Below are 57671 nucleotides of genomic sequence, written 5' to 3'. Positions count from 1 at the left end.
AGTCGGTGCTCTGGGCTCTGTGGCACTCCACCGGGCTGGCTAACGTGTGGACTGAATCGGCTTTGTCCGGGGGGTCCCATGGCGCACGGGCGGACCGGGACCTCGATGCCATGATGGCTCTCTTCCATACTGCCGAGCGCTACGTGGACCAAATGCCCGGTGCCGGCCCCGAGCAGTTCCTCGAATACCTCCTGAACCAGGAACTGCCCATGGACACCCTTGCGGCGCGGGCCCAGGTCGATGACGCGGTGGAGCTGATGACGCCGGCCAGCGCTGCCGGGCGGCAGTGGCCGGTGGTCATTGTGGCGGGTCTGCAGGAAGGCGTCTGGCCCAACACACGGCTCCGCGGTGAGCTTCTGGGCAGCAGTCTGTATGCCGACGCAGTGGAGCACGGCGTCGGCTATGCCCTGCAGCTCGACCCGCTCAGCCGGCTGCGGGAAATCCGCTACGACGAACTCCGGAGCTTCTCCACAGCGGTTTCCAGGGCCTGCGAGATCCTGATCTGCACGGCGGTCTCCTCGGAAGATGACCAGCCGTCGTCGTTCCTGGACTACGTCGCGCCGCTCGAGCCGGGCGCGGAGGGGAGGGTGTTCACTGCGGTTGAGCGGCCCATGACTCTCCGTGCCCTGGTGGCCGAGCTGCGCCAGTACGCCCAACTGGACGGAAAGTACGGGCCCGAAGCCGCTGAAGCTACCAGGGTCCTAGCCGAACTTGCCTCCGCTGAACCTCCCGTTCCCGGAGCGCACCCGGACAGCTGGTGGGGCCTGTCCCCGCTGTCATCGTCGGAGCCGGTTGTTCCACCTGGAGGAACCGTTTACGTCTCACCCTCGAAAGTGGAATCCGTCCAGAAATCCCCGCTTGACTGGTTTGTGCAGGCCGCCGGGGGAGAGGCAGCCACGGACTTTGCCCGCAGCCTGGGCACCCTCGTCCACGCCATTGCGCAGGACATGCCGGATGCCTCCGGCGGCGAATACGTGGCCGAACTCGTCCGCCGCTGGCCCGCCTTGGGAATGAAGGACAACTGGGAAGGCAAGCTGGACTTCCAGCGGGCCGAAACGATGGTGCGCAAGCTCGCCCAGTATGTCCTCGTCATGCGCAGTGAAGGCCGAACCCTGCTGGGCGTGGAGCAGGATTTTGAAGTCCGGCTCCCCGATGTGGCGGTGGCGCCGTCCGTAGACGGGCAGAATGCTGAGACAGATGCGGGGAACGGGGCCGACGGCGCCCTGGCACCTGGCGACGAGGGTGCGGCGGCCGATCCACGCGGGTCCGTTGCACGCGCCGCCGTTCTCCGCGGCCAGGTTGACCGGCTCGAGATCGATGCCGAGGGAAGGCTGGTCATCGTGGACCTCAAGACAGGCAAACGCCAGCCGGGAAAAACGGAGCTGTCCCGGCATCCCCAGCTGGGCGCGTACCAGGCTGCGGTCCTGGCGGGCGGCTTCACCGACGCAGTGGGGGTTTCCGCCACGGCAGCGCCTGGCGGGGCGGTGCTGGCACAGCTGGGAACAACCACCAAGAGCCCCGGAATCCAGCAGCAGCAGCCCCTGGATCCGCAGGAGAACTGGGCGCTTGAAATGGTCACCGGCGCGGCCACGGTGATGGCAGGGAACAGCTTCGAGGCACGCCATGATCCATCGAAGAGCGGCCATGGCGGCCATGGCTGCAGGCTTCCGGAGGTCTGCCCGCTGTGTGTCCGCGGAAAGCAGGTCACCGAATGAGCCCGGACAAACTTCCCGAGCCCCTTTTCAGCCCGGAGAAGCTTTCCGCGTTGCTTGGCGAAAAGAACACACCCACCCCTGAACAGTCCGCCATCATCTCCTCACCCCTTTCCCCGCGGCTGGTCATTGCCGGAGCGGGATCCGGGAAAACAGCCACCATGGCCGACCGCGTTGTGTGGCTCGTGGCAAACGGCTGGGTCAGGCCCGAGGAAGTCCTCGGCGTGACGTTTACCAGGAAGGCGGCCGGTGAGCTGGCCACGCGGATCAGGGCCAAGCTCGCCTCGCTGACGCGCATAGCCGCCCAGGATACGCAGAACGCCGTCTTCCCTGCCGGCCTTCTCAGCAGTGACGCCCTCGAGCCCAAAGTATCCACCTATCACTCGTTTGCCAGCGGAATCGTGTCGGACTACGGGCTGCGGCTCGGGGTGGAACGGGACGTTGTGCTCCTCGGCGGGGCGCAGGCCTGGCAGCTCGCCACCGAAGTGGTGGAGGCCTTCGACGGCGACTACCGCCACTTCAGGGCAGCCAAGTCCACGCTGGTCAAGGCCGTCATCCAGCTCGCCGGTGAATGCGCCGAGCACCTGCAGGAGCCGGCCGACGTCGAGGCCTGGCTGATGGCCCGCCTCGCCGAATTCGAGGAGCGGCCCTACCTGGCCGGCGCCGCGAAGAACGCCCCGCAGGGTGTCGCCGAACTGGCGGCCATGCTGCGCACCAGGGCAAGCGTTGCTGACATGGTGGGCCGCTATGCTGCTGCCAAAAGGGCGCGGGGTGCGCTGGACTTCGGTGACCTCGTGGCCCTGGCTGCCCGCGTGGCCAGGGAGATTCCGCTGGCCGCACAGATGGAGCGGCAGCGCTACAAAGTGGTGCTCCTGGACGAGTTCCAGGACACCTCCTATGCCCAGCTCGTTCTGTTTTCGAGGCTCTTCGGTGACGGGCATGCTGTCACTGCAGTGGGTGATCCAAACCAGTCGATCTACGGTTTCCGCGGGGCATCGGCCGGGCAGTTGTTCCACTTCGTCCGTGAGTTCCCCGTCCGGGTGGAAGGCCGCGACGGCCCCGACGGACGCGAGGGCGGCGATGGCGGCGACGGCCAGGCGCGTTACGCGCCGGCCCCGACGTCGTATCTCACGACGGCGTGGCGCAACGGGCGAGCCATCCTTTCGGCGGCCAACATCATGTCCGAAGCCTTGGGAAGGGCCGAGGAACAGAAAGCACCGGCCGGAGTGGCCGGAAAGTCTGCGGCCGCGAATGTGCCGCCCCTGCAGCCCAGTCCTTTCGCGGCAGCCGGACAGGTCGTACTGGGCCGTTTCAGCACCGACGTCGAGGAGGCCGCGGCACTCGCCGGGGATGTCCTGAGATACCGGGTCACTGACTTTGAGCACGCGGCCGACGGCACGCCCGTGCCGCCGGCCCTGGCAGTCCTTTGCCGGCGCCGGGCGCAGATGGAGACGATTCGGCGGGAATTCGAGTCGAGGGGCATCCCCTACGAGATCGTGGGACTGGGGGGACTGCTCGACACTGCCGAGATCGTTGACCTCGTTGCCACGCTTCGGGTGCTGGCCGACCCCGGGCGCTCGGACTCTTTGATGCGCCTGCTGGCTGGCGCCCGGTGGCGGATCGGACCGGCCGACCTGATGGCTTTCCGGGACTGGTCCGGCCAGCTGGCCCGCCGGCGCGGGTATCTTTCTGCAGCCAACCCACCGGAGGACATTGCGGCGGACGGTTCCGATGACGCTGTCATTGAGAGCGACCTGACTGATGGCGCAAGCCTGGTGGAGGCCCTTGACTGGCTCCCGCGCGAAGGCTGGACGTCCTCCCACGGCAGGACGTTGACCGGCGAGGCACGCGAACGCCTCGCCAGGCTCTCAGCCGAACTAAGGCAGCTGCGCGGCTATCTCGGAGATGACCTGACCACACTCCTCGGCGAGGTGGAACGGGCCATGCTGCTCGACATTGAAGTTGCTGCACGCCCCGGAACCAGCATCCACCAGGCACGCCGCAACCTGGATGCCTTCCAGGACGCCGCGGCCGGCTTCCTGAGGACCTCACACCGGGTGGACATCCTTGCGTTCCTCGCCTGGCTGGAGGCTGCAGCGGTCGAGGAGAACGGCCTCGAGGCTCCTGCTTCGGACATCAACCGGGAGGCCGTGCAGCTGCTGACCGTCCATGCCTCCAAGGGCCTCGAATGGGATGTCGTCTTTGTCCCCGGCCTCAATAACGGCGCCTTTCCCAGCAACAAGGACTCCCGATGGAGCAGTGGAGCGGCAGCCCTGCCCTGGCCACTTCGCGGGGACCGTGCGGATTTGCCCCAATGGGATACTGACCAGCCGGACCAAAAGGGCTGGCTTGATGCTGAGAAGGACTTCAAGTCAGCTGTCCAGGGCCACGTGGAGGGAGAGGAACGCCGGCTCGCCTACGTCGCCTACACCAGGGCGAAGCACATCCTGTGGGTGGCCAGCGCGGCCTGGGTCGGTTCGAGGGCCGGGCGCGCGGAGATGTCGCCGTTCCTGGCCGAGCTGGAAAGTCTGGTCACGCCGGCGGAAGGAATGGCGGGGGCAGCAGTGGTGCACCCCGCTTCGGTGGACGAAGCTTCGCTGCCTGAAAAAAGCCCGCTGACCGCCGGTATGGAGGTTGCGGGATGGCCCTATGACCCGCTGGAGGGGCCGGCGGATCCGCGGACCGGTGAGCGCCTGCGGCTTGTACCGGGAAGACGGCTGGCGATGGAGCGCGCCGCCGCACGCGTGCGGGCAGGCATTGCGGGGTGGAACCCCGCCGCTGAACCAGCCGGGGAGGGCAAAGCGGCCGCCGGCGTCACGGCCGCGCGAGGGCTCCGGGGCAACGCCGCTGGGTGGGCCGCTGAAGCCGCCCTGCTGATGGAGCGCCGTTCCAGGCGGGCCGGCGGCCAGGATGTACACCTGCCCGGCCACATTTCTGCGTCCACCCTGGTGGACCTCGGCGAGGATCCACATGCGGTGGTGGGCAGGCTGCGAAGGCCCGTACCACGCGAACCCGGCATGTCAGCCCGAAAAGGCACGGCGTTCCACGGCTGGGTCGAAGAGTACTTTGGCGCCGCCGGAATGCTTGACCTCGGCGAGGCGCCGGGCTCGGACGGCCACATCGACGCAGCGTACGATCTCGACGCCATGGTGGCGACCTTCAAGGCCTCTGAATGGGCCAATCGGTCCCCGGCCTTTGTGGAAGTGCCGGTGGAAACCCGGGTGGGCGACGTCGTGGTCCGCGGGCGCATTGACGCCGTGTTCCGTGATGCCGATGGGCGGTGGGACCTCGTGGATTGGAAGACCGGCCGCAGGCCTGCTCCGGCACAGCTCCGGACTAAGTCGGTCCAGTTGGCCGTGTACCGGCTGGCATGGGCCCGGCTGAAGGGCGTGGCGCTCGACGACGTCAGGGCCGCCTTCTTCTATGTGGCGGACAACCAGGTGGTGCGGCCGCACGATCTTGGCTCTGCCGGGGAACTCGAACAGATCGTTGCCACTGCCCTCGGTGTCAGCGCTTCCTGACGTCGATGATGCTGATGGCCGCGGTGGAGGTGTCGTCGGCGGACCGGGCCGCCGGCGCTGCCTCAGCCGCTTCGTCCGCTGATGGCTCCGCCACGAGGAAAGGTTTCGCAGCTTGGCCCTGTGCCGGCGTCGGGTCCGCGGGGATGGGGCCAACCTCAACGGCAGGCAGGGCGGATACGGGCTGTGCCGGCAGGACGGGTACCGGGACGACAGTCACCGCCGGCGACGGCGCGACCGTCACTACCGGCGTCGGGACGCTTGTCGCAGCGGGTCGTTCCTGGCCTGGCAGGGGTTCGACGCTGATTGCCTGGCCGCCGTGTTCTTCAATGTCGGACGCAAGGGTCTCCAGCATCCCCTCCGCCTCGGCGACCATCGTGGCGTCGCCGGCGGCAATGCCCTTCACCAGGTATTGGGCCAGTGCGAACTCGGCGGACAGGGCGGCCCGGCGGAGCAGGTGCTGATCCGGAGCGTCACGGCGGGCCTGCGTGTAGCTGCTGAGGACCGAATCGACGAAGTCCTGTTCGTTGGAGGCAACCAGCCAGGCGAAGTCATCAGCGGGATCCCCGATCCGCAGGTCGGTCCAGCCGGTTACGGCGGTGACGCGGCTGCCCTCTATGAGCAGGTTGTCCTCATGGAGGTCGCCGTGGACCACGCATGGGTTAAACCGCCAGAGCGAGACGTCCTCCAGTGCGTGTTCCCAGCGGATCAAAAGCAACGCCGGAATTTTTCCGGTGGTGGCTGCCTGGTCGAGTTCGTTCAGCCGGCGCTGTCGAAATTCATTCGGGGTATAGCTGGGCAGGTCTGCGTTACTGACCAGGGTTTGCGGCAGATCGTGGATTGCGGCCAGGGCCATTCCGATTTCCCGGGCAAGTACATCCGGACCTGCCGTGAGTTCCTCCACGCTCCGGGTGCTGCCGGCCAGGTGCGAGTACACAAAGGTGCTCAGGCTGCCGAGCCGGACGCTGCCGGCCACGGTGGGCATCAGGAAGGGCAGTTCAGCCCGAATGGCCGGTGCGAAGGCCCGGAGCACCAGGAATTCCGTTTCCAGCCTGGCACTGGCCTCTGCGTGCCGCGGCGACCTCACCCTCCAGTGCTTACCTTCCGAGTCAAGGAGCAGGGCGGAGTCGAAATCCGCGGGATCGTCCGCAGCGGAGCTAACGGCGGTTGGCGTCAGCCCGGGGACGGCCGCAGTTGCAACGGCTGCCAGTTCGATCGGTTTTCTTCTCACCATTCCACGGTAGATTGAGTCGCGCCCCAGCGGACGATGTGCGGGCGGCGAGTCTGAAGATAAGCGCCAAAACTCCGTATTCCGGGCCGGGCCGGGCTCCGGACGGTTCCCGCTGAATGTAAATTGTCGGTCCGAGTCAGTACGGTGGACACATGAGTCATGCCGAGTCCGCAACACCGGCCTACCAGATGCAGGCAGGCGAACTGCCGGCCAACCTCCTGTTCGACACCGTACTTCCGGTGCGGCCGGCCCTGCTTGACCGCGGATCGGCTGACCGTGTCCGGCCCGGTATGGTGGACGAACTGGCCGCGCGGGACGGCACGTTGGCCGTGGTCCTTTCCGGACGGCAGGCACTGGTGCAGGGAGACATGCTGTGGCTCGCCCCAGCTCCCCGGCTGCTCGCCGCCCTGCATGGCCTTGGCTCAGCCCCGGATCTGCTCATCTACCTCGGCTCGGCCCTGGCCGGTTCGGATCTCCCGGCAGAGACCGAAGTTGTCCTTTTTGTCCTGCCTGAACAGTTGGATCCGGGCTCCGCAGGGATCCCGTTGGATGCTTCGTGGGCCGGTTTCCGGGATGTGGCGGCCGCCCTTGACCCCACGGACACTGCCCTGTTTGTTGAAGCAAGTGCCATCGCCAACTGGCACGCGGGCCATACCCACTGCCCCCGCTGCGGCGTGCCCACTGCCGTCGAGGCCGGCGGTTGGGTCCGGCGCTGCCCCCAGGACGGCTCGGAACATTATCCGCGGACAGATCCCGCCATTATCGTCACAGTCGTCGGTCCGGACGGACGGCTCCTGCTGGGTGGCGGCGGCCCGGTTGACGCCAAGAACTATTCCACCCTTGCCGGTTTCGTTGAACCCGGGGAATCCCTTGAACAGGCCGTGGTCAGGGAGATCCACGAGGAAGTCGGCGTCAGGGTAACCGGATGCCAGTACCTTGGATCGCAGTCGTGGCCGTTCCCCGCCTCCCTTATGCTTGGATTCACCGCCGTCACGGCAGACAACGTGGCAAAGCCCGACGGCGTGGAAGTGACCCGGGCGCGTTGGTTCAGCCGGGAGGAACTCCAGGAAGCCGTGTTGGCAGGGGACATCACCATCTCCAGCCGGCTGTCGATTGCGCGCTCGCTGATCGAGCACTGGTACGGCGGCCGGATCCTGGACCGCGCAGACGCCTGAACAGGCACCACCCATTGGTTAGACGCCAGCACGTGGCCGTCGCGACAACAGAGCAGCAGAAGTGACCACAGAGAATTTTGACAGCACAGAGTCCCTTGAGGAACGCATCCTCGGGGGACTGGATGCCGAGCAGCGCGAGGTCGCCAGCACGCTTAACGGGCCCTTGTGCGTTCTCGCCGGTGCGGGCACCGGAAAAACCCGGGCAATTACCCACCGGATTGCCTACGGCGTGCATTCAGGGGTGTACAGCCCGCAGCGGCTCCTGGCCGTGACGTTTACGGCCCGGGCCGCAGCGGAAATGCGCAGCAGGCTCCGGGACCTCGGCGTGGGCAACGTGCAGGCCCGCACTTTCCACGCTGCGGCCCTCAGGCAGCTGCAGTTTTTTTGGCCGCAGGCCGTGGGCGGCACGCTGCCCAACCTCCTGGATCACAAGGCCCAGATGATCGCCGAGGCGTCCCGCCGGCTCAGGCTCAGTACGGACCGTGCGTCCATCCGCGACCTCGCATCGGAGATCGAGTGGGCCAAGGTCTCCATGCTGACCCCGGCCAACTACCTGGAGAACGCCCAGGGCAGGGGAACGCCCGGCGGGTTCGATCTCACCGCCGTCGCCCGTGTCTTCCAGTCCTACGAGGACGTCAAGACCGACCGGAATGTCATCGACTTCGAGGATGTCCTTCTGATAACGGTAGGCATCCTGCAGGAGGACCAGAAAGTCGCCGCCACGGTCCGGGAACAGTACCGGCACTTCGTGGTGGACGAGTATCAGGACGTTTCCCCGCTGCAGCAGCGGCTCCTTGAACTATGGCTCGGCGGCCGCGACGAATTGTGTGTTGTCGGCGACGCCAGCCAGACCATCTACTCCTTCACCGGCGCCTCGCCCAAGCACCTGCTGGGTTTCAAGGCACAGTATCCGGACGCCAGCGTGGTGAAGCTCATCCGCGATTACCGCTCGACGCCGCAGGTGGTCAAGCTGGCCAATGATCTCCTGGCGGCGCGGCGCAGCGGCGGACCGGTCGCCGATGCTGCCTGGGCCGCTCCGCTGCAGCTTGTGGCGCAGCGGCCGGCCGGGCCGGTGCCGCAGTTCACCGAATGCACTGACGACGAAGCCGAGGCGGCCACCGTGGCCATCAAGGTCCGGGAACTGCTCGACGCCGGCACTCCCGCCAGCCAGGTCGCCGTCCTATTCCGCACCAACGGGCAGTCCGAAGCCTACGAGCAGGCGCTCGCCGCGGCCGGGATCGGCTACCAGCTCCGTGGCGGTGAGCGGTTCTTCGCCCGCAAGGAAGTCCGGGATGCCATCCTTCAGTTGCGGGCCGCCACCCGGGCAGTCGCCGAAACCTCATCGCCGGAACCACTGGGTCAGTTGGTCCGGGATATTGTTGCCTCGCTTGGGTACACGGAGGCAGCTCCCCACAATGGCGGGGCCTTGCGTGAACGCTGGGAATCATTGGCGGCGCTGGTGGCGCTCGCGGACGAACTCGTCCAGGTCCGGGGCGACCAGTTCAGCCTCGCGGACTTCGTCAACGAGCTTCAGGAACGGTCCCTGGCCCAGCATGCGCCAACCGTCCAGGGTGTAACCCTTGCATCGCTCCATGCGGCAAAAGGCCTCGAGTGGGATGCGGTTTTCCTGGTGGGCCTCAGCGAAGGCCTGATGCCGATCTCCTTCGCGGACACTCCCGAGGCTGTGGACGAGGAACGCCGGCTCCTCTACGTGGGGATCACCCGGGCCCGCGAACACCTGGCCCTGTCCTGGTCCACCGCGCGCACGCCCGGCGGCCGGGCGAACCGCAAGCCCTCACGCTTCCTGGACGGACTCCGGCCCAACTCAGTGGCCAGTTCCAGCGTCCGGGGCAAGGGCCCGGCGCCACGCCGCAAAGCTGCCGCCCCGGCCATTTGCCGGGTTTGCGGGAGCATGCTCGCCAGCGGCGCGGAACGCAAGGTCGGGCGCTGTAACGACTGCCCGCCCAGCTACGAGGAACAGACCTTTGAAGCGCTGCGGCAGTGGCGGAAGGAAATTGCACTCACCGCGGAGGTCCCGGCGTTTGTGGTGTTCACGGATGCCACGCTGACGGCCATCGCAGAGGCCAAACCGTCAACCATGGAGGAACTGGCAGCGCTGGCGGGCGTCGGCCCGTCCAAGCTGGAACGCTACGGCCAGGACGTCCTGCGCGTGCTGGTTGAAAGCACCACCCTGTGAGGCGCACGCAGGGCGGCCAGCCCCAGGCCCCGCTGACCACACATGACGGTCTGCCGGTCGTGGTGCGGCGGTCCGCCCGCCGGACCAGGACTGTCGCTGCATTCTGGGAAAACGGGACCGCCGTAGTGGCCATCCCTGCCCGGTTCACAGCCGCCCAGGAGTCGGAGTGGGTCCACCGGATGCTGGACAAGCTGCACCGCCAGGGTGTGAAACGCGCCCAGCAGGGGAAGCGGCAGCCCGCGACGGACGCCGCACTGGCGGCCCACGCTGCGGACCTGTCCGCCAGATATTTTGCCGGCAGGGCAGTCCCGACGTCGGTCCGCTGGGTCAGCAACCAGAACTCGCGCTGGGGCTCGGCGACGCCGTCGGAAGGAACCATCCGGCTCTCCGACAAGATCCGGCCCATGCCCCAGTGGGTGATCGACTATGTGCTGCTGCATGAGCTCGCCCACCTCCTGGTGGCGGGGCACAACGCCGCGTTCTGGAAGCTGCTGGAGGCCTACCCCGACACGATGCGGGCCAAAGCCTTCCTGGAGGGCGTGTCGTTTGCCACCGGCCGCGGGCTCGGACCGGGCGGACCCGGCGACGCAGACGCCGATTAACGGTCCTGCTTAGGAAAATTCAGCGTCGGACGGTACGGCGTCGGACGGTACAGGCGGCTAACCCTGCGGGTTCCCGCCGTCGGACTTCTTGTCGTCCGGCTTACCCTCCCCGTCGCCGGGCTGCTCCCCGGCACCGGCATCAGGACCGGCGTCGGTGGCATCGCCGGCGCCGGCGTCACCCTCCGGCACATCACCCTCAGGCGCGTTGTCGAAGCCGCCGCTGAGCAGCTTCTGCAGCGCATCGTCGACTTCGCTGTCGCTGGCCTCCGCCAGCTGGCGGCGGGCGGTGAAGCCCTGGGGGTCATCCAGGTCCTCGGCGGTGGGCAGGAGGTCAGGGTGCTGCCAGATGGCATCGCGGCCCTCAATGCCGCGTTCGTCCTTGAGCGCTGCCCACAAGGCGGCAGCCTCGCGAAGGCGCCGGGGACGCAGTTCGAGTCCCACCAACGAGGAGAAGGCGTGCTCGGCCGGGCCGCCGGTGGCACGGCGCCGACGGACGGTTTCCCGGAGGGCAGCCGCCGATGGAAGCAGCTTTTCGGTGGCGGCGGCACTGAGTTCGTCCACCCAGCCCTCCACGAGGGCCAGGGCTGTCTCAAGTTTTTCAAGCGCCTGTTCCTGGGCCGGGGTCCGCTGCGGCATGAACACGCCTTGGGACAACGCCTCCTGGATGCCTTCGGGGTTGCTCGGGTCCAGGTCCCGGGCCAGTTCCTCGATGCGGGAAGTATCGATGTGGATCCCGCGGGCGTAGGCCTCAATGGCGCCCAGCAGGTGTCCCCGCAGCCAGGGAACCTGGACAAACAGGCGCGCGTGGGCTGCCTCGCGGACGGCCAGGAACAACCGGATATCGTTCTCCGGCAGACTCAGGCCCTCCCCGAAGGACGCGACGTTTGAGGGCAGCAGGGCCATTTCGAGGTCGGCGAGCGGCACGCCTATGTCGGTCGAGCTGACCACCTCGCCGGAGAGGGCGCCGATGGCCTGCCCCAGCTGCATGCCGAAGATGGCCCCGCCCATGTTCTGCAGCATGGAGGACGCCCCGCCCATCATGGATTTCATCTCTTCGGGCATCTGCTCGGTCATGGCGCTGGAGAGCGCATTGGCGATGCTGTTGGCCACCGGTTCGGTGAGCCGCTTCCATGTACCGAGTGTGGCCTCCACCCACTCGGCGCGAGACCAGGCACGGCCAATAAGGCCGGTTGCCGGGAGGTCAGTCACCGGATCCAGCCACAGTTCGGCGAGCCGCAGGGCTTCATCCACTTCGCGGCTCTGCTGGGAGGTGACGGAGGGGTCCGCGCTGCTGGCCGCGACGCGGCGGGCATTCTCGTGCGCCAGCTGCCAGTTCACCGGACCTTCTGAGGGTGCGCTCATCATGGCCTGGACCTGCGAGAACATCTGCGCCAGAAGGTTGGGGTCGTCCGGCAGGCCGGCGGCCTTCGCCAGCTCGGCAGGGTCGAAGCCTTCCATGCCCTTGCCGCCCATCAGGTTCTGCAGCATCTCTGCCAGCGGATCCTTGGGCGTTTCGTCGCCGTTGGACGGATTGAGTGGGTTGGAGGTCATGATCCCGCCGATCGTCGGTTTGACTGTTCAACTTTCACGGTACCCCGGGCCGGGACTACTGTCTGCCGGAGAGGCGTTACGTTCGCTGTCGGCAAAGCTGGCGGGGGTGGCAACCGCGTAGTGTTGGTTCGGTGACTACAACCCGTGGCGTACACCCCAGCGAGGACCACGCTCCCGAGCTCGACGCCGGCGCAACAGCGAGTGCCGGACCCCCCGAAAACAGCCCGGCGGGCGCCGAGGAGGGACCCACGTCCCTGCGCCGGTACCGGCCCGAGGACAAGCGCGTGTCAGTGATGATGCTCTCCGGAATCCTCGCACTGGGGCTGGGCATCGCCGTCGGCACCGTTCCGGTGCCCTACGTCGTCGAGTCCCCCGGACCCACCTTCAACACCATCGGCCAGGCCCAGAACGGCCCCGTCATCAGCGTCACGGGCCACGAGACCTACCCCGCTGCCGGCAACCTGGATTTGACCACGGTCTATGTCGACGGCGGCCCTAACGGCCCTGTCAGCATCCTGGGCGCCTTCACCGGGTGGCTGGACGGATCCAAGTCCGTGTACCCGGAAGAACTGATTTATCCCACCGGCACCACCAAAGAGCAGGCCGAAGAGCAGAGTTCCGTGGCCATGGCCTCATCACAGGAGAATGCGGTCGCGTCGGCCCTCAAGGAGCTCGACATCCCGTTTGGCCAGCAGCTTCAGGCGGCCGGGCTCTCGGAGGGTTCGCCGTCGGAGGGCAAGATTGAAAACGGTGACATCTTCGAATCGATCAACGGCAGGCCGGTCACGTCCCTGGCCGTCATCCAGGAGGAGCTGGCGGCCGGCAAAGGTGCTCCCGCCACGGTGGCAGTCAGGCGGGCAGGGGAGTCCGTCACGCAGGAGATCAACCCCACGGACAACGGTTCCGGCCGCTACATCCTGGGCGTCATGCTGAAGTACCTTTTCACTTTTCCGTTCGACGTAAAAATGTCCCTGGACAAGGTGGGCGGCCCCAGCGCAGGGCTGATGTTTTCGCTGGGCATCATTGACATCGTGACGCCAGGGGACCTGACCGGCGGCAAGCACGTGGCCGGGACAGGCACCATCACCCCCGACGGCACTGTTGGGCCCATCGGCGGGATCCAGCAGAAGATGCACGGCGCGCGGGCCGGGGGAGCCACATTGTTCCTTGCCCCCGCGGCAAACTGCGACGACGTCGTCGGTCATGTTCCGGACGGTCTGCAGGTGGTCAAAGTGGAGAATCTTGACCAGGCCCGCCACGCCGTCGAACTCTCCGGTTCGGGCCAGGACACGTCCGCCTTGCCCGTCTGCACCAGCAACTAGACTGAGCGCAGGAACTAAGCATTACCGCCACTCGTGGCAGATATGACGGACGATGCCACACGCTTGACCGGTGCCGGACGTCCACCGCACGCACGCTCGCAATGTAAATCTGACGACCAGCTATGAGGTACCGAGTTTGTCCCGTCCCACCAGCCCCATCCCGCCCGGAAGACCCCCCTCACGACGCGGTGCGCTGACGCCGACGCTGATCGTCGTTGCCCTCGTGGTAGTGGGCTTCATCTTCTTCGCTAATGTCTGGACTGATGTCCTCTGGTACCGGCAGCTCGGCTACTTCGAAGTCTTTGTGACCGAAAACCTTGCCCGGATCGGGATCTTCCTCGCCGGCTTCGCCGTCATGTTCCTTGCGGTCTTTTTCGCGATCCGGATTGCCTATCACTCGCGGCCTGTGTACGCGCCGGATTCCGAAATCCGTGACAACCTCAACCGCTACCAGGCCCAGCTGGAACCGGTCCGCCGCGTCGTCATGGTGGGCCTGCCCATTCTCTTCGGCCTCTTTGCCGGAAGCGCGGCGGCAAGCCAGTGGCAGAAGGTGTTGCTGTTCTTCAACCAGGAACCCTTCGGGCAGCGGGATCCGGAATTCGACATGGACATCAGCTTCTACCTGATGAGCCTGCCGTTCTTCGGCTTCATCACAGGCTTCCTCATCAGCGTTGTGGTGGTGGCGGGCATCGCCGGGATCCTCACGCACTACCTCTACGGCAGCATCAGGCTGATGGAACGCGGTGTGTTCACCAGTCGGGCGGCGCAGATCCATCTGGCAGTGACCGGCGCGGCATTCCTGATCCTGCTGGGCGTCAACTTCTGGCTTGACCGTTACGCCGCACTGCAGAACAACGGCGGGCGCTGGGCAGGTGCGCTGTACACGGACATCAACGCCGTCATCCCCACGAAGTCGATCCTCGCCGTAGCCGCGGGCCTGGTGGCAATCCTCTTCATCATTGCCGCGGTCATCGGCCGCTGGCGCCTGCCGGTCATCGGCACGGCCATGCTGATCATCACCTCCATCCTTGCCGGCGGAGTGTACCCGTGGGTCATCCAGCAGTTCCAGGTGCGGCCGTCCGAGCAGACCCTGGAAAAGGATTACATCGAACGGAACATCGCCAACACGCGTGCAGCGTACGGCCTGGACAAGATCCAGGTGGACCGCTACGACGCCACCAATACGGCCACCACGGGCGCACTCGCCCCGGACGCCCAGACCACGGCCAACATCAGGCTGCTGGACCCCAACCTGATCTCCGATGCGTTCTCCCAGCTGGAGCAGTACCGCCCGTACTACCAGTTCCCGGACGCACTGAACGTGGACCGGTACGAGGTGGACGGAAAGATCCAGGACACCGTCATCGCCGTGCGCGAACTGAATCCGACGAACGTCGCCACCAACCAGCAGGGCTGGCTCAACCAGCACGTTGTCTACACCCACGGCTACGGGGTTGTAGCGGCCAAGGGCAACAAGTTCACCGTTGATGGCAAGCCGGATTTCCTGCAGTCGGGAATTCCGTCCACCGGGGTCCTGGGTGACGACTCCACTTACGAGCCACGTATCTACTTCGGCGAAACTTCGCCCGAGTACTCGATAGTCGGCGCGCCGGCAGGCGCAACCCCACGTGAACAGGACAGGCCCTCCGGCAAGGAAAGCGAAGGCGAAACCCAGTACACCTTCACCGGCAACGGCGGTCCCAACGTGGGTAGCTTCTTCAACAAGGTCCTCTACTCCATCAAGTTCCAGTCCTCGGACCTGTTGCTTTCCGATGGTGTGAACGAAGCGTCCCAGATCCTGTATGACCGCAATCCCCGCGACCGGGTCGAGAAAGTCGCCCCCTATCTGACGGTGGACGGCAATGCGTACCCCGCGGTGGTCGACGGCCGCGTCAAGTGGATCGTGGACGGATACACCACCAGCCAGTACTACCCGTACTCGCAGCAGGAGCAGCTCTCGGCCGCCACCACGGATTCCCAGACCACCTCGGGCCGGACGGTCGCGCTGCCCAACAGCTCGGTGAACTACATCAGGAACTCCGTTAAAGCGACCGTTGATGCCTACGACGGCTCAGTGACGCTGTATGCCTGGGATGACCAGGACCCGGTACTGAAGGCATGGCAGAAGGTGTTCCCGACAACCCTGAAGCCCTATTCAGAGATGTCCGGCGACGTCATGAGCCACGTCCGTTACCCGGAGGACCTCTTCAAGGTCCAGCGCGAGCTTCTGGGCCGTTACCACGTGACCGAACCCGGCAGCTTCTACCAGGCCAAAGATGTCTGGAGCGTGCCGAACGATCCCACCGTGGACACCGACGTCAAGCAGCCGCCGTTCTACATGTCCCTGCAGATGCCTGACCAGGAGAAGCCCGCATTCCAGCTCACGTCCTCCTTTATTCCGCAGATCGTCAATGGCACCGCCCGCAACGTCCTGTACGGGTTCCTCGCGGCTGACTCGGACGCCGGGAAAGAAAAGGGCGTCAAGGCCGACAGCTACGGCCAGTTGAGGCTCCTGCAGATTCCGCCGGAGATCCAGGTTCCGGGGCCAGGCCAGGCCCAGAACAAGTTCAACTCGGACCCGACGGTCTCCCAGGCGCTGAACCTGCTCCGGCAGGGAGCCTCTGAGGTCCTCAACGGCAACCTGCTGACGCTGCCGGTGGGCGGCGGCATCCTGTACGTGCAGCCGGTCTACCTGAAGTCGACGGGCGAGACGTCTTACCCCACGCTGCAGCGCGTGCTGGTGGCCTTCGGTGACAAGGTCGGCTTTGCGCCCACCCTGGATGGGGCCCTGAAGCAGCTCTTCGGCGGGGACTCCGGCGCTTCGGCCGGCGACTCCGATAACACCGGCCAGACTCCGGGTACTCCGGGGACCGCACCTCCCGCGGTCAGTGCAGGCGCCCAGGCTGACCTGAAGGCAGCGCTGAACGAGGCCAACGCCGCGATCAGGGCAGGCCAGGCTGCCTTGGCGGCCGGCGACTTCGCGGCGTATGGGGAACAGCAGAAGAAGCTTTCTGCCGCCCTCCAGAAGGCCACTGAGGCTGAAAGCAGGATCCCCGTGCCGGCGCCGGAAGCGACACCTTCACCGGCAGCCACGCCCTCAGCAGAGGCCACACCGTCAGCAGGGCCCACGCCGTCGCCAGGGGCAAGCAGCTGATGCCCTGACCCAGCGAGACGCACATCACGCCACCAGGATTTGGCCTCCCGTTCACCGGACGGTAGAGTTGATCTTGCGACGCGGGGTGGAGCAGTTCGGTAGCTCGCTGGGCTCATAACCCAGAGGTCACAGGTTCAAATCCTGTCCCCGCAACTGGTGAAAAGTCCGGATCCTGGAAACAGGGTCCGGACTTTTTTGCTTAAGCGTTGGGCCGTGTTTGCCCAAGCAAAGCCGTCGGCCGGCCCCACCATTTCGAGCCGGTAATTGTCCCCCTCAAAGTAGGGTAGTGTTGTTCGAGCGACGCGGGGTGGAGCAGTTCGGTAGCTCGCTGGGCTCATAACCCAGAGGTCACAGGTTCAAATCCTGTCCCCGCAACCATGTGAAAGACCCCGACCGGCAGTTACGCCGGCCGGGGTCTTCTTTTGCCCGATGAGTGCCGGTTCCTAGTATTCTCGTTCGCAGAGCCTCACATTTGAGCACTGGTCAGTCATTCTCGAGAGGAATGTTGTTCGATGTCCACACCCACGAAGAAGCCCGGCTCCGCCACGGGCAAGCGGCCCAGACTCTACTGGGGTGTTCCCGCTGCTCTCGTGGCGCTGGTCCTGGTGGTGCTGCTGGCCCGGTGGATGACCGGCCTGCCGGCGGTGCAGTCATTCCTGGCTGACTACCCGGGCCACTCGGAACTTCCCGACGGCGCGCCGGTCGGGTTTCCGGCCTGGCTGAACTGGCAGCATTTCCTCAATGCCTTCTTCCTGCTGCTCATCATCAGGACCGGCTGGCAGGTGCGGACCACCACCCGCCCCAGCGGGCACTGGACCCGCAACAACAAAGGGCTGATCAAGACCAAGAACCCGCCCACCAAGATCACGCTGGAACTCTGGTTCCACCTGACGCTGGACGCGCTCTGGGTCCTCAACGGCCTCGTGTTCGCAGTCCTGCTGTTCGCGACCGGGCAGTGGATGCGGATCGTGCCCACAAGCTGGGACGTCATCCCTAACGCGCTCTCTGCCGCCCTCCAGTACGCATCCCTGAACTGGCCCACCGAAAACGGCTGGGTCAACTACAACGCGCTCCAGCTCCTGACCTACTTCGCAACGGTCTTCATCGCCGCGCCCCTGGCCTTCATCTCCGGAATCAGGACCTCGCCTGCCTGGCCCAAAAAGGCGGCCGCCCTGAACAAGGCCTACCCCATGGAGCTGGCGAGGGCCATCCACTTCCCGGTGATGATCTACTTCGTCGCATTCATTGTTGTGCACGTTTTCCTGGTGCTTGCCACAGGCGTGCTGCGGAACCTGAACCACATGTACGGCGCGAGCGACGGCGACGGCTGGCTGGGCTTCTGGATTTTCCTCGCGTCGGTGGTCGTCATGGTGGCAGTTTGGTTCCTGGCACGGCCCATCTTCCTGCGCCCCATCGCGTCCCTCATGGGCAAAGTCAGCCGCTGACAGCCCACCGGCTGCCTAGTCCGGCGCCGGTACGCCCAGGGTGTCCTTCAGCTTCCGGTATGTCGCCAGGGCACGCTCCCTGGACTCGGGAAGCCCCACTACCGGTGCAGGGTAGCCGTTGGTGTCGGGCAGCTTCCACGGTTCGTGGATGCTCCTGAGGTCCAGGTGGGCCAGCTCCGGAATGAACTCGCGCAGATAGCGGCCCTCGGCGTCGAACTTCTTGCTCTGGGTCACAGGATTGAAGATCCGGAAGTATGGGGACGCGTCGGCCCCTGAACCTGCAACCCACTGCCAATTGGCGGGATTGCTGGCCGCATCGGCATCCACAAGGGTGTCCCAGAACCATGCCTCGCCCAGCCGCCAATCGGCCAGAAGGTTCTTGACGAGGAAGGAGGCGGCGGCCATCCGGACCCGGTTGTGCATCCAGCCCGTCTGCCAGAGCTGCCGCATGCCCGCGTCAACCAGGGGATAGCCGGTGTGGCCCTGCTGCCATGAAGCCAGCTCACCCCGGGTAAGCGGCTGCCATTCGAAGCGGTCGAATTCCGGCCGATAGTTCCGTGTGGCCAGCTGCGGGTTCACATAGAGGAGCTGCCAGCAGAATTCCCGCCAGCCCAGTTCGGACCTGAAGATCCCGACGTCGGCGCTCTCCTGTCGGGGGAAACGGCGGCGGAGCTCATGCCAGACGGTGAACGGACTGATTTCCCCGAACCGGAGATGGGGGGAGAGCCTGCTGGTTCCCTCCACCCCGGGCACGTCCCGCCCTGTTCCGTACTCAAGCACCGGCCCGTCCAGGAAGTCTTCGAGCCGGTGGTGTGCCCCGGGTTCCCCGGGCTCCCAGGTATCCGCCAGGCCGCCGCTCCAGTCGGGGGAGCCAGGAAGCAGGGACCAGTCCGCCAGGTCTTCGCTCATTGCATGCTTTTTCGACCCGGCCCTGGCAGGGGCTGGCAGGCTGTCCGGCCGCTCGTGGGGATGCCGGGGTTCACCGGATGAGGTACAGGCGCGCCAGAAGGGCGTGAACACCTTATAGGGACCGCCGCTGCCCGTGGTGACGGTCCACGGTTCGAACAGCAGGTTGGCCTGGAAGCTTGCCGCTTCGATGCCGTTCTCCGCGGCCCAGTCTTTGACCCCCGCGTCCACCGCCCGTTCCGGACCGCCATAGCGGCGGTTCCACAGCACATGCCGGGCCCCTGTTTCCTCTGCCAGACTCCGGAGCACCTGCGCGGCAGGCCCGCGCCGGAGGATGAGGGCTGAACCCGCTTCAGTTAAGGCCGCCGAGAGGGAAACCAGGGAGTGGTGCAGCCACCATCGGGCAGCGCCTCCGAGGGGACGGAGCCCCTCGGATTCCTCGTCGAGGATGTAGACCACTGTGAGCGGCAGGCCCAGCCCGGCTGCCCGGGACAGCGCCGGGTTGTCCTCGATTCGAAGGTCATCACGGAGCCAGACGATTGAGGATTCGGGGGATGCCATGGCCTCTACGCTACACACCGGCAACAGGTGGGGACACTGCTGGGCCGGCGCTGGCGGACCAGCCGGTACAGGAAACGTCCGGGCATGGGAAAGGCCGGAGCCCGTCAAGAACCCCGGCCCCGGCCAGCTGCCCCACAGCAGGGCAGTACCTGTTACAGCTTGTCGAAGTCCGCCTCGTCCACCGTGGATTCCGACCGTGCCGAATTGCCGGCGGCGCCGATCGCAGGCTTGGCTCCGCCGGACTTCAGGGCGGCCAGGCGTGCCTCAATTTCCACCTGCTCGCCGAGGTCCTCGAGCTGGTTGAACTGGGCGTCCAGGCTTGAGGCGGCGAGCTCCTGCTGGCCGCGGACCTTGGCCTCTTCACGGCGGATCTTCTCTTCGAAGCGGCCAACCTCGCTGGTGGGATCCATGAAGTCGATGCTCTTGATGGCGTCGTGAACCTGGGACTGCGCCGCGGCCGTCTTGGAGCGGGCCACCAGTTCGTTGCGCTTGCTGGTGAGCTCGTTCAGCTTGCCCTTCATCTGGTCAAGGCCGGTCTTGAGCTTGTCCACGACTTCGCGCTGCGAGGAAATGCTGGGCTCTGCTCCCTTGGCCTCGTTTTCCGCGGACATCTGGCGCTGCAGGGCCACCTTGGCGAGGTTGTCAAACTTCTCAGCGTCAACGCTGTCCCCGCTTGACCGGTACTCATCAGCCTTACGCGAGGCTGCGAGGGCCTTGTTGCCCCAGTCCTGCGCGTTCTTGATGTCCTCGTTGTAGTCGTCCTCGAGCATCCGGAGGTTCCCGATGGTCTGGGCGACAGCGGACTCAGCTTCCGCGATGTTGTTCGTGTAGTCCCGGACCATCTGGTCCAGCATCTTCTGCGGATCCTCAGCATTGTCCAGCAAGGTGTTGATATTTGCCTTTGCAAGCTGTGCGATCCGGCCGAAAATGGACTGCTTAACCATGATGTATACCTTTCGTCCTGCTCAGTGGTGGCCACTGAAAATCAGTGAACAGTTGTTGTACCGCTTCTATCCGCCGGAGTGGGTGTAACGACCGGCGCCTAGCCTTTGAGGGTCAGAAACTTCCCGAGTCGCCCCCGCCGAAGTCACCGCCGCCGAAGTCGCCCCCACCGAAGCCTCCGCCGTCGCCGCCACCCCAGCCGCCGCCGTCGCTGTGGCCGCCGCCCCAGCCTGCGCCGCCGCCGCCATTGAGGATGGAGTTGATGAGGATGCCGCCGAGGATGGCGCCGCCGAGGCCGCCACCGCCCCCGCCGCGTCCGCCGAACATGCCTCCGCCGCCAAAGCCCTGGTTGGCATAGCCGCCGAAGTTGTCGACGTCGGCCTGGGCCAACTGCGCGGCCTGCGCCGCGAGGGCGTGGGCCTGCTGGGCGTAGGTAAGGGCTGTGACGGGGTCGTTCCGTGAGATGGATAGGGCGTAGTCAAGGTTGCGCTGGGATTCCGCCAGCCGGGTACGCGCTTCCGTGCCAACCCCGCCGCGGCGGGCGGTGATGTAGTCCGACGTGGCACTGATCTGGGCCTGCGCGGACATGATGGTCTGCTGCAGTGAAGCCTCCGCGCGGCGGGCCTGTTCCTGCTTGTCCCGGATGCCGGTGAGGGACTGGTCCAGGGCCTGATGCGCGGTTTCAACGCGCTGCAGGGTGGCGATGGGGTCGATCTTCCCGCCCTGGATTTCTGCCTTGACCTGGGCGAGGGCCTGTTCGACGCCCGCGACCGGGCCGGCCAGTTCCGGGTGTTCTCCGGACTGGATCATGGCCTTCGCCTGGGCCAGGTCCTGTGAGGTGTCCACGACGGCGGCCTCCAGCCCTCCGCGGGCTTCGTCCAGGTTTGCGGACACCTTGGCGATGGCGTCGAGCAGGACGTTGGTCTGGTGGAGGCTCTCTTCGGAGGCGCGGACGGCTACGGCAGCGAGGCTGCTGTCGCCGGCCGCGAGCTTTTCCTGGGCCGTGGCCGTGGCGTTCTGCACAAAGGCAAGGCGCTCCTTGGCCTGGGTGATGTTGTCCGCCACCTGCACCAGCGCGCTGTCCGCGTACTTGGAGCGCAAAGACGTCAGCGACTGCTCCGCGTTGGCGATTTTGGCGTCGGCTTCCTGCGCACCGGCACTGACAGCGGCCAGCGCCTGGGGGGCGTTTTTCTCCAGCTCGCGGAGTGAGTCGAAATCTGCCTTCTGCTCCTGGAGCGAACCGAGCGCCGCCTCAGAACGGCGGATGATTTCACCGAGCCAGCTGCGCTGCTGTTCCTCGGTGTCCGGAATGTGGTCGTCAAGCTGCTGCTGGAGCTTGAAGGATTCGGACATGTGGGCTTTGGCTTCGGCAAGCGCCTTCGTGAAGTTTCCCACGGCGGCATCGCCGTACTGGGCCTGGGCGAAGCCGAGTTCCTGCTCGCTGGACTTGATGGCGTCGTCTGCTTCGATGATCAGTGAACCGCTCTTGCGGCGGAGTTCCTCAATGCTGAGCGAGGCAAGCGGGTCCAGCTCGGCGCCCTGGGGGCCGTAGCTGGCGCTGGATGCCTGTGCCGCCTTCTTCCGTTTGTTGCGGAAGTAGAGGTAGGCGCCCGCGCCGCCTGCAGCTACAACGCCCGCTCCGACCAGTACCGAGGCACCGGCTCCGTCACCGGGGACGTTTCCGCTGCCGCCGCCGGCTGCATCGCCGATGGCCTTGGCGGTGTCAATGGCCGCCTGGGCGTAATCTTTCTTGCCGCCGGCAAGATTTGCCGTGACGGCATTCTGGCTGATGGTGGACTGCTTGGACCTGATGGCACTCGACGCGTCGGTCGCGAAATAGAACTGGCCCGCTGTCGAAATCGCCAGCAGGACGTCGGCCTTGCCCATGGACTTCTGGGTCGCAACAGCCTTGCCCCAGTCTTCGGGCTTGGCGGGGTTCTCAAAGGAGTTCACGGTGACAACGTAAAGGTTGTACTTGTGGTCCTTGAGCAGCGTCTGGATGGCTTGCTGGACCTCGCCCTTACGGCTGCCCAGAACGTTTGCGTTATCCACGATGTTCGTGCCGGACGGAATGGTCACCGGAGGCTCCGCCCAGGCTGCAGCGGCGGGTGCCGCAAGAAGCCCGGTCAGGCCGATCACGGCGAGAATACGCTTGAACTTTGACCGCATGTGCAACCCTTCAGCATGCCTGACACCGATTCGGGACGAATCAGTCGTCTCAGAATGCAGCAGCGCCCCCACGCAGGATGTAAAGCCGCAGGTCGCTGTGGCAATTCTTCTTGATTCTATGGTGCACCTACTGGGGCGTCCACATCAGCAAATATGCCACCAGCGAAACCCCTCCGGGACCCACTGAATGATAGTGGCGACGCTCTCAGGAACCTCCCAGCCAACGTTCGCCCCAGTTCCAGCCAAACGGTCCATAGTTAATGCAGACGAGGATGAAAGGAAGTCCAATGACTGAGAACCCCACCCCGGGTGCAGCTCCTGAGAACCGGCATCCGGCTGAGAATCCGGCTGCCGCACAGAACGCTGCGGAGGACCGCAGCGACGCTGCCGGTCGAGGCAATCCGACGGAGAGGCTGGACCGTCCCGGGGCATCTGAAAACCACACCCAACAGCTTCCCGGCGCGCCCCGGCCGGTATACCCTCCCCGCGAGCCGTTCTACGGCCAGCAGGCACCCGGCCAGCAGGCACCGGGCCAGCAGGCACCGGGCCAGCAGCCGCCCAACCCGCAGCCGTACGGCCAGCCCGCCGGGTACCCGGGCCAGTACAACTCCGCAGCCGACCAGGCAAATGCGCCGCGCCGGAAGGCTTCCTTCGGGGTGGGAACCCTCGTGGCCAGCATCCTCGCTGCAGGCCTGGTTGGCGGCGGCGTAGCGACAGTCGGCTCCGGCGCGTTTTCCGGCTACGGCTCGCCCGTCGCGTCAAGCAGCAACAGCCAGCCGGGCACCGTCATCGTCAACAACCAGGACGACGTCAACGCCATTACCGCCGCAGCGCTGAAGGCATCCCCGTCCGTAGTGACCATCAGCGCAACCAGTGGCAGTGCCGGGGGCACCGGATCCGGAATCATCCTGGACGGTGAGGGCCACATACTCACCAACACCCACGTGGTCACTTTGGATGGCCAGACCGCCTCCGCAGCCCTGGAGGTCCGCACCAACACGGGCCGGGTGCTCAAGGCGACCCTGGTGGGCACCGACCCGCTCTCTGACCTCGCAGTGATCAAGGTGGACAACGCGTCCGGGCTGATGGCGGCCACCCTTGGAGACTCCGGGAAACTCAATGTGGGCGACACCGCCATTGCAATCGGCTCGCCGCTCGGCCTGACCGGTACCGTCACGGACGGCATCGTCTCCACCCTGAACCGGACCATCAGCGTCGCCTCATCCGCGGCACCGAAGGAAGGCGACAGCTCCCAGGGCGACGGCGGCTTCAAGTTCGCGCCGCCAGGAGGCGGATCGAGCCAGAACACCGCCGGACAGGGCTCCATCTCCCTCAACGTGATCCAGACTGATGCGGCGATCAACCCCGGAAACTCGGGCGGAGCGCTGGTCAACAGCAAGGGCGAGATCGTCGGCGTCAACGTGGCCATCGCCTCGGCCGGATCAGATTCCTCATCCTCCAGCGGCAACATCGGCGTGGGCTTCAGCATCCCCATCAACCACGCAAAGCGCGTGGCTCAGGAGCTCATCGATACGGGGAAGGTATCCCATGGCCAGCTCGGGGTCAGCGTCAAAGACAAATCCTCGGGTGGGTCCAGTTCACAATTCTCCGTCGGAGCGGACGTGGCCACGGTTGAGCCCAACTCGGCTGCCGCCAAGGCCGGCATCAAGGTGGGCGATGTGGTGACCAAGTTCAACGACCTGGTCATCAGCGAACCAAACCAGCTCACCGCCGCCGTCCGCGAGCAGGCCGGTGGTTCCACCGTCAAGCTCACGGTTCTGCGCAACGGCCAGGAACAGACCCTCGACGTCACGCTCGGCACGGCGCCGGACCAGTAACCGCACCCCGCCGGAGAACCGGAACGCCTCCCCGGCAAAACGGCCGACGGCGGCGGGTCACCTCACACGGTGCCCGCCGCCGTCGGCCGTTAAAGCCTGTCAACGGTCAAGCCCGGTGACACAGGCGTTAACGGGACGGCGACGGGCCGCGGCTATATGGTTAGCTAGGACCTACCCGTACCCCGGGCGTTCCGCGGCCATGACCTCACCCGGCTGGCTATCCACGAGCATGGAAGGCTGCTGTAAATACAGTGGAAGAGACATTGAAGATCATCGTCCTGGTCAAGCACGTGCCGGACGCGCAGTTCGACCGTCACCTCAACGGGGAGGGGCACACCACGGACCGCGACGAAAGCATCCTCTCGGAGCTGGACGAGTATGCGCTGGAAGCAGCACTGCAGCTGGCTGAAGCCCGCGGCGGCGCCAAAGCGGGCAACCAGGTCATCGCGCTCAGCATGGGCCCGGCCGGCGCCGTGAACGCTGTCAAGAAGTCCCTCCAGATGGGCGCCACCGAGGGCGTGCACCTGACGGACCCCGCGTTGGCCGGATCAGACGCGGCAGCGACTTCGCTGGCACTCGCAGCTGCGGTCCGCCACCTCGGCGCAGTGGACCTTGTCCTCACCGGCATGGCGTCCACCGACGGCGAAACGTCCCTCGTTCCGGCCCAGCTTGCCGAGCGGCTCGGTCTGCCCCAGGTCACCTTCGCATCGTCGCTGACGGTCGACGGCGGCCGGCTCACCGCGCGCCGGGACGCAGACACGTACTCGGAGACCGTTGAGGCGGCGCTGCCGGCAGTGGTGTCGGTGACGGACCAGATCAACGAGCCCCGCTACCCCAATTTCAAGGGCATCATCGCTGCCAAGCGCAAGAGCATCACCACCCTGTCGCTGGCAGACATCGGGGTGGATCCCGCCCAGGTGGGCCACTCCGGATCGTGGACCACCGTGACCTCAGCCGAGGAACGTCCGCCGCGCACTGCCGGCACCATCATCACCGACGAAGGCGACGCCGGCATCAAGCTGGTGGACTTCCTGGCCGCCCAGAAGCTGCTCTAAAGGGGATCACAGACATGGCAAACGTACTCGTATTCATCGATAACCCGGGCCAGGCCCTGAAGAAGAGCAGCCTCGAACTGCTGACCCTGGGCCGGTCCCTGGGCGAAACAGCTGTAGCCCTTAACGGCGACCTCAGCGACGACGTCTCGGCGGCCTTCGCCGAGTACGGCGTCAGCACGGTATTCCGCCCCTCCGCGGCGGACCTGGATGACTACCTCGTGGCACCCAAGGCCGCCTACCTCGCGGCAGCCGTCGCATCTTCCGGCGCAGGCACCGTCCTCCTGGACAATTCGCCGGAGGGCAAGGATATCGCGGGCCGCCTGGGCATCCGCCTGAGTGCCGGCGTCATCACCGACGTCGTGGCGGTCGACGCCGACGGGACTGCCCACAAGTCGGTCCTGGCCGGTTCCTACACCACCGAGGCGCGGACCACCACACCGGTCACCGTGCTGAGCGTGAAAGCCAACAACGTAGTCCCCGAGCCGGCCTCAGCGCCGAGCAACCCGGAGACCATCACGGTAGAGGTACCCGCCGATGCCACGGCCACAGCTGCCCGGATCACCGCCCGTGAGCAGAAGGTTGCCAGCGGCCGCCCGGACCTCACCGACGCCCGGATCGTTGTGGCCGGCGGCCGCGGCCTGGACGGCGACTTTGGCCCGGTTGAGCAGCTTGCAGATGCCCTCGGTGCAGCCGTAGGTGCCTCCAGGGCAGCCACCGATGCCGGCTGGATCAGCCACGACGCCCAGGTGGGACAGACCGGCAAGACGGTCTCACCCCAGCTGTACATTTCAGCGGGAATCTCCGGCGCCATCCAGCAGAAGGCCGGCATGCAGACCGCCAAGGTCATTGTGGCCATCAACAAGGACGCCGAGTCCCCGGTCTTCGAGATCGCCGACTTCGGCATCATCGGCGACCTCTTCGACGTCCTGCCCCAGGCCACGGAAGAAATCAAGAAGCGAAAAGGCTGATCCTTGACCCCTCCTGCTGTTGCAGCGCAGAGCCCGTTCAACCCGGCCACGGACCGGGTTGGGCGGGTGCTCTGTTTCGCGGCCCATCCTGACGACATCGACTTCGGCGCGGCCGGCACCATCGCCGCCTGGACCGCCGCCGGCGTCCAGGTCAGCTACTGCATCATGACCGACGGCGACGCCGGGGGATTCGACCCGGCCCACCGGGCGGAGATCATCGCCCTCAGGGCCTCGGAACAGCGCCGGGCCGCGGAACTGGTGGGTGTCACCGACATTTATTACCTGCACGAACGCGACGGCTATCTGGAACCGACCCACGAGGTGATGAAGGGCGTGGTGAAGCTGATCCGCGAAATCCGCCCCGACGTCGTGCTGGCCATGCATCCGGAGCGGAACTGGAAACGGCTGCAGAAGAGCCACCCGGACCACCTGGCCGTAGGGGAGGCCGTGACTCGCGCCGTCTACCCTGCGGTGGAGAACCCGTTCGCCTATCCTGAGTTGGCCGCGGCGGGCCTGGCGGCCTATAAACTCCCGTGGCTTTGGCTGTACGCCGGGCCGGAGGAGCGCGAGAACCATTTTGTGGACGTCACGGACCACGTTCCCGCCAAGCTTGACGCCATCCACGTCCACGTCAGCCAGCACCCTGACGTCAAAGCCATGGAGGCCGCCGTGCGGAGCGGGATGACCGCGAATGCACGGCGTGCGGGCATGGCCGAGGGCCGAAGCGCCGAGGCATTCCACGTCGTGGCGGTCAATGACCAGGGGACCATTGCCGGCTTCTAGGTAGAGTCCCGGGCGCCGCACGGTCAGGCGCCCGGGCTGTCAGGCCCCCAGTGTCGCAGCGGCCACCACGGGCATGGTGGGCCTTGCGGAGCCGCCTGTAGGTTCAACCGTGATCCCCAGGGCCGCCGCCGTGGCGATGCCCTTCACGAGGGCAGGCTTGGACAGCGCTTCCTCGTCCATCAGGCCCTGGGAAACCGGCGCAGAGCCGTCTTTCGGGATCAGCCACATCTGGTAGACCTTGCCGGCCGGAGGTGCAGGCACGCCGTTCATCTTCACCACCAGCGAATCCTTCGAAGGCGAAACCAGTACTGTGGCGGTTCCGCCGGCGGCGACGGGCACAGAAGCTTCACGGACATCCAGAGCACGGACAACCTGGTTCAGGGGATCGTTCTGGTCCGCCATGTAAGCTCCCACACCCACTCCGCCCAGCGCGATGACGGCGGCAGCCGCTGCGCCGAGGAGCCAGCGGCGCGCCCCGCCGGGCCGGCGTCGTTCTTCCCTGCGCTGCCTCAGCTCGGCGAGGTCATCGATGCCCCCCGCGGGGACCCCAGCAGCGGGTGCCTGCTTAACGGACGGAGCGGCAGCGCCCTCAACCGGCAGCTGCGCCAGCGACGGCAGCTGCGAGACAATGCGCGCGAAAAGATCCGCCGGCGGCTCGGCCTCTGCGGTGAACGAGGCGGCCAGCGTCTCCCTGGCCTGGCGGACACGCTCAAGGAAGGAGTTGCGCTCGGCGTCGGGCGCGGAAGAGATGTACCGGTCAATGGCGGCACGTTCAGCGTCCGTGACCGCGTCCAGGGCGTAAAGCTCGGCAAGGTCGACGGCCCGTCCTGAATCCAGGTCCGCAGCGATCGAATCACCAAACGAACCGGGACGGCGGCCTCCGGGACTATTCATTTCTGTCATCTCAACTCACCCCCAGACATGTCTTCAAGCGGATCAGTCCGTCGCGGATGCGGGACTTGATGGTAGGTACTGCTGCGTTCAGCTTTTCTGCGACCTCGCGATAAGTCAGGCCGCCGTAATACGCGAGCCGCACGGATTCCTGCTGCGTATCGGTCAGCGTTTCCAGGCAACGGACCACCGCCTCGGCTTCAAGCTTGGTGTCCACTTCATCGGAGACGGAGTCGTGGTCGACGTCCTGGCTGCTGGCGCCATAACGCGCCTCACGGTCGGTGGCGGACTGCGAGGAGCGGACCTTGTCCACCGCCCGGCGGTGCGAAATCGTCATCAGCCACGACAATGGGCTGCCCATGTCCGGGTTGAACTTGCCCGCGTTCTGCCAGACCTGGAGGAACACTTCCTGCGTGGTGTCTTCGCTGAGTTCGGGGTCGATGAGCACACGGCGGGCCATGCCGAAGACCCTGCGGGACGTCAGCTCGTAGAACCGGGCAAACGCGGCCTGGTCACCGTCGGCGATCCGGGCGAGCAGACCTGCCAGGCGTTGGCTGAGTTCCGCCGGTGAATCGGTGACCGGAGCCTCGGAGTTCGGCGCGTTGGGAGTTTCCATCACTACCAAGCATAGGTCGCCGGGCGGACAATCCGGGGCATCGCGGCCGGGACTGCCGGAGGCGGCACGCGGGCGGGGCTGAACACCAGAACGGCTTGCCTGCAACAGTGTCACCTGCGGCTCCTTCCCTCACCCTGATTTCGCTGTCAGGAGTTATTCGGAACCGCTGGCGCTCCGGATGGGCAGTGGGCCGGACGGGAAGGGGAAGCTCAGATGCGGGCGCCGCTGAACCCCTGCTGCCGCCAGGCCTCGTAGACGGCAATGGAGGCCGCGTTGGCAAGGTTCAGCGAACGCAGGGACGGCAGCATGGGAAGCCGGACCGTTGCGGTGACATGCGGGTCGGTCTTGAGGTCCTCGGGAAGCCCCACGGATTCCTGGCCGAACATCAGGACGTCACCGGGCCGGTAGGCGATGTCCGCATAGCTGGTGGTGCCGTCCGAGGTAAAGGCGTAAACGCGCTCAGGCTGGAGTTCGCGCCACGCATCTTCGATGCTCTTATGGACGGTGACGACGGCGAGGTCATGGTAATCGAGGCCGGCCCGCCGGAGCTTCGCATCGGAAAAGTCGAAGCCGAGGGGTTCCACCAGATGCAGTTCGGCGCCGGTGATGGCGGCCAACCTGATGGCGTTGCCGGTGTTGCCGGGGATTTCGGGGGCGTGGAAGAGGATACGGAACACCGTCCAATCCTAGTCAACGGTTCAATGCATGCCGCGCAGCAGCCTTGCCAGTACGGGGACATTGACAACGTTCGGGGTGGGCCCGGAGGAAAGGAAGTGTTTGAGGCCGCGGACGAGCCCCGCGGCATTGACCACCTGGATGGTGTCGGTTGACCCGGCCGCGCGCCGGTGGCGGTCGATGACGGGCTCGTGGAGGTTGCCGTCGGGGCTGTGGATGACGGTCCAGCCGGTGACGTTCAGTTCGGGGAAGATGTCCTGCATGGCCCGCACGACGTGGGCGAGTTGCGGCGGTGCGATGGAACGCCCTCCGTGGTTCAGCGTCTGCCCGTCCCACGCGTAGGCGCCCTTGGGCAGGAGCATGGAATTGACCAGGGCCAGCCGGTAGCCGGAAAGCAGCGCGTGGTCGATGTGGCTGTTGTCGGCAGGGGACTGCAGTCCGTTGACCAGCCGGGCGGCCGGAATCGCGGTCAGGACCTGCCGGGTGATGAGCTGCACGGTCCGCGTCTCACGCTGGATCCGGGCTTCGGCGCCAAAAATGCCCCGCTTGCGCGGAGCGCCGTGGAGCTGTTGGCTGGCCTGGCTCAGCGGGATGAGGGGGACCGCCCCGGCGGCCTCGAAGGCTTCTGCGTCGTAGGGCGGAACATAAAGGGGCGCATCTCCGGCGGTATTGCGCGGCGTGCCTGGCCTGTGAACGGAAGCTGACGCGTGGCTCCCTGCCGCGGGGGCATCGAAGTGCGGTTCCGCGGAATGGTTGCCTGAGCCGTTGCCGCCCCTGCCCGCGGCGTAGGAGCGGTCGTAAGCCTTCCTGCGCGCGGGATCCACGAGGGTTTCGTAGGCGGCGGTCACCCGCCGGAAAGCTGCGGCATCCCCGCCATGGTCCGGATGGGCCTTGCGTGCGGCCCGGCGGTAGGCCACCTTGATTTCCTTTTCGGAGGCTGTCACGGCCACGCGGAGCACCTCGTAGTGGGAGCTGCTGCTCTCGGTCAAGCACTCATCCTTCTTTTGGTCCGGCCAGTCCACGGCAGGCGGTCCGGTCGGCCCAGTTTAGCCGCCTGTCCACATAACGTTTGCGCAGGATCGGGTGGTTCCCACGCTGGCATAAACTCTTGAAGGATCACGGCCGCGGACGACCGTGCGGGGGCAATCGTATGGGGGTAAACGTGAAGGCACATACTGCGGCGGGACTGTTGGCGGGATCGCTGCTTGCGGCGGCGGCTCTGCCAGGATGCAGTGTCGGCGTGCCGGATCCGGCCGTGCCGAAGGCCGTGCAGTCCGTTACCGCGCTTGCGACCCCCACCATCACGCCGGGCCACGACGCGGTGGCAGTCGCTGCCAAGGACATGCCGTTCTCTGCAGGCGGCACATTGGCCAGGGGTGTCCCGGTGGGAATATCAGACGGGCTCAAGGACGCGCCCGGATGGAAAACGGTCAAGCAGAATGTTGCCGGCGAGAGCCAGTATCTGAAAACGGACAGCTGCCTGGTGGCCGCCAAAGTCCGGACCAACCAGTCGCCTCTGGCGTTGGCGGATGACAAGGAGTCAACCGTTGGCCTCTTCGCTTACCTGGATCCGAGCATCCTGCCCGCCTATCTAACGACGTCCACCTTGCGGTGGGGCGGTGAGCCTGGCAAGCCAGGACCAAAGGCCGAGGTTCTGGTGCTCGGAAAGCCTTCGCTTCCGGGCGCCAGGTCCACGGCCGTTATGGCCCGGTTTTTCAGCACCGCGGCATCCTCTGTTTATATTTCAATTGCCTGTCCTGACGCCGGAACCCTCGCGGCGGCGCAGGCCGACGTCGGTGAACGCCTCGTGTTGGTTCCGCCCACGAGCTAGCGGTCCAGCCGGCCGGACCTCGCGGGGGAAAGTCGGTTCAGCGCCAGGGCGGCCACCATCAGACCGAAGTCCCGGAGCGCAACATCGTAGAAGCTGCCCAGGACCAGCAGGTTGACGATGATGCCAAGCAGCCAGACGGCCACCAGCAGGGAACCGAAGCGTGGACGGAGGGCCACCGCGATCCCGGCGATGATTTCCACCACGCCGACGACGTACATAAATGTCTGGGGCGGGACCGGGACCACAGACGTGGCCACCGGGGCGAGGTAGATGGTCCAGTCGGCAAGGATGTTGGTGAACTTGTCCAGCCCGAAGATAATGGGCGCGACGGTGAATACGGTGCGGAGCAGGAAAAACGCCTGCCGGTCCGGGTTCATTGACACTGCCCTGCCGCCTGACCTGGTTACTCCTGTGGTTTCCATGGTGCACTCCTTCTAAAAGTAGGTATAGTCATTTTAGAAAGATGTGCAGGTTTAAGCAATGGTTCTTGTTTTTAGAATGAGGGGTGCGGAATGCGCAGGCTTCCTTGGATCCGCCGGATGGCCGCCGTCGCTTCTCTGGGCGACGACAAACGCCGGCAGCTCTTTGAACTGATTGCTTCCTCGGACGAGGCGGTGGGTCGCGACGACGCGGCCCTGGCGCTGGGGCTGGCGAGAAGTACGGCATCGTTCCATCTGGACAAGCTGGTCCAGGATGGGCTGCTGGCCGTGGAATTCCGTAAGGCGCCGGGAAAAACCGGTCCCGGCTCCGGGCGGCCGGCCAAGATGTACCGTCCGGCGGCGAGTGAGGTGGGAGCCTCCGTGCCGGACCGCAACTACGATCTCGCCGGTGAACTGCTTGCCGAGGCGATTGAGGACGCCACGGCCACCGGCGGTGCGGTCGGCGACTCGCTCCGAACGACGTCATACCGCAAAGGCCAGGAGCTCGCCGCAGGTGCTCCGGGCCTGGCGGAGTTCGTTGCCGGCGAGGGTTACCGGCCCGAACCCGACGGGGCCGGCGGGCTGGTGCTCATGAACTGTCCGTTCCATCGGCTCGCCGACGGGCACCCCGACGTGGTCTGCGCCATGAACGGCTCCTTCCTGCAGGGCGCGGCGGCGGCGTGCGGGGAATCAGCGGACCGGGTGGCGCAGAATTCCGTGCCCGGCCAATGCTGCGCCAGGATCACACCGCCCTGAGTCACGTGGCCACCGACGCCAGGAGGGCCGTCGCCGCTAGAATTGATGGGTGCCCGTTTACCTCGACCATGCAGCCACCACTCCAATTTCTCCGGAGGCGCTGGCAGCCCTGACCCGGGAGCTGTCCCGCACCGGCAACCCCTCATCCCTGCACGGCTCGGGCCGCCGCGCCCGCCGTTCCGTGGAGGACGCCAGGGAGGCCATCGCGACGGCGGCCGGCGCCCATCCCTCCGAGGTCATCTTTACGTCCGGGGGCACTGAGTCCGACAATCTGGCGGTCAAGGGCCTGTTCTGGTCCCGCTCCGGCGAAAACCCGTCCCGGCGGCGCATCCTGTGCTCCGCCGTCGAGCACCACGCCGTACTGGACACGGTGGAGTGGCTGGAACGCCACGAAGGCGCCGAGGTCACCTGGCTGCCCGTGGACGCCGAGGGCGTGGTGGACCTCGAATTCCTTGCCGCCGAACTCGCCCGCGATCCGGAATCCATTGCGCTGGTGACGGTCATGTGGGCCAACAACGAAGTGGGCACAGTCCAGCCCGTCCACAGGATTGTCGAGCTGGCGCACGCGGCCGGAGTTCCGGTCCACTCCGACGCCGTGCAGGCGTTTGGCTCGTTGCCGGTCGATTTCAAAGCCTCCGGGCTGGACGCGATGTCGGTGTCCGGGCACAAGATCGGCGGACCGGTGGGTGTGGGTGCCCTGCTGCTGGGGCGGGCCGTCAAGCTGACCCCCGTGCAGCACGGCGGCGGCCAGGAGCGGGACGTACGCTCCGGGACCCTGGACACAGCGTCCATAGCGGCGTTTGCGGCAGCGGCGGAGGCTGCCACCGCCCGGCTGGCCACGGAGACCGTCCGCATTGCGGCCCTCCGTGACCGGCTGATCGACGGCGTCCTTGAGCGCGTGCCTGAGGCCGTGCTGCGGGGTGCGCCGGGGGAGGGGCGCCTGCCTGGCAATGCGCATTTCACGTTCCCGGGCTGCGAAGGCGATTCCCTGCTGTTCCTGCTGGACCTGGCAGGGGTTGAATCCTCTACCGGGTCCGCCTGCACGGCCGGCGTACCCCGCCCGTCCCATGTCCTGCTGGCCATGGGACTGGACGAGGAAACAGCACGGGGTGCCCAGCGCTTCACGCTGGGCCACGCGTCAACCGAGGCCGACGTCGATGCCCTGCTTGCCGCCCTCCCTGGGGCTTACGCCCGCGCCAGCCAGGCGGGAATGGCCGGGCACGAGTCCTCCATACAGACGGCGGGAACCGTGGCCCGTCAGGCCGCTTCCGGCAGGAGCTGACCGAGACCGCCGGACGGATCGGTAAGCCGGCCGGCTGAAACGGGGGTTTTCGCCGAGATGAGGGCTTTGATGGTTTTCTGCGCCCCCGGCTGTTCCTTCCGTGGCCAGTTAACGCTCATGCCGGCCACCACCCGCGAGTCCTGCAGCCAGAACGCGATGAACTCCTTGTCCTCCAGCGAACCCCGGATCACCGGCTCGGCGCCCGCAGCCAGCGCCGGGAAGCCGGAGTACTCCATGCTGACGTCGAACTGGTCTGTATAGAAATAGGGAATCGTGCTGAGCGTGGCGTCCTGGCCCAGCATCGCCTTTGCTGCCACCTTGCCGCCATTGAGGGCGTTGGACCAGTGTTCGCTCCTGTGGTGCTGGCCGGTGAACGGATGCAGGGCATTGGCGACGTCGCCGGCAGCAAAAATTCCGTCCGCGCTGGTCCGGAGCGAGGCGTCCGTGAGGATCCCGTTGTCCACGGCCAGCCCGGCCTCCTTGGCAAGTCCTGTCCCGGGAACCACTCCCACGGCGACGACCACGATGTCAGCGGGAAGCAGTTCGCCCGAATCGGCGATGACCCCGGTGACAACCCCGTCCCGGCCGGTGATCTCCCGCGCCGAGGCCGGGAGCCGGAAACTGACGCCGTTGGCTTCGTGCAGCCCCCGGAAGAACCGTCCGAGGTCCGGGCCGATGGCGCCCGCCAGGGGGATCTCTTCAAGGCCCAGGAGGGTGACGTGGTTGCCGTACGTTGCCGCCGCGGCCGCCAGTTCCATGCCGATCCAGCCCGAACCGATCATCACCACATTCTTTCCGCCTGTGCCCAGGGCGCTGCGCAATCGACGGCTGTCATCCAGGGTGCGGAACGTCGAGACGCCGTCCAGATCGCTTCCCGGCAGGCGCAGGGCCCTTGGCGTCGCCCCGGTAGCAAGGAGCAGGGAGCCGTAGTCCAGCGAAGCCCCATCATCGAGCTGCACAGTGTGGGAGTCCGGACGGATGCCGGTGACCCGGACGCCGAGGCGGAGGCCGACGTCGTTCTCCGCGTACCAGCCGTCCGGCACCACGGGGACGGCGTCCTCGCCGGCCTTGCCCAGCAGGTACTCCTTGGACAGGGGCGGCCGCAGGTAGGGGTGGTGGCTTTCGGCACCGACGACCGTCACCCGGCCCGTGTATCCCTCTGCCCGCAGGGTTTTGGCGGCCGTGGCGCCGGCCAACCCTCCGCCCGCTATGACGATGTTCTGAACAGTCATTCCGCCCGCCTCCCAATGTCCGCCTCTGCTTCTAAAACTGTTAATCCTGACTTTAGAAGTGACGGCCGGCGCAGTCAAGGTCTTTTGGGGGAGCATTCGGCGTGCCGATACAATAGTGCGGCAGGCATTGTGTTATCTGTGCGAACGCCTGAATGGCAGCCCGCCCTCGGTACCTGCAGCCCCCGACCCCAAAAGAAAGCCAGCATGCGAGTCTTAGCAGCCATGAGCGGTGGAGTCGACTCCGCCGTTGCCGCAGCACGTGCCGTCGAAGCCGGACACGACGTCGTCGGCGTTCACCTTGCGCTGTCGCGGATGCCTGGCACCCTGCGGACAGGGAGCCGCGGCTGCTGCACCATCGAAGACTCACGCGACGCATGGCGGGCCTGTGATGTGCTGGGCATCCCCTACTACGTCTGGGACTTCTCTGAGCGCTTCAAAGAAGACGTCGTTCAGGACTTCATCGACGAATATGCTGCCGGGCGTACGCCCAACCCCTGCATGCGCTGCAACGAGCGGATCAAGTTTGCCGCACTGCTGGAGAAGGCCATTGCCCTGGGCTTCGACGCCGTCTGCACGGGACACTATGCCAAGGTGATCACCGACGCCGAGGGCAACCCTGAACTGCACCGTGCAGCGGACTGGGCCAAGGACCAGAGCTACGTCCTGGGCGTGCTGACCCACGAGCAGCTCAAGCATTCCATGTTCCCGCTGGCCGATACTCCCTCCAAGGCGGAGGTGCGGGCCGAGGCCGAGCGCCGCGGACTGTCAGTGGCCAACAAGCCGGACAGCCACGACATCTGCTTCATCCCCGACGGCGACACTGCCGGCTGGCTCGCCGAGAAGATCGACATGACCACCGGGGACATCGTGGACGAGACCGGCTCGAAGGTGGGGGAGCACCCTGGGGCCAACGCGTTCACCGTCGGCCAGCGCCGCGGCCTGAAGCTCGGCACGCCCGCAGCGGACGGCAAGCCCAGATTCGTCCTGGAGATCCGGCCCAAGGAGAACAAGGTGGTCGTCGGGCCGCAGGCGCTGCTGGCCATAGACGAGATCCGCGGCATCAAGGTGTCCTGGGCCGGCCTGCCCATCGCCGAGATCGCCACCGGGGCGCAGTTTGACTGCCATGCGCAGGTCCGCGCGCACGGTGACCCGGTGCCGGCAACCGCCCGCATGGTGCCGGTTCCCGGCGAGGATGCTCCCCAGCTGCTGGTGACCCTGACCGACCCGCTCCGGGGTGTTGCTCCAGGCCAGACCGTCGTCCTCTACCAGGGCAGCCGCGTGCTTGGCCAGGCCACCATCGACGCCGCACGGTCGCTGCAGCGCGCCGAACTTTAGGCAGGGCACAACACCTTTCAGGTAAATTTTGTGTCTCAACTCACTAAAAAGCCGGTTGATGAGCCCGGCGTCTGATTGAATCTACGCATCAGGACAGCGCGCTGCCCGCTCGAGTTATACACCCCTAAGCGGGCGGCGAGCGCGTACTCATCGAACAGAAAGTTCACAGATGAACAAGAGCACTAGAGCCTTGCGGAGCGCAATCGCGCTCGCAGGCGTTTCCGCCTTCGCACTGACTGCCTGCACGGGCCCCTCCGGCGGTGGCGGAACCAGCACCACAGGCGGTGCCACGGCGAGCAGCACCATAACGTACGGCACCACCGACAAGGTCACGGCTCTGGACCCGGCAGGCTCGTATGACAACGGTTCGTTCATGGTGATGAACCAGGTTTACTCGTTCCTGCTGAACTCGAAGCCAGGCGGCGCGGAGCCCGTCCCGGACCTCGCGGAATCGTCCACTTTCACGAAGCCCACGGAATTTACCGTCAAGCTCAAGAGCGGCCTCAAGTGGGCCAATGGACACGTCCTGGATTCCAAGGACGTCAAATTCTCGTTCGAGCGCCAGGTCAAAATCAAGGATCCCAACGGCCCGGCATCCTTGTTGACCAACATCGCGTCAATCGCCACCCCGGACGCAACCACGGTGGTGTTCACGCTCAAGCAGGCCAATGACCAGACGTTCGCCCAGATCTTGCAGAGCCCGGCCGGCCCCATTGTTGACGATGAAGTCTTCCCGGCGGACAAGCTCCTCAGCGACGAGGAAATTGTTAAGGCCAACGCCTTCTACGGCCAGTACGTCATCGACTCCTACAGCAAGAACACGCTGGTCAGCCTGAAGGCATGGCCGGACTACAAGGGTGTTCTGGGCAAGCCGTCCAACGCCGGCGCAACGATCAAGTACTACACCGATCAGACCAACATGAAGCTGGAAGTCAAGGGCGGACAGATCGACGTCGCCAACCGCAGCCTCAGTGCCACCGACATCGACGACCTCAAGAAAGACTCCAACGTCACCGTCAACGTCGGACCGGGCGGCGAGATGCGCTACATCGTCTTCAACTTCGACACCATGCCCTTCGGTGCAAAGACGCCCGAAGCGGATCCGAAGAAGGCGCTGGCCATCCGCCAGGCCGCGGCCAACCTCATCGACCGCCAGGCGATCTCGGACCAGGTCTACAAGGGCACCTACCTGCCCATGTGGTCCAACGTGCCCTCCGGTTTCCTGGGCGCCAACGAATCCTTTAAACAGGCCTACGGGGACGGTTCCGGCAAGCCCAGTCCGGACAAGGCCAAGAAGGCCCTGACCGACGCCGGCATCACCACCCCGGTGACCATCAAGCTGCAGTACAACCCGGACCACTACGGCAAGTCATCCGGTGACGAATACGCCATGGTCAAGGACCAGCTGGAGAAGAGCGGACTGTTCAAGGTGGACCTGCAGTCCACTGAGTGGGTCACCTACAACTCGGCTTCGAAGAAGGACAGCTACCCGGTCTTCCAGCTGGGCTGGTTCCCCGACTTCAGCGACCCGGACAACTACCTGACACCGTTCTTCCTCAAGGGCGGTTTCATGAACAACCACTACTCCAACGCGGACGTCGAAGCGCTGATCGCCAAGCAACTGGTTACCGCTGACAAGTCCGAGCGTGAGAAGCAGGTCCAGGAGGTCCAGAACCTGCTGGCCAAGGACATCTCCACGCTGCCGCTGCTCCAGGGCGCCCAGGTGGCCGTTTCAGGGAAAAACGTGAAGGGCGTGGATTCCACCCTGGACGCCTCGTTCAAGTTCCGGCTCGGGCAGGTTTCCAAGTAATTCCACAGCATCAACCTGGGAGGTGGGGCCGGCTGGCCCTGCCTCCCAGGCGTTCCCACATTTTCCTCGTTCCAAAACAAGCAGGGACAGCATGGCCACATTAATTGATGCGCCGCCGCCAACGGTTGCGACGCCCAAATCCAAATCCGCGGGAGGTGGCCTCGGGAAGTACATCCTGATCCGCTTCCTGCTGATCTTTCCGACAATCTTCATCCTCGTCACCCTGGTTTTCTTCCTGATGCGGATCACCGGCGATCCCATCACGGCGGCCCAGGGCGGCCGCCTGCCGCAAGAGCAGATTGATGCGTTGGTCCGCCAGGCCGGCTATGACCGGCCCCTGTTCATCCAGTACCTCGAGTACCTTGGCCAGATCATCACCGGCAACTTTGGCCGCACCATCTCAGACGGCAGGCCAGTGGTTGAGATGCTCACCAAATTCGGCGCCGCCACCCTGGAGTTGGCCGTCAACGGCCTGGTTGTGGCGCTGCTGATAGGTATCCCGCTGGGAATGGTCGCGGCACAAAAACGCGACAAGGTCCCGGACGCTTTGCTGCGCTTCTTCGCCATCCTGTGCTACGCCACCCCCGTCTTCTTCGCGGGCCTGTTGCTGAAGCTCACTTTTTCCGTTGGCCTGGGCTGGTTTCCTGTGGCCGGCCGTGCCTCCACGACCACCGAGCTGGCGATGGCCCGACTGTCGGCGCCAACCGGCATCTACTGGCTTGATGCACTGCGCAGCAGCGACCTTGCAGCCTTCGGTGACGTCGTCCACCACGCAGTTCTTCCGGCCGTTGCCCTGGGACTGCTGACCGCCGGCGTCTTCCTCCGCCTGGTCCGGACCAATGTGATCGGCACCTTGGGCAAGGACTATGTAGAGGCAGGGCGGTCCCGCGGGGTCAGCGAATACCGCTTGGTGACCAAGCACGCCTACAAGCCTGCACTGATCCCCATCATCACCGTCATGGGCCTCCAGATCGCCCTGTTGCTGGGCGGTGCAGTGCTGACGGAGACCACTTTCGAATGGAAGGGCCTCGGGTATCAGCTGGCGCAGTACCTTACGGCGCGCGACTTTGTCGCCGTCCAGGGCATCGTCATGCTTCTGGCCGTTATCGTGGCGGTCACCAACTTCGTCGTGGACATTGCCGCGGCCCTGATTGATCCGCGGGTGAGGTACTGATGAGCGCGGAAGCATTTACGCCAAAAAAGAAGCCGTTGCTGGACAGACTGCCCGTCTCGTCCCACATCCGGCGCAGCGTCGGCCTGCAGCGCACCATGCTGCTGATCGGCGTCGTATTGTGCGCGGTGTTCCTGGTGACCGCCCTTTTTGCGCCGCTGCTCGCGCCCTACGGCTATTCGCAGATCTCCGACGACGCCGGGACGTTCCCTGCGCAGGCCGGGCCGGGTGGCAAGCACCTGTGGGGCACAACCGTGGGCGGCTACGACGTGCTGTCCAGGGTCATTTGGGGCTCCCAGACGGCGGTGACGATGATCGCTGTTGCTGTCCTCATGGCCATTTTCCTCGGAGTCTTCCTTGGCCTGATCAGTGGCTACTTCGGTGGTTGGCTGGACCGGATCCTGGTAGTGATCGCCGATGCCATCTATGCCTTTCCCACGCTCCTGCTGGCCATTGTGGTATCGATTGCCGTCAACAAGGGCCAGTCCGGTTTCTGGGGCGGCATCCTCGCCTGCGGGTTCGCCATCACTGCCGTGTTTGTGCCGCAGTACTTCCGGGTGATCCGGGCTGAGACCATTCGCCTCAAGGCGGAACCGTTTGTGGAATCCGCCCAGGTGGTTGGTGCCTCCAGCGCACGGATCATCGGCCGGCACATCTTCGGCAACGCGACCCGCACACTCCCGCTGATCTTCACGCTCAACGCCTCCGAAGCGATCCTCACCCTGGCCGCCCTGGGTTTCCTGGGCTTCGGCATCGAACCCAGCTCTGCGGCGGAATGGGGCTTCGACCTGAACAAGGCCATGTCCGATGCGTCTTCCGGCATCTGGTGGACGGGTGTCTTCCCGGGCACAGCAATCGTGCTCATCGTCCTGGGACTGACACTGGTGGGGGAGAGCATGAATGACCTCAACGATCCCCGGTTGCGCGGACGCAAACGGGCAGGTTCCGCTGCCAAAGGCAAGGCCACAGGCGTGACGAAGAAAAAGGAAGTGCCGGCATGAGCGGTCCCGAGATCATCGAACTGGGCGCCGGGAACGGCACCGGAAATGTCCTGGAAATCGACCACCTGAAGGTCACGTTCGCCACGGACGGCGGCGACGTCTACGCGGTCAAGGACGTCAGCCTGGACGTCCGTTCCGGCGAGGTCCTGGCAATCGTGGGCGAATCGGGTTCCGGCAAAACCGTCACGGCCAAGACCATCCTTGGGCTGCTCCCGGAGACCGCCACCAGCGGGGGAGCCGTCCTGATTAACGGAAACAACGTCATCAGCGTCAGCGCCTCGAAACTGCGGCAGATCCGTGGCCGCGACGTGGCCATGGTGTTCCAGGAGCCTTCCACCGCCTTGAACCCCGTCTTCACCGTGGGTTGGCAGATTGCCGAAGGTATCCGGGCCCACGCCGGAGGCCCGGGCGGAAAGCGGGTCTCGGCCAAGGAGGCCAAAGCCCGTGCCATCGAGGCCCTGCGCAAAGTGGGGATCCCGGATCCTGAGCATAGGGTCAACTACTACCCCCACCAGTTCTCCGGCGGCCAGAAACAGCGTGTGGTGATCGCCGCCGCCCTGGCCCTGAACCCCGGGCTGATTGTGGCGGACGAGCCCACCACGGCCCTGGACGTCACCGTCCAGGCGGAGATCCTGGAGCTGCTGAGGGACCTCCGCGACAAATACGGAACATCGATCGTGCTGATCACCCACAACATGGGGGTGGTGGCCGACCTCGCTGACCGGGTCGTGGTGATGTACCAGGGCGACGTCGTGGAGGAAGCGCCGGTGCGGGCGCTGTTCGCGGAACCCAAACAGGACTACACGAAGAAGCTGCTGGCCGCTGTGCCGCACCTGGGCAGGAACTCGGCCTCCGAAGGACTGAAGGAACGCGCCCACCAGGGCTCGCCAGTGCTGGTGGAGGCAACCAACCTGACCATCGAGTACCCCGGCCGGCTGGGAGCCCCCGCGTTCAAGGCCGTGGACGGGGTCAGCTTCACCGTCTCGGAAGGTGAGGTCTTCGGGCTGGTGGGAGAATCCGGCTCAGGGAAGACCACCATCGGACGGGCGATCGCAGGCCTGAACCGGACCACGGGAGGCAGCCTGAAGGTGCTTGGCTACGAAATGCTGAACATGAAGGAGCGGACGTTCAAACCGCTGCGGAAGGACATCGGCTTTGTCTTCCAGGATCCGGCCGCGTCATTCAACCCCCAACTGACCATCGGCGACTGCGTGGCAGAGCCCATGATCATCCACACCAACCCCAGCCCGGCGCAGGCGCGTAAACGCGTTTCCGATCTGCTCGAATCAGTGCAGCTGCCGGCGTCGTACGCTGAACGGTTCCCCCACGAGCTCTCGGGCGGGCAGCGGCAGCGGGCCTCCTTGGCACGGGCACTGATCCTCAACCCGAGGCTCCTGATCGCGGATGAGCCGACGTCGGCCCTGGACGTTTCCGTGCAGGCGAAGGTACTGGAACTGTTTAAGGAGATCCAGGCCGAGTTTGGGTTTGCCGCGCTGTTCATCAGCCACGACCTCGCCGTGGTGGACATCCTCTCGGAATGGATCGGTGTCCTCTACAAGGGGAAGCTGGTGGAGCAGGGGATCGGCAGCCAGGTCATGGGTGCGCCCCGGCACGACTACACCAAGCGGCTGATCGCCTCTCTTCCGGTCCCTGATCCGGACGAGCAGGCGCGGCGGCGCGAGGCGCACCGGGCACTGCTGGCCACTTAAGCCGGTCACCAGGGGCTGTTTGCGGGGCCCGGTCTGCGTCACGTGTGAGCGTGCAGGGACGTAGAGCGGGCCCCGCAAGGCAGCTGCCCATAGACTTGGATCATGACGCAGCAAAACCACGATGGTCCCGAAACCGACACTTTCGATCCAGCCGCGAGCTCCTTGGCCGGCCAGGTGAACGATTCGGTGATGGCGGAACTGCTGTCCATCCGGTCCAGCATTGACAACATCGATGCCACCCTCGTCTACCTGCTGGCCGAACGGTTCAAGGCCACCCAGAAAGTGGGCTTCCTCAAGGCCGCACACAGGCTCCCGGCGGGGGACCCTGGCCGCGAAACAGCCCAGATCGCGCGCCTCCGCAGGCTGGCAGAGGACGCCCACCTCGATCCCGCCTTTGCGGAAAAGTTCCTTAACTTCATCATCGGCGAGGTCATCCGCCACCACGAGGCCATCGCCGAGGACCACCAGGCTGCCGCAGAGTGGAAGTAACCGCCACCGGGCTGGGTCCCTGGCCGGGGGAGGACCCCGTGGAGGCCGCCCGCATCATCCGCGGTGAGCTCGGCAGCCCGCACATGCCGTTTCTGGCAGAACTTCCGGACCGCGGCGTCGGTTCGGATACCCTGGGACGGACTGCGTCGCTTCTGGTAGAGCTGGCAGTTGATGTCCAGCCCTACGGCTGGCGCCTGGTGGACCGTCCGGGGAAGGATTTCCGCCGGGCCGCCTCTGCGCTGTCAACTGACATCAACGTCCTGGCTGACGTAGCCGGCACGGAGGAGACCCCTGCCGCCGAAATCAAGCTCCAGCTGATGGGACCGCTCAGCCTCGCGGCCGGGCTGCACCTGCACAACGGCGAACGTGCCCTGCTGGATTACGGAGCCCGCCGGGACATTGCGGCCTCATTGGCGGCAGGCGTCCACAGCCACCTGTCCAAGGTCTCAAGCGCGGTTCCCGGCGCGCGGCTGGTGGTCCAGCTCGACGAGCCTGACATCGCAGCCGTGCTTGCCGGCACCATCCCGACGTCGAGCGGTTACCGCACGCTGCGGGCCGTCAGTGGCCAGGAGGTCACCGAAGCCTGGCGGCTGGTGATCGAGGCCCTCCGCGCTGCCGGGGCTGCCGAGGTCGTTATCTCGGTCCCTGAAGTCGAGGCGCCGATCGAACGGATAACGGCTGCCGGAGCGGACGGAGTGGCCGTTCCGCTGAAAGCCCTGACAACACGGCAGTGGGAGCAGCTGGCCCCGGCAGTTGAAGCAGGCAAGCGGCTTTGGGCAGGCGCCCTGGACCTCAGCAACGGCACCCTGCCCAGGGTTGCCGACGCCGTGGACGCGCTGTGGCGGCCGTGGCGCCAGCTGGGCCTTCCGGCGGCGTCCTTGGGCCTTGTGCGGGTGACCCCGTCTGAGGGACTGGCCCGCCACACCCCGTCCACCGCCACCGCGGTCCTTGCGCGGCTTGCCCAGGTGGCCGACGGCCTGAACCAGCAGGCCCACGGCTAGCCTCTACAGCCGGCTTTCCCACCGGTCCGGCTGGGCGTAGCGGGGCAGGAAACTCTCCGCCGCGGTGCCGCCGAGGTACGGGCGGAGGCGGTAAGTGAAACTGCCCGCATAGACCAGCACCTGGCCGATCTGGGGCTGGATGACCTTGACCTGGATCCGGTGCTTCCCCTGCTCTCCCGCGTCTGCGTCCCACCACTGTTCGGCGTAGGCCTTCGCGTCAACAGTTGCAGGCAGCGGCATCCGGAGGGGGCCAAGGAAGAGCCGGGAATCTTCAGAAACTCCTCGCAGCCTCCCTTCGTCTGTCACGCTGACATTCAGGTCCGTCACCATGCGCCGGAACCTGCCAAGGTAGTCCACCAGCCGCGGCCCGTCGGCGGACTCTGTCAGGGTGGTCGTGTCCTGGAAAATCCGGCTGTGGCCGGGGAAGCGGATCTCGCGCCGGGCAGTCAGGCTGGAACGACCGAACGGATCCTCGTGGGCGTGGTTCTCGATCCTGAACGGGATGTTCTCGCCGTATTCGGGGAAGAATGCCTCTTCCCCGGAAGTGAGCTTCAGCAGCGGCCTCAGCCACGCCTGCCGGCAGCCCACCACGTCGAAGACGCCTTCACCCACTCCGTAGTGTCCGGAGCCGGGGACCAGGGAGAAATACTCCTGGAGTTCAGGCTGCAGCCGGTGGAAGTCGTCGCCCAATGCCTGTTTGTAGATGGAATCGTTCATTGCTGACCTCCTGGACGGTACCGCCGGACGAGCCGTGGTTGGTTCACAATCTACCGGCAGCCTTCAGGCGGATGTACATGTCGGCCAGCTGCGGAGGCAATTGGTGCGGTTCCGCATCTACCACTTCCACTCCCTGGTGCCGGAGCTCGGCCGCGACGGCTGCCCGTTCCAGGAGCGCGCGTTCGGCCGATGCCGCCCGGAAGACGTCGGTGGCGTTCGTTCGTTCCCGGAGCATCAGCCCCAACATGGGATCGCGGACGGCGGCCACCACCACAACGTGTTGCCGCGCCAGCTGCGCAGCAACGGGAATGAGCCCCTCCTCCGGTGCCCCGCCGTCCAGCGACGTCAGCAGGACGACCAGGGACCGGTGGGCGGAGACCGCCCGGATCTGGCCGGGGATGCTGGACCAGTCAAGTTCGATCAGCTCTGCCTCAAGCGGAGCCATCGCCTGCACCAGCTGGCCCAGAAGGTTTCCGGAGGTGGCGGATCCTGCCCTGGCGCGCTGGCGGCGGTCATAGGCGAGGAAGTCCACCCGGTCGCCGCCGCGTTCGGCGAGCACCGCCAGCAGCAGCGCCGCTTCCATTCCCGTGTCCAGCCGCGGCTCGTCCCCGATCCTCGCCGCCGAGGTCCGGGACGTATCCAGCATGATCACCACCCGGCGGTCGCGTTCCGGGCGCCAGGTGCGCACCACGACGGCGGAGCGCCGGGCGGTTGCCCGCCAGTCGATTGAACGGACGTCGTCTCCGCGGACGTAGTCCCGGAGCGAATCGAATTCAGTGCCTGCACCACGGATCTGCACCGCGGCTTTGCCGTCCAGTTCACGGAGCTTCCTGAGCTTGGACGGCAGGTGCCTCCGCGAATGGAAGGGCGGCAGCACCCTCAGGACGCCGGGGCAGGTGATTGTGCGCTGGCGTGCTGCGAGTCCCAGGGGCCCATGGGAGCGCACAGTAACGTGCGGAGCCTTCATGTCACCGCGGCGGGCGGGCTGGAGCCGGACGCTCATGCGGCGGCTCTCGCCGTCGGGCACCTGGAGTTCCTGGACCGGGTCCTGGGCACCGGCGGAGGGTTGCCAGGCATCCCGGATGGTTGCCCGGAGGCGGCGCGGGCCGTTGTTGGCCACGGTGAGGACGGAAACCGCTGACCCATGAAGGGTGACGTTGCCGGGATCGGCCCGCCGGACGGCAAGGGTCCGGGGTGAAGCTGCCAGTGACAGGTCCAGGCAAAGCAGGGCAGTGAGGGCACACAGCACGGCCAGGACCGTTCCCCAGCCAGGCAGCAGCAGGACAGGCACCAGCCCCACGAGGGCGAGCACCACGAAACGTCCGGAGAGGGCCATCGCGGAGGCGGATCAGCGGGGGACTGCTACGGAGGCCAGGATGCTGCCCAGGACGTCGTCCACGCGCACTCCATCCATCTGCGCATCAGGCTGCAGGGCAACCCGGTGTCGCAGGCACGGCAGCGCGAGTGCCTTGACGTCGTCGGGCGTGACGAAACTCCGCCCCGACAGCCAGGCCCAGGCGCGGGACGTATTGAGCAGGGCTGTTGCGCCGCGGGGGGAGACGCCCAGCTGGAAGGACGGCGCCTGCCGGGTGGCGCGCACCAGGTCCACGATGTAGCCGATGATTTCCGGTTCGACGGCGACAGCCGCCACGGCCCGCCGCGCCCGTTCAAGGTCCTCGGCACCGGCCACCGGGCGGACGCCGGCCGCGTCCAGATCGCGCGGGTTGAAGCCGGCCGCGTGCCGCCGGATCACCTCTACCTCGTCCGTCCGGCCTGGCAGCGGCATGGTCAGCTTGAGCAGGAAACGGTCCAGCTGGGCCTCGGGCAGGGGATAGGTTCCCTCGTATTCAACGGGGTTCTGGGTTGCCGCCACCAGGAAGGGTGACGGCAGCGGACGGGACACGCCGTCCACGGAGACCTGCCGCTCTTCCATGGCTTCCAGGAGGGATGCCTGGGTTTTTGGCGGTGTGCGGTTGATCTCGTCAGCGAGCAGGATGTTCGTGAAGACCGGACCCTCCCGGAAGCTGAAAGCCGAAGTGTGGGAGTCATAGACCAGGGAACCGGTAATGTCGCCGGGCATCAGGTCCGGTGTGAACTGCACCCGCTTGGTGTCAAGGCTCAGCGCTGCCGAAAGGGCGCGGACCAGCAGCGTCTTGGCGACACCCGGGACGCCCTCAAGGAGCACATGCCCGTCCGATAGCAGCGCTATGAGCATTCCCGTGACGGTGGCGTCCTGGCCCACCACGGCCTTGGCCACTTCGTGGCGGACATCCAGCAGTGCCTGGCGCGCAGGATCGTGCTGGTGTCCGGAAGGCTGGTGCCGGCCATCCGGGAATAGCCGCTCGGAACCGAGGATTTGCTGGGCACGGGGGTATTCGTTCATCGGGTCCTGACCTCATTCTCTAGTTTCTCCAGTGCCTGTGACCATTGCACCAGCCTTGCTTCAGTTCCCGGCCGCTCGTTGACCAGGGCACTGATGTCTGCAACCGGCCGGCCCAGCTGCCGCGCTGCCGCCATTGCGACGTCGTCGGCAGTTGCACCGGCGCCCAGCCGCAGAACCTGCGCCAGCCTGACCAGCGTGCCCGCGCGCAAGTTGTCCCGGGCCCGGCCGAGCGCGTGGGCGTCATGATAGAGCCGTGCCCGGCCCTCGGCAGTTTCCACTGCCTTGACCACCACCGGCAGCGGTTCAAAAACAAGGGGACCCAGCCGCCGCCCGCGCCACACCATGGCGAGGACGGCCACGAAGATGAGCCAGGGTCCCAGATAGGACACCCAGTCCGGGGCGAGTTCGTCAAGAGTCTGCGGAGGCTCCGCTGCGCCGGCATCGCCGAGCCCCGGCAGATACCAGACCACGTCACGGGCCTTGCCCAGGGTCCGCAGGACCAGCGCCGCGTTGCCGTCCTGGGCCAACGCGCGGTTGCTGATGGCAAAACTATTTCCCAGCACGGTGACCGCGCCGCCGTCGGTGGAGGCGAGCAGCCCGGCGGCGCTGCCGGGCGGGCGGTAGCAGACCGTGCCGCCGTCGTACAGGAAGCCGGCTTCACCGGAGACTGGCCCGGCTGCCGCTGCGTCCGGGAGGCCGCAGCCGGGTTCCAGCAATGGTGCCGAATCCGGCACCACACCTGCCTGGCTGATGCCGGCGTCGAGCGCCGTCAGGGTGCCCAGGCGGGGCGTCACCAGCACCACCCGTTCTGCGGCTGAGCTCAGGGCAGCAACTTGGGAGCCTTCCAGGAATCCGCTCCGGTCGTACAGCAGCAGGGTGGCTCCTGGCCTGTCTGCGAGCGCCGCGGCCGCGCTGTCGAAGGAACCCACGTCCTTCACCGATACTCCGTGGGCGCCCAGGATCCGGCTGACCGCTTTCGCGCCGTCGGGGCCCGCATTGTGAACGGACAACGGCAACGCGTCACCCTTGGGAGCGAGCTGGCCCGCAACAATCACGGCGAGTCCGATGGCGGCCGCCAGCCCGGATACTGCCCAACCGCGGTGCCGCCGGACCCAGGAGCCCGCGTCCGCCTGGATGTCCTGCGTCATCGCGGAGCCTCCGCGTCGGCGCGGCCGGCAATCTCGAACTCGCCAGGGACGTGTCGGTTTTCCGGTTTCAGCGAGCCCAAGGCCGTGTCCAGCTCCAGCATCGCGGCGTAGGCCGAGCGGTCAGCGGACTCGTTGCCGTAACGAATCCCGTCGAACATCCGGGCGGCCTGGACAAGATTCCGGGCCTCCGGGCTGAAGGGCGTGGCCAGTTCCCGTGCCACCTCGTCCGCGGTCCGGCCCGGCCGGGGGTCCAGAACGTTCCGCTCTTCGGCGGTGCGCACCAGTGCCCGGAAGCAGTCGACGACGGCGGCGTTCCAGTTCCCGGCGGCGGCTGCAGCCGCCGCCCGCCCACGGTACGCCGTGGCTGTGACTGCCGGATCGGCGTCGAACATGTCCACGGACCGTTTGGCCCGTGTATTGAGGCGCGGGCGGGCAAGGATGACCGCGGCACCGATGAGGACGGCGATGGCCACGCCGATCCAAGGGGCCACCTCGGGTGTGTCGGCCCCGGAACCGCCGTCCAGGGAGCGAAGCCAGTCCAGGAAGCCAGCCCAGACGTCCTCCAGCCACTCAGGGGAGGCGTCACGGTATTCGGGCTTGGCCAGTTCCTCCTGGGCCCAGCGGCGTGCCTCGTCCCGGCCAGGCAAAACCGGGGGTTCAGCGGCCATTCGGCCATGCCCCGTATGGTGGCCGCGGACCATTCCCCATGACGTTCCCTTGCCCGTTTCCTGGCCCGTTCCCGGGTCCTGTCCGGTATACCGGCACGCCCCGGCCGGGAACGCCGTCGGGATCGGCACCCGATTCGAGCTGCCGCAGCAGTGCAATGTCCAGGCCGTCCCACCGCATCCTGAGATCCAGGTACAGCAGCGCCATGACCGAGGTCTGGAAGGCGAAGCCCACGGCGCCGACAAGAGCGCCGATGACTGCCGTGGCCACGCCCGCGACGATTGCTGTCATCAGTGCCTGCTCGGACCCGCCGTGGGGCGAAACCACTGTGGTGTAAAAACTGGAGAGCAGGGAAACGGGAATCATGACCACCTGTGCAATGACGCCCACCATGATGCTCACCACCAGGGTGATGCCCAGGAGCCGCCACCAGTTGTTGCGCGTGAGCTGCCAGGAACGGCTCAGGCTGTCCAGGGCTCCGAGTTCTTCGACGACAACCACGGCCGGCGCAACCATCAGCTTGATGTAGATCCAGATGAAAAGCAGGACATACAGCAGGCCAAGGGGGATCAGCACCAGGGCCCCCGCGGCGCCAACAGTGCTGATCAGCAGCACGGCCAAGGCCGCGAAGAGCAGCACCGCGAGCAGGCCGCCGGCGAACAGCAGGGCGGCGAGGCGGATCAGGGGCCAGACGCGGGAGCGCGCCAGCTTCCACATCTGTCCGAACCCGGTGGAGCGGTTGAGGACGGCCCGGGCCAACGGAACGACCATGGCGCCCTGGAGCACCGCGGACAGGAACAGCGTCAGCACCGAAACGAGCAGGATCCCTCCGGCGAAGGACAGGACAAAAGAAATCAGATCCTGGTCCGTCAGCCCTGCCGCCCAGGTCTCGATCGACGCCGCCGAGGTTGCGGTAAACGTTGTGAGGACCGCAGCCACCACTGCCGCAATGGACTGCACCAGCAGCGCGGCCCCCAGCATTGCCTTGGCATTGCCCCGGATGGCCTGGAATGAGCCGTCCAGGATCTCACCGAACATCAGGGGACGAAGCGGGACGATGCCGGGTTTCGGCGGTGCCGCGTAGCCGCGCTGGTTGTAGGGCGGCAGGCCGCCGTTGGGGTTCGGCGGCGGTGTGCCCCAGGCCGGCTGCCCGCCCGGCGGTGTACCCCAGGCCGGCTGCCCGCCCGGCGGTGTACCCCAAACAGGCGCACGCCCCCACGGCGCCGGGCCACCGGACGGATTCTGCGGCGGACGCCCTCCAGCGGGCTGGCCCCACGAAGACTGCCCGTCGCCCTGCGACGGCCGCATGTTCGGATCCTGGTGTGACAACCTGTTCCTTCCCCCGTTGCGGCACTGTCCGCGTCCTGTCAGCCTATAGTTCCGGCGTCGGGCGTCATAGTGTTTCGCCATGCCGTACAAGGCGTTGAGCAGGACAAAGCCTGTTCAATAAGGGAACATATAACTATGAAGGCACGCATTCTGGTAGTTGACGATGATGAGGCGCTGGCCGAGATGATTGGAATTGTTCTCCGCAATGACGGCTTTGAGCCGGTCTTCTGCGCTGACGGCGGCCAGGCGCTCGACATCTTCCGTTCGTCGAAGCCGGACCTTGTGCTGCTTGACCTCATGCTTCCCGGGGTGGACGGCATTGAAGTGTGCCGGCAGATCCGGTCGGAATCCGACGTGCCCATCGTGATGCTCACCGCAAAGTCGGACACGTCCGACGTCGTCCGCGGACTCGAATCCGGGGCCGACGACTACGTGCCGAAGCCCTTCAAGCCTGCCGAACTCGTGGCCCGTGTCCGGGCCCGCCTGCGCCCCGGCGACCAGAAGGCGCCCGAGACACTGCGGATAGCGGACATCACCATCGACGTGGCCGGCCACACCGTGAAACGCGCCGACGAACGGATTTCCCTGACGCCGCTGGAATTTGACCTCCTGGTGGCGCTGGCCAGGAAACCGTGGCAGGTGTTTACGCGCGAGCTGCTGCTGGAGCAGGTGTGGGGTTACCGCCATGCGGCGGACACCCGGCTGGTCAACGTCCACGTACAGCGCCTCCGGTCGAAGATTGAACGTGATCCGGAAGCCCCGGAAGTAGTATTGACGGTTCGTGGTGTCGGCTACAAAGCAGGTTCCTGAGCCCTCAGGACCCGGCGATGACCGCGAGCCGGGTGCGGCCGCAGTAAAGGGCCCCGAACATTCGGATGCCTTGGCAGCCGAACTGGCCAGGCTGCCGTTCCGGGCAAGGATCTGGCGGCGCCGCGCCCTCATTGTGGGCCTGCGGGTGGCCCGCCTTGTCCGGATAGGACTGAGCCGCTTCTTCCCGGCCGTCCGCTATCTGGGCCGGTCCCTGCAGCGCCGCTGGCGGCGGTCCCTGCAGTTCCGGACCGTCCTGACCACCCTCCTGCTGGCGGTGACCTCGTTCGGGGCTGTGGGCGCGTATCTATCGAACCAGATTGCCAACAACCTCTTCCAGGAGCGGCTGACCCAGGCCGAATCCGAGACCCGTTACAACGTCAAACAGGTCCAGGACACCTTCGACGGCGCCCAGGTCACGGACCAGTCCAGTGTGATCACCCTCGTCTACGACACCCTGAACGCGGTGGAGGGGCGGGGCTCCGTCATCCAGCGCCGGTACGTCTTTGAGGCGATGCCGGAGCAGACCAAGCCCCGGAACAGGTGGGTGGAGTCAAGGGCGTCGGACCAGCTGACCGTCAGTGTCATCCCGCCTGAACTCCGGAAGGCGGTCCAGGATTCGGGCAAGGACCAGTACTGGGCATCCACCGTCATCCCGGTGGGGACCGAGGACCGGCCCGGCATCGCAGTGGGCAACAAGGTGACGTTCAACGGGACGGTGTATGAGCTCTACCTGATTTATGACCTCAACACCGCCCAGAAGACCCTGGACGAAATCCAGGGGGTCCTGCTGGCCGGCGGCGCGGTGCTGGTACTGATGATCGGCGCCATCGCCTGGTACGTCACGCGGAACGTGGTCAGCCCGGTAAGCCATGCTGCCCTGGTGTCGGAAAAGCTCGCGGCCGGCCAGCTGCAGGAGCGGATGGTGGTCAAGGGGGAGGACGAGGTTGCCCGCCTCGGCGCCTCGTTCAACCACATGGCCGCCAGCCTCCAGGAGCAGATCACCAAGCTGGCTACGCTGTCCCAGATGCAGCAGCGGTTTGTCTCGGACGTCTCGCATGAGCTGCGGACACCGCTGACCACGGTCCGGATGGCCGCCGAGGTCCTTTACGACGCCCGCCATGACTTCGATCCCATCAACAAGCGCTCGGCGGAACTGCTCTACAACCAGGTGGAACGGTTCCAGTCCCTGCTGGCCGACCTCCTGGAAATCTCCCGCTTCGACGCCGGTGTGGCCATGCTGGACGCCGAGCCCGAGGACATCCTCCAGGTCGTCGCCCACGTCATTGACGGGGCGGCCCCGGTCGCCGCCGAATACGGGTCCGAGATCATCCTCCGGGCGCCCGCCGAGGGGATCGTCGCGGAAATGGACGCCAGGAGGATCGACAGGATCCTGCGGAACCTCATCCTCAACGCAGTTGAGCACGGCGAAGGCAAGCCGGTAACCGTCACTGTCGCGGCCAACCAGGGCGCGGTTGGCATCGCCGTCCGCGACCTAGGGATCGGCATGACTCCGGCCGAGGCTGCCCGGGTATTCGACCGGTTCTGGCGGGCCGATCCGGCGCGGGCCAGGACCACCGGTGGCAGTGGGCTTGGCCTGTCCATCGCCATGGAGGACACCAAGCTCCACAACGGGTGGCTGCAGGCGTGGGGGAAAAAGGGCAGCGGATCCAATTTCCGCCTGACCATACCGCTGCGCCAAGGCGAGGAGATCGACCGTTCGCCTGTCCAGCTGGAGCCGGAGGACATCGTCCTGCCCGGCGTGCCGCAAGAGAACAGGATGGTAGTGCTGGACCCCGGGCCCGCAGTGCCCGTCACCGCATCGGCCTCGGCAGAGGGCACCCGGTCCGGGGCGGCAGCCACATCGAAGGAGTCTTCATGACCGGACCTGAATCGCGGCGACGGCTGAGGGCCGTTGTGTTGCTCGCCGTCGTCGTCCTGCTCCTTGCCTCCTGCGCACGTATCCCTACCTCCGGACCTGTCGGAAAAAGTGCAGAGGGCAGTGCGGGCAACCTCAACGCCCCGGTGTTCCTCCCTGCGGCGCCGCAGCCCGGAGCGACTCCGGAGAGCATCATCGATTACTTCTACCGGGCCGGTACCGGATACGAGGGCGACTACGCAGTCGCCCGCGAGTACCTGACCCAGGCCGCGTCAGTGGCGTGGAAGCCGGACCAGCGGGCCCTGGTGTACCGCGAAGCCCAGGTGGTGGGCACCGGCGTCGAAAATGTGTACAACTACCAGCTGGATGTTGCCTACACGGTGGATGTCGACGGAATCGCCACCCAGACCCCGCCCGGGACCATCGAGAACATTCCCGCCACCGTCACGCAGGTGGACGGTGAATGGCGGATTTCCGCCATCCCGAACGGGACCGCCATCCCGGAGGAAACCTTCAAGGTCATCTACGGCGCCTACCCCATCTACTTTTACGATCCCAGCTTCACCTATGCCGTGCCTGATGTCAGGTGGTTCATCAAGAACAAGACAGTCAAGGCGATGACCAGCGCCCTTCTCGCCGGCCCTGCCCCCTATCTCAGGGGCGCCGTGGTCAGCGCGTTCCCTTCCGGGATCAAACTTGCGCGCGAATCGGTCCCCGTTGTTTCCGGGGCGGCGCAGGTGGACCTCAGCGCCAAGGAACTGACGGAGGCATCCACGGAGGACCGGCTCCGGATGCAGACCCAACTGGCCCTGACCTTCCGCAGCCAGCCCGACGTCGTCAATGTTGAGCTGCGCGCCAACCAGGACCTCGTGCGGGTCGAGGACAACGGCTCGGTGCTGCCTCCGGTGCGGGATAAGAATGTGGCTGCCCGGCAGATCGCCGTCAGCGGCAATGAGCTGGTGCGGTACGAAAACAACAGGGTGTCCCCGCTTCCGGAAATGCAGCCGGTTTCCTCGCTCGCACCCCGGTACCCGGCGGAATCCCCGGTATCGAAGACCGTCGCATTCCTCAACGAGAGCCGGACGACGCTCTACAGCATGCTGCCGGGACAGCCTGCGCGGGCGCTGACCACCCGGAGCACCATCACCCACCCCTCCTTCAGCCTCTTTGACTGGGTGTGGGCCGCCGGGCCCGGGGCCAACGGCGGCACGGAAGTGGTGGCGTACCGGCCCATCGGCGTGGCCGAGGGTGCCGCGGTTCCCACCGTGACGCTCTCGCCGGCCTGGCTGGCCGGACGGACCGTCAAGGATCTGAGGATCTCCCGCGAAGGCGTCCGGGCACTGGTAATTTCGGAACAGAACGGCAAATCCAAGGTGCAGATTGCGGGGATTATCAGGAACGCCGACGGCACGCCGAAGGAACTGACTTCGCCGATAACCCTGGTGACGTCCGGTGACCCGGACCAGGGAGTCTGGGTCAGCGACACCACGGTTGCAGTGATGAAGGGCTCGGCGGCGGAAAATGTCACCCCGGAGCTGCTGTCCCTGACCTCCGGGCAACCGCAGCAGCTTGCGCCCTGGCCAGGGCTGGTGTGGCTCAGTGCGGGCAACGGCGTGGAAGAGATTTACGGCCAGTCGGCCGACGGAGTCTTCCAGCGATTGGGCAACGGCTGGTCGCCGCAGCTCAAGGGTCCGGTCGATCCCTCCTTCGCCGGCTAGCGATTCCGTGTCCTGGGCCTGAACTGCTGAACCCCGGTTTCCACATAGCGCATGCCTGGTATTGCCGGGCGGATGAAGCCGGGGAGACGCTGGGTGGCGTGAGCAATGAACAGCATGCGGTCCAACCTTCCTGCAGGGAGGTTTCGGTGGATCCGGACCTTGAGCCACCACCACTGGTCTCTGCCAGGCACCGCGGTGGACACCGGCGGCGTTGGCTCAGGGGGGCTGAGAACCTGGCCATTGCCGGCTCCGAGCTCCTGGCACTCGCAGTCCCTGTGGACTGCGTCTGCTGCGGTGCCGAGGACCTGGCGCTGTGCGTCGCCTGCGAACGCCGGGTCCGGCTCCTCACCGGGCACCCCTTCAGGGCCGAGGAGCAGGCGCCGGCACTCATGAACGTCGACGGCGGCATCCTCCTTCCCGTAGTGGCGGCCGGGGTCTATCGCGAGGAGCTGGCCCAGGCCGTCCTGTCCTTCAAGCGCCACGGCCAGCACCAACTTAAGGCCGTGCTCGCCAGGGGACTGGAAAGGGGCATCGCCGCAGCAACTTCCGGCGTCGACGGCGTGTGCCTGGTTCCGGTGCCAAGCAGCACCACTGCCTTCGTCAAGAGGGGCTTCAGCCCCATCCACCTGTTGCTGGCAGCCCTGGGCCGGGGAACCACCGGTGCCCGCGTTCCGGTGGTGGACGTCATCCGTAAGTCCCGCCGTCGCGCAGCCCTGGAAAAGCTGCCGGGGGGACAGAAGGGACTCGGCCGCGGTGCGAGGGCACGGCGGGTGAGGGGATCCATGACTGTCCCCGCGTACAAGCGCTCCCGGGTGGCAGGCCGCCGGTGCATCATCGTCGACGACGTCCTCACCACGGGCGCAACACTGGCCGAGGCGGCCCGCGCACTCCACCTCAGCGGTGCCTTGGTAACGGGCGCTGTGGTGCTCGCGGCGACACGCCCGCCCGATTCAGCCGGCGGCGGATCAGCATCCCCGCCAGCCGGCGCGAAGGGGCCCGTCTTAGAAAAAAATAAACGAATAAAGGATGAATAACGGGGGGCTATGAACTAACGTCGGTGGTGGGTACCAAGAACAAGTTGTACCTTTCGATAGCGGCTCGGAAAGGGGCTTGACTGTCAATCAGATCGGCTCCCGGGATGTTCCGCCGTCGTGTCACCGAAGTCATTTGGAGGGCACCATGGAGTTTATGATCAGCGGACGAAATCTGACGGTCTCAGACCGCTTCCGCGAATACGCCGGTGAAAAGATCTCGAAGATCGAGTCACTGGGCGACAAGGTCCAGCGCGTTGACGCGAAGGTTTCCAAGGAAACGAATGCACGCCAGACCGGTGACCAGCTCACCGTTGAAGTGACGGTTCTGGGCCGGGGACCGGTAATCCGCGCCGAAGCCAGCGCCGCAGATAAATTCGCTGCGTTCGATCTTGCCTACAACAAGCTCCTTGAGCGTCTCCGCCGCGCCAAGGACCGCAAGAAGGTCCACCACGGGCGGCATACACCCAAGGCCGTTCGCGAGGCGACGGCCGAACTGGAGCCCGCCAGCGCCAACGAACCCATCTACGTTGAGGCGAGCCATCGCCAGGAGCCGCAGCAACCGGCTGTTGAGCGCTCGCCCTATGAGGTTGAGAATGACATCCCCGCCGGAGATTCCCCCGTGCTGATCCGGCGCAAAGTCTTCCCCGCGGCCTCACTGACCCTCGACGATGCCGTGGACAACATGGAGCTCGTCGGCCACGATTTCTATCTCTTCGTGGACAAAGCCACCAATACGCCCTCCGTCGTCTACCGCCGTCGTGGCTGGACCTACGGCGTGATCACCCTGGACCATGAGTGCGAGCCGGGGGAAACAGCAATCGAAGAGAAAATCCTCGCCTACCGTTCCGGTGACGAGTCTTCGAAGGTTCAGGGCGCCTGACGCCCCATAGGAAAGGACTGCAGTGCCAGCGACGCTGAGCCTTGACCAGGCCCGGCGGATCGCCCTGGCAGCGCAGGGACTGGACAAAGGACGGCCCACCGGCCCCGTGACTTCACGGACGGTGGGCCGCACCTTTGCCCGGCTCCAGCTGGTCCAGATCGATTCCGTCAATGTGCTGTCCCGCAGCCACTTCCTGCCCTTCTACTCCAGGCTGGGCAACTACGACCGCACCATCCTGCAGCGGATGTCCGGCTCACACCCCAGGCGCATGATGGAGTACTGGGCCCACGAGGCGAGTTTCATCAGGCCGGAGCACTTCCAGGACCTCCTCCTGTGGCAAAGACGGAAGTGGGTGGGAGCCTCTGGGATGGACCCGGAACTCTTCGAGGCGGTGGCAGGGAAAGTCCTGGACACGCTTGCGCGGGGTCGGGCCATGACGGCGGCCGAACTGACCGCGAGCATCGGGCACGTTGAAGCCAGGCGCGATGAAAACTGGGGCTGGAACTGGAACGCCGTCAAAAGGGTTCTGGAGCACCTGTTCGAGGAAGGTCTCATTTCCTCAGCATCGAGGACCGAGCAGTTCGAGCGAAGGTACGCGCTGACGGCCCGGGTACTGCCGGACCGGCTGGCCGTTACTGAAACACCGGACCCCGTCCAGGCCATGAACCGGCTCATCGATGCGGCTGCGCAGGCCCATGGCATCGGAACGGTGAAGTGCTTCGCCGATTACTTCCGCACACCGGTCAAGGCTGCGGCGGAATCCGTCGAGTATCTGATCGGGACCGGCCGGCTGGAGCCCGTCACTGTCGCTGGCTGGAACAGGAAAGTGTTCCTGCACACTGACGCCAAAATGCCACGCCGGGCCACCGGACGGGCCCTGCTCAGCCCCTTTGACTCCCTGGTCTTCGAGCGGCGCAGGCTGGAAGAGCTCTTCGGGTTCCATTACCGGATCGAGATCTATACCCCCGAGCACCGCCGCCGTTTCGGGTACTACGTCCTGCCTTTCCTGTTGGGCGAAACCATCGTGGCCCGCGTGGACCTCAAAGCCGACCGGGCTGCCGGAAAACTGCTGGTCAGGTCCGCCTACGCCGAGCCGGACGCGCCGGCCGGTACCGCCGTCGAACTTGCCGCCGAGCTGGAACTGATGGCCCAATGGCTGGGGCTTGCGGACATCGTGGTCAGCCCGGCCGGTGACCTGGCCGGGCCCCTGGCAGCTGCCCTGCACCGGCCGTCGTGGTCCGCTCCGCTCTCAGGGAACACCGAACGCGTGGCCTGTGTCTCTCCCGTAGACTAAAAACGCCAGAATCGGCGGCATAAGACTGGGAGTATCTTCACGTGGCATCACTTATCGAAAAACTTCTCCGCACGGGTGACAAGAGAACCCTGCGGCAATTGCGGACCTATGCCGACTCGATCAATGCCCTTGAGGACTCGTTCAAAACCTTCACGGACGCAGAACTCCGCGAGGAAACGGACCACCTCCGCGCCCGCTACCAGGACGGGGAACAGCTGGACGACCTCCTTCCGGAGGCCTTCGCCGCCGTGCGCGAGGCCTCGTCCCGCACGTTGGGCATGCGCCACTTTGACGTCCAGCTGATGGGCGGCGCCGCCCTGCACCTGGGCAACATCGCCGAAATGAAGACCGGTGAAGGAAAGACGCTCGTGGCCACCGCCCCGGCGTACCTCAATGCCCTCACGGGTAACGGTGTCCATGTCATCACGGTGAACGACTACCTTGCCGAGTACCAGTCCGACCTCATGGG

The 57671-nt window shown here is 66.0% G+C and carries 46 protein-coding genes and 2 tRNA genes (2 of these 48 running past the window's edge); 31 read left to right on the top strand and 17 right to left on the bottom strand.

Annotated elements, in window-relative coordinates; genetic code table 11:
- On the top strand, positions 1-1715 hold the 3' portion of the coding sequence (locus ABIA70_RS02680) for an ATP-dependent helicase (RefSeq protein WP_354146580.1). The gene continues 1633 nt to the left of window position 1, outside the view; 1715 of the gene's 3348 nt are visible here — the last part of the coding sequence; its start codon lies off the left edge, out of view; the stop codon is at positions 1713-1715.
- A complete protein-coding gene (locus tag ABIA70_RS02675) occupies positions 1712-5233 on the top strand; it encodes an ATP-dependent helicase (RefSeq protein ID WP_354146048.1) in 3522 nt (1173 codons plus the stop codon). The genes ABIA70_RS02680 and ABIA70_RS02675 overlap by 4 nt, the downstream gene beginning before the upstream one ends.
- On the opposite strand, the gene ABIA70_RS02670 is transcribed toward ABIA70_RS02675, so the two are convergent.
- Entirely contained in the window at positions 5220-6461 is a 1242-nt protein-coding gene (locus tag ABIA70_RS02670) for a macrolide 2'-phosphotransferase (RefSeq protein WP_354146047.1), read from the bottom strand. The two genes, ABIA70_RS02675 and ABIA70_RS02670, sit on opposite strands and share 14 nt — an antisense overlap.
- Before the next feature lie 152 nt (positions 6462-6613).
- On the opposite strand from ABIA70_RS02670, the gene nudC reads away from it, so the two are divergent.
- From nudC to ABIA70_RS02655, 3 genes are all read left to right on the top strand, one after another.
- On the top strand, positions 6614-7636 hold the full coding sequence (nudC, locus tag ABIA70_RS02665; RefSeq protein ID WP_354146046.1) for an NAD(+) diphosphatase: 1023 nt from the start codon (positions 6614-6616) through the stop codon (positions 7634-7636).
- A gap of 61 nt (positions 7637-7697) precedes the next feature.
- A complete protein-coding gene (locus tag ABIA70_RS02660) occupies positions 7698-9833 on the top strand; it encodes an ATP-dependent DNA helicase UvrD2 (protein WP_354146045.1) in 2136 nt (711 codons plus the stop codon).
- Positions 9830-10435 (top strand): M48 metallopeptidase family protein, encoded by a 606-nt coding sequence (locus ABIA70_RS02655; protein ID WP_354146044.1) that lies wholly within the window; start codon positions 9830-9832, stop codon positions 10433-10435. Before ABIA70_RS02660 ends, ABIA70_RS02655 begins: the two co-directional genes overlap by 4 nt.
- A gap of 57 nt (positions 10436-10492) precedes the next feature.
- Here ABIA70_RS02655 and ABIA70_RS02650 read toward each other — a convergent pair whose 3' ends face one another.
- Positions 10493-11986, bottom strand: a complete 1494-nt coding sequence (locus tag ABIA70_RS02650) for a zinc-dependent metalloprotease (protein WP_354146043.1) — start codon at positions 11984-11986, stop codon at positions 10493-10495.
- A 131-nt stretch (positions 11987-12117) separates the two neighbouring features.
- Between ABIA70_RS02650 and ABIA70_RS02645 the strand changes: the two genes are divergently transcribed.
- The 5 genes from ABIA70_RS02645 (at position 12118) to ABIA70_RS02625 (ending at position 17907) form a co-directional block, all read left to right on the top strand.
- Positions 12118-13308 carry a YlbL family protein gene (locus tag ABIA70_RS02645; RefSeq protein ID WP_354146042.1) on the top strand — a complete coding sequence of 397 codons (1191 nt, stop codon included), beginning with the start codon at positions 12118-12120 and terminating at the stop codon, positions 13306-13308.
- A 136-nt stretch (positions 13309-13444) separates the two neighbouring features.
- On the top strand, positions 13445-16462 hold the full coding sequence (locus ABIA70_RS02640) for a UPF0182 family membrane protein (protein WP_354146041.1): 3018 nt from the start codon (positions 13445-13447) through the stop codon (positions 16460-16462).
- A 79-nt stretch (positions 16463-16541) separates the two neighbouring features.
- A tRNA-Met gene (locus ABIA70_RS02635) sits at positions 16542-16615 on the top strand.
- Positions 16616-16763: 148 nt separating this feature from the next.
- A tRNA-Met gene (locus ABIA70_RS02630) sits at positions 16764-16840 on the top strand.
- A 134-nt stretch (positions 16841-16974) separates the two neighbouring features.
- Positions 16975-17907, top strand: coding sequence for a cytochrome b/b6 domain-containing protein (locus ABIA70_RS02625; protein WP_354146040.1), 933 nt, complete (start codon positions 16975-16977; stop codon positions 17905-17907).
- A 15-nt stretch (positions 17908-17922) separates the two neighbouring features.
- Here ABIA70_RS02625 and ABIA70_RS02620 read toward each other — a convergent pair whose 3' ends face one another.
- From ABIA70_RS02620 to ABIA70_RS02610, 3 genes are all read right to left on the bottom strand, one after another.
- Entirely contained in the window at positions 17923-19374 is a 1452-nt protein-coding gene (locus ABIA70_RS02620; RefSeq protein WP_354146039.1) for a cryptochrome/photolyase family protein, read from the bottom strand.
- A gap of 152 nt (positions 19375-19526) precedes the next feature.
- Positions 19527-20318, bottom strand: a complete 792-nt coding sequence (locus ABIA70_RS02615) for a PspA/IM30 family protein (protein WP_354146038.1) — start codon at positions 20316-20318, stop codon at positions 19527-19529.
- 112 nt (positions 20319-20430) lie between these two features.
- Positions 20431-22485 carry a TPM domain-containing protein gene (locus ABIA70_RS02610; RefSeq protein WP_354146037.1) on the bottom strand — a complete coding sequence of 685 codons (2055 nt, stop codon included), beginning with the start codon at positions 22483-22485 and terminating at the stop codon, positions 20431-20433.
- A 287-nt stretch (positions 22486-22772) separates the two neighbouring features.
- Here ABIA70_RS02610 and ABIA70_RS02605 point away from each other — a divergent pair, with 287 nt between their 5' ends.
- From ABIA70_RS02605 to ABIA70_RS02590, 4 genes are all read left to right on the top strand, one after another.
- Positions 22773-24323 carry a S1C family serine protease gene (locus ABIA70_RS02605; protein WP_354146036.1) on the top strand — a complete coding sequence of 517 codons (1551 nt, stop codon included), beginning with the start codon at positions 22773-22775 and terminating at the stop codon, positions 24321-24323.
- A 263-nt stretch (positions 24324-24586) separates the two neighbouring features.
- Complete coding sequence (locus ABIA70_RS02600) at positions 24587-25378, top strand: electron transfer flavoprotein subunit beta/FixA family protein (protein ID WP_354146579.1); 792 nt, start codon at positions 24587-24589, stop codon at positions 25376-25378.
- Between the two features lie 14 nt (positions 25379-25392).
- Positions 25393-26346, top strand: coding sequence for an electron transfer flavoprotein subunit alpha/FixB family protein (locus ABIA70_RS02595; protein WP_354146035.1), 954 nt, complete (start codon positions 25393-25395; stop codon positions 26344-26346).
- A gap of 3 nt (positions 26347-26349) precedes the next feature.
- Entirely contained in the window at positions 26350-27129 is a 780-nt protein-coding gene (locus ABIA70_RS02590) for a PIG-L deacetylase family protein (RefSeq protein ID WP_354146034.1), read from the top strand.
- 39 nt (positions 27130-27168) lie between these two features.
- On the opposite strand, the gene ABIA70_RS02585 is transcribed toward ABIA70_RS02590, so the two are convergent.
- The 4 genes from ABIA70_RS02585 to ABIA70_RS02570 all read right to left on the bottom strand — a co-directional run bounded on the left by ABIA70_RS02585 (position 27169) and on the right by ABIA70_RS02570 (position 30300).
- Complete coding sequence (locus ABIA70_RS02585) at positions 27169-28032, bottom strand: anti-sigma factor (RefSeq protein WP_354146033.1); 864 nt, start codon at positions 28030-28032, stop codon at positions 27169-27171.
- Between the two features lies 1 nt (position 28033).
- Positions 28034-28636, bottom strand: a complete 603-nt coding sequence (locus tag ABIA70_RS02580) for a sigma-70 family RNA polymerase sigma factor (protein WP_354146032.1) — start codon at positions 28634-28636, stop codon at positions 28034-28036.
- A 209-nt stretch (positions 28637-28845) separates the two neighbouring features.
- A complete protein-coding gene (locus ABIA70_RS02575) occupies positions 28846-29313 on the bottom strand; it encodes a tRNA (cytidine(34)-2'-O)-methyltransferase (RefSeq protein ID WP_354146031.1) in 468 nt (155 codons plus the stop codon).
- A 21-nt stretch (positions 29314-29334) separates the two neighbouring features.
- On the bottom strand, positions 29335-30300 hold the full coding sequence (locus ABIA70_RS02570) for a DnaJ domain-containing protein (RefSeq protein ID WP_354146030.1): 966 nt from the start codon (positions 30298-30300) through the stop codon (positions 29335-29337).
- A 173-nt stretch (positions 30301-30473) separates the two neighbouring features.
- Here ABIA70_RS02570 and ABIA70_RS02565 point away from each other — a divergent pair, with 173 nt between their 5' ends.
- The gene (locus ABIA70_RS02565; protein ID WP_354146029.1) at positions 30474-31142 is read left to right on the top strand and encodes a hypothetical protein; all 669 of its coding nucleotides are present in this window, start codon (positions 30474-30476) and stop codon (positions 31140-31142) included.
- Here ABIA70_RS02565 and ABIA70_RS02560 read toward each other — a convergent pair.
- Entirely contained in the window at positions 31139-31564 is a 426-nt protein-coding gene (locus tag ABIA70_RS02560; protein ID WP_354146028.1) for a hypothetical protein, read from the bottom strand. The two genes, ABIA70_RS02565 and ABIA70_RS02560, sit on opposite strands and share 4 nt — an antisense overlap.
- Positions 31565-31654: 90 nt before the next feature.
- Between ABIA70_RS02560 and ABIA70_RS02555 the strand changes: the two genes are divergently transcribed.
- Together ABIA70_RS02555 and ABIA70_RS02550 are read left to right on the top strand one after the other, a co-directional pair.
- On the top strand, positions 31655-32317 hold the full coding sequence (locus ABIA70_RS02555; RefSeq protein ID WP_354146027.1) for a helix-turn-helix transcriptional regulator: 663 nt from the start codon (positions 31655-31657) through the stop codon (positions 32315-32317).
- Positions 32318-32366: 49 nt separating this feature from the next.
- Positions 32367-33599 (top strand): cysteine desulfurase family protein, encoded by a 1233-nt coding sequence (locus ABIA70_RS02550; RefSeq protein WP_354146026.1) that lies wholly within the window; start codon positions 32367-32369, stop codon positions 33597-33599.
- On the opposite strand, the gene ABIA70_RS02545 is transcribed toward ABIA70_RS02550, so the two are convergent.
- On the bottom strand, positions 33575-34831 hold the full coding sequence (locus ABIA70_RS02545; RefSeq protein ID WP_354146025.1) for an NAD(P)/FAD-dependent oxidoreductase: 1257 nt from the start codon (positions 34829-34831) through the stop codon (positions 33575-33577). The two genes, ABIA70_RS02550 and ABIA70_RS02545, sit on opposite strands and share 25 nt — an antisense overlap.
- Positions 34832-35035: 204 nt before the next feature.
- Between ABIA70_RS02545 and mnmA the strand changes: the two genes are divergently transcribed.
- The 7 genes from mnmA to ABIA70_RS02510 all read left to right on the top strand — a co-directional run bounded on the left by mnmA (position 35036) and on the right by ABIA70_RS02510 (position 43347).
- Positions 35036-36166: a tRNA 2-thiouridine(34) synthase MnmA gene (gene mnmA / locus ABIA70_RS02540; protein WP_354146024.1), complete on the top strand. Its 1131-nt coding sequence runs from the start codon at positions 35036-35038 to the stop codon at positions 36164-36166.
- A gap of 169 nt (positions 36167-36335) precedes the next feature.
- Positions 36336-37976: an ABC transporter substrate-binding protein gene (locus tag ABIA70_RS02535; RefSeq protein WP_354146023.1), complete on the top strand. Its 1641-nt coding sequence runs from the start codon at positions 36336-36338 to the stop codon at positions 37974-37976.
- A gap of 91 nt (positions 37977-38067) precedes the next feature.
- Positions 38068-39150, top strand: a complete 1083-nt coding sequence (locus ABIA70_RS02530) for an ABC transporter permease (protein WP_354146022.1) — start codon at positions 38068-38070, stop codon at positions 39148-39150.
- Positions 39150-40148 carry an ABC transporter permease gene (locus ABIA70_RS02525; protein WP_354146021.1) on the top strand — a complete coding sequence of 333 codons (999 nt, stop codon included), beginning with the start codon at positions 39150-39152 and terminating at the stop codon, positions 40146-40148. The genes ABIA70_RS02530 and ABIA70_RS02525 overlap by 1 nt, the downstream gene beginning before the upstream one ends.
- A complete protein-coding gene (locus ABIA70_RS02520; protein WP_354146020.1) occupies positions 40145-41857 on the top strand; it encodes an ABC transporter ATP-binding protein in 1713 nt (570 codons plus the stop codon). The genes ABIA70_RS02525 and ABIA70_RS02520 overlap by 4 nt, the downstream gene beginning before the upstream one ends.
- Positions 41858-41959: 102 nt before the next feature.
- Positions 41960-42346 carry a chorismate mutase gene (locus ABIA70_RS02515; RefSeq protein ID WP_354146019.1) on the top strand — a complete coding sequence of 129 codons (387 nt, stop codon included), beginning with the start codon at positions 41960-41962 and terminating at the stop codon, positions 42344-42346.
- Positions 42337-43347, top strand: a complete 1011-nt coding sequence (locus ABIA70_RS02510; protein ID WP_354146018.1) for a uroporphyrinogen decarboxylase/cobalamine-independent methonine synthase family protein — start codon at positions 42337-42339, stop codon at positions 43345-43347. The genes ABIA70_RS02515 and ABIA70_RS02510 overlap by 10 nt, the downstream gene beginning before the upstream one ends.
- 3 nt (positions 43348-43350) lie before the next feature.
- Here ABIA70_RS02510 and ABIA70_RS02505 read toward each other — a convergent pair whose 3' ends face one another.
- From ABIA70_RS02505 to ABIA70_RS02480, 6 genes are read right to left on the bottom strand one after another with little or no spacing between them, the layout of a single operon-like run.
- Positions 43351-44064 carry a DUF4166 domain-containing protein gene (locus ABIA70_RS02505; RefSeq protein ID WP_354146017.1) on the bottom strand — a complete coding sequence of 238 codons (714 nt, stop codon included), beginning with the start codon at positions 44062-44064 and terminating at the stop codon, positions 43351-43353.
- A 43-nt stretch (positions 44065-44107) separates the two neighbouring features.
- Entirely contained in the window at positions 44108-45400 is a 1293-nt protein-coding gene (locus ABIA70_RS02500; RefSeq protein ID WP_354146016.1) for a DUF58 domain-containing protein, read from the bottom strand.
- Positions 45401-45412: 12 nt separating this feature from the next.
- A complete protein-coding gene (locus tag ABIA70_RS02495; protein ID WP_354146015.1) occupies positions 45413-46447 on the bottom strand; it encodes an AAA family ATPase in 1035 nt (344 codons plus the stop codon).
- Complete coding sequence (locus ABIA70_RS02490) at positions 46444-47595, bottom strand: DUF4350 domain-containing protein (protein ID WP_354146014.1); 1152 nt, start codon at positions 47593-47595, stop codon at positions 46444-46446. Before ABIA70_RS02490 ends, ABIA70_RS02495 begins: the two co-directional genes overlap by 4 nt.
- Positions 47592-48263 (bottom strand): DUF4129 domain-containing protein, encoded by a 672-nt coding sequence (locus tag ABIA70_RS02485; RefSeq protein ID WP_354146013.1) that lies wholly within the window; start codon positions 48261-48263, stop codon positions 47592-47594. The genes ABIA70_RS02490 and ABIA70_RS02485 overlap by 4 nt, the downstream gene beginning before the upstream one ends.
- Positions 48253-49569, bottom strand: a complete 1317-nt coding sequence (locus tag ABIA70_RS02480) for a DUF7847 domain-containing protein (protein WP_354146012.1) — start codon at positions 49567-49569, stop codon at positions 48253-48255. The genes ABIA70_RS02485 and ABIA70_RS02480 overlap by 11 nt, the downstream gene beginning before the upstream one ends.
- Positions 49570-49725: 156 nt before the next feature.
- Here ABIA70_RS02480 and mtrA point away from each other — a divergent pair, with 156 nt between their 5' ends.
- The 7 genes from mtrA to secA form a co-directional block, all read left to right on the top strand.
- Positions 49726-50400: an MtrAB system response regulator MtrA gene (mtrA, locus tag ABIA70_RS02475; protein WP_354146011.1), complete on the top strand. Its 675-nt coding sequence runs from the start codon at positions 49726-49728 to the stop codon at positions 50398-50400.
- A gap of 133 nt (positions 50401-50533) precedes the next feature.
- Positions 50534-52279: an MtrAB system histidine kinase MtrB gene (mtrB, locus tag ABIA70_RS02470; protein WP_502917169.1), complete on the top strand. Its 1746-nt coding sequence runs from the start codon at positions 50534-50536 to the stop codon at positions 52277-52279.
- The gene (locus ABIA70_RS02465) at positions 52276-53994 is read left to right on the top strand and encodes an LpqB family beta-propeller domain-containing protein (protein ID WP_354146010.1); all 1719 of its coding nucleotides are present in this window, start codon (positions 52276-52278) and stop codon (positions 53992-53994) included. The genes mtrB and ABIA70_RS02465 overlap by 4 nt, the downstream gene beginning before the upstream one ends.
- 146 nt (positions 53995-54140) lie before the next feature.
- A complete protein-coding gene (locus ABIA70_RS02460) occupies positions 54141-55028 on the top strand; it encodes a ComF family protein (RefSeq protein WP_354146009.1) in 888 nt (295 codons plus the stop codon).
- Between the two features lie 145 nt (positions 55029-55173).
- Positions 55174-55908, top strand: a complete 735-nt coding sequence (hpf, locus tag ABIA70_RS02455) for a ribosome hibernation-promoting factor, HPF/YfiA family (RefSeq protein ID WP_354146008.1) — start codon at positions 55174-55176, stop codon at positions 55906-55908.
- Between the two features lie 22 nt (positions 55909-55930).
- Positions 55931-57202, top strand: coding sequence for a winged helix-turn-helix domain-containing protein (locus ABIA70_RS02450; protein WP_354146007.1), 1272 nt, complete (start codon positions 55931-55933; stop codon positions 57200-57202).
- Between the two features lie 41 nt (positions 57203-57243).
- Positions 57244-57671: the beginning of a preprotein translocase subunit SecA gene (gene secA / locus ABIA70_RS02445; protein WP_354146006.1), read on the top strand. The gene runs 2314 nt beyond the window's last position; the window shows 428 of its 2742 coding nt (coding positions 1-428); the start codon lies at positions 57244-57246; its stop codon lies beyond the right edge, outside the window.

Origin of the sequence: Arthrobacter sp. 754, from assembly GCF_040548695.1 — a bacterium.
Classification (GTDB): Bacteria; Actinomycetota; Actinomycetes; order Actinomycetales; family Micrococcaceae; genus Arthrobacter.
Note: the sequence above shows the minus strand (reverse complement) of the source record. Positions and strands in the feature narration are given on the sequence as shown.

Coding starts and splice junctions, on each gene's coding strand:
- ABIA70_RS02675 (WP_354146048.1), top strand. CDS start 1,712: ATGAGCCCGGACAAACTTCCCGAGCCCCTTTTCAGCCCGGAGAAGCTT.
- nudC (WP_354146046.1), top strand. CDS start 6,614: ATGAGTCATGCCGAGTCCGCAACACCGGCCTACCAGATGCAGGCAGGC.
- ABIA70_RS02650 (WP_354146043.1), bottom strand. CDS start 11,986: ATGACCTCCAACCCACTCAATCCGTCCAACGGCGACGAAACGCCCAAG.
- ABIA70_RS02625 (WP_354146040.1), top strand. CDS start 16,975: ATGTCCACACCCACGAAGAAGCCCGGCTCCGCCACGGGCAAGCGGCCC.
- ABIA70_RS02620 (WP_354146039.1), bottom strand. CDS start 19,374: ATGGCATCCCCCGAATCCTCAATCGTCTGGCTCCGTGATGACCTTCGA.
- ABIA70_RS02615 (WP_354146038.1), bottom strand. CDS start 20,318: ATGGTTAAGCAGTCCATTTTCGGCCGGATCGCACAGCTTGCAAAGGCA.
- ABIA70_RS02610 (WP_354146037.1), bottom strand. CDS start 22,485: ATGCGGTCAAAGTTCAAGCGTATTCTCGCCGTGATCGGCCTGACCGGG.
- ABIA70_RS02605 (WP_354146036.1), top strand. CDS start 22,773: ATGACTGAGAACCCCACCCCGGGTGCAGCTCCTGAGAACCGGCATCCG.
- ABIA70_RS02595 (WP_354146035.1), top strand. CDS start 25,393: ATGGCAAACGTACTCGTATTCATCGATAACCCGGGCCAGGCCCTGAAG.
- ABIA70_RS02585 (WP_354146033.1), bottom strand. CDS start 28,032: ATGACAGAAATGAATAGTCCCGGAGGCCGCCGTCCCGGTTCGTTTGGT.
- ABIA70_RS02580 (WP_354146032.1), bottom strand. CDS start 28,636: ATGGAAACTCCCAACGCGCCGAACTCCGAGGCTCCGGTCACCGATTCA.
- ABIA70_RS02560 (WP_354146028.1), bottom strand. CDS start 31,564: ATGGAAACCACAGGAGTAACCAGGTCAGGCGGCAGGGCAGTGTCAATG.
- ABIA70_RS02555 (WP_354146027.1), top strand. CDS start 31,655: ATGCGCAGGCTTCCTTGGATCCGCCGGATGGCCGCCGTCGCTTCTCTG.
- ABIA70_RS02545 (WP_354146025.1), bottom strand. CDS start 34,831: ATGACTGTTCAGAACATCGTCATAGCGGGCGGAGGGTTGGCCGGCGCC.
- mnmA (WP_354146024.1), top strand. CDS start 35,036: ATGCGAGTCTTAGCAGCCATGAGCGGTGGAGTCGACTCCGCCGTTGCC.
- ABIA70_RS02535 (WP_354146023.1), top strand. CDS start 36,336: ATGAACAAGAGCACTAGAGCCTTGCGGAGCGCAATCGCGCTCGCAGGC.
- ABIA70_RS02530 (WP_354146022.1), top strand. CDS start 38,068: ATGGCCACATTAATTGATGCGCCGCCGCCAACGGTTGCGACGCCCAAA.
- ABIA70_RS02525 (WP_354146021.1), top strand. CDS start 39,150: ATGAGCGCGGAAGCATTTACGCCAAAAAAGAAGCCGTTGCTGGACAGA.
- ABIA70_RS02520 (WP_354146020.1), top strand. CDS start 40,145: ATGAGCGGTCCCGAGATCATCGAACTGGGCGCCGGGAACGGCACCGGA.
- ABIA70_RS02515 (WP_354146019.1), top strand. CDS start 41,960: ATGACGCAGCAAAACCACGATGGTCCCGAAACCGACACTTTCGATCCA.
- ABIA70_RS02505 (WP_354146017.1), bottom strand. CDS start 44,064: ATGAACGATTCCATCTACAAACAGGCATTGGGCGACGACTTCCACCGG.
- ABIA70_RS02500 (WP_354146016.1), bottom strand. CDS start 45,400: ATGGCCCTCTCCGGACGTTTCGTGGTGCTCGCCCTCGTGGGGCTGGTG.
- ABIA70_RS02495 (WP_354146015.1), bottom strand. CDS start 46,447: ATGAACGAATACCCCCGTGCCCAGCAAATCCTCGGTTCCGAGCGGCTA.
- ABIA70_RS02490 (WP_354146014.1), bottom strand. CDS start 47,595: ATGACGCAGGACATCCAGGCGGACGCGGGCTCCTGGGTCCGGCGGCAC.
- ABIA70_RS02485 (WP_354146013.1), bottom strand. CDS start 48,263: ATGGCCGCTGAACCCCCGGTTTTGCCTGGCCGGGACGAGGCACGCCGC.
- ABIA70_RS02480 (WP_354146012.1), bottom strand. CDS start 49,569: ATGCGGCCGTCGCAGGGCGACGGGCAGTCTTCGTGGGGCCAGCCCGCT.
- mtrA (WP_354146011.1), top strand. CDS start 49,726: ATGAAGGCACGCATTCTGGTAGTTGACGATGATGAGGCGCTGGCCGAG.
- ABIA70_RS02465 (WP_354146010.1), top strand. CDS start 52,276: ATGACCGGACCTGAATCGCGGCGACGGCTGAGGGCCGTTGTGTTGCTC.
- hpf (WP_354146008.1), top strand. CDS start 55,174: ATGGAGTTTATGATCAGCGGACGAAATCTGACGGTCTCAGACCGCTTC.